Raw genomic sequence first — 57191 nt, 5'->3', positions numbered from 1 at the left:
CACGGTCTACGTGACGCACGATCAAGTGGAAGCAATGACGATGGGAGACCGCGTCGCAGTCTTGAAGGGTGGAGTGCTGCAGCAGTGCGCTTCACCGCGCGAGCTGTACCGAACCCCGGTCAACGTATTCGTCGCGGGTTTCATGGGTTCGCCGTCGATGAATCTGTTCACGCTGCCGATTACCTACGGCGGGGTGCAGATCGGTGATCAAGTCATTCCGGTTCAGCGCGAGGCCCTTGCGGCGTCGTCCGGGGCGGAGGTCGTGTTCGGTGTCAGGCCTGAGCACGTGCAGATCGCAGACTCGGGAGTGAAGCTCGAAATCGACATCGTCGAGGAACTCGGCTCGGAAGCTTTCGTGTTCGGTCGCGCTGATATCAACGGCCGGACGCAGACGATCGTCGCGCGCGCCGACTGGCGCGATCCACCGCAGAAGGGTCAGGTCGTGCACGTACGGTTCGACGAGGCCCATGCGCATCTGTTCGACGGATCGGGTGACGGGCAGCGGCTGGGCTGAGCCCACCGCGATCTGCTCCCCGGTTGTGCTAGAGCGCACAACCGGGGAGCAGATCGGGTAGATCTAGACCAGCAGTTCGGCAATCTGAATGGTGTTGAGCGCAGCACCCTTACGAAGATTGTCACTCGATACGAACAGTGCGAGTCCGCGGCCTTCGGGAGCGCCCGGGTCCTGCCGGATACGCCCGACGAGGGAGTCGTCCTTGCCTGCAGCCTGCAACGGTGTCGGCACATCCACCAACGTCACGCCCGGTGCCGCTGCGAGAAGCTCACGAGCACGTTCCACCGAGAGCGGGTTCGCGAACTCCGCGTTGATCGACAGCGAGTGCCCGGTGAACACCGGAACGCGCACACAGGTGCCACTGACCAGCAGGTCCGGGAGTCCGAGGATCTTCCGCGATTCGTTACGCAGCTTCTGATCCTCGTCGGTCTCGCCTGATCCGTCGTCCACCAGCGCCCCGGCCAGCGGAAGAACGTTGAACGCGATCGGCGCTACGTAATTGTTCGGAGCCGGAAAATCCACCGAAGATCCGTCGTGCACCAGCTTCTCGACGTCACCGATGACGGCGCGTGCCTGCGTCGCGAGTTCTTCGACGCCTGCAAGCCCACTGCCCGAAACTGCCTGGTAACTGCTGACGATGAGGCGGCGAAGGCCGGCTTCGTCGTGCAGCACCTTCAGGACCGGCATCGCGGCCATGGTCGTGCAGTTCGGGTTCGCGATGATGCCCTTAGGTGGGTTCTTCGCCTCCTGCGGATTGACTTCGCTGACGACGAGCGGCACCTCGGGGTCCTTACGGAATGCCGAAGAGTTGTCGATGACGACTGCGCCTGCCGCGGCGAACCGTGGTGCCTGCGCACGTGAGAGCGTGGCTCCAGCGGAGAAGAGTGCAATGTCGATGCCTGCAAGATCGGCCGTCGACGCGTCCTCTACGACGATCTCTTCCCCGCGAAACGGAAGTTTCTTGCCCGCTGATCTCGCCGAGGCGAAGAACCGCACCGTGTCGGCTGGAAAGTTGCGTTCCTCCAACAAGGTTCGAATGACAGCACCGACCTGACCGGTGGCGCCTACTACTGCGACTGTGGTCATCTCCCCTACCTTCCTGTTCCGCCGTGCACGACAGCTTCTTCGTCGCCGCCGAGATCGAAGGCGGCGTGCAGTACGCGCACTGCCTCGTCGAGTTGGGTGTCACTGACCAGTACCGAGATGCGGATCTCCGAGGTACTGATCAAGTCGATATTGATGCCGGCGTCGGCGAGTGCTTCACAGAACGTCGCTGTAACACCGGGGTGGGTCTTCATGCCTGCACCGACGAGCGAGACCTTGCCGATGAGATCGTCGTAGAGCACCTGGGCGAAGCCGATCTCACCCTGCAGCTTGGTCAACATCTCCACTGCTCTCGGGCCGTCGGACTTCGGGCAGGTGAAGGTGATGTCGGTCTTGCCGGTGTCGATCTTGGATACGTTCTGCAACACCATGTCGATATTGATCTCGGCATCGGCGACGGCGCGAAAGACCTTGGCTGCGTAGCCAGGTGCATCGGACAGGCCGACGACGGTGACCTTCGCTTCACTGCGATCGTGTGCGACGCCGGTGAGAATGGCTTCTTCCACTGGAATGTCCTCCATAGATCCGGAGACGATTGTTCCGGGTTTCGTGGTGTACGACGACCGAACATGTACGGGAACGTTGTATCGACGGGCATATTCGACGCATCGCAGCATGAGCACCTTGGCGCCGCATGCCGCCATTTCGAGCATCTCTTCGAAAGAGACTGCGCTCAGGTGGCGGGCGTTGGGAACGATGCGCGGATCGGCGGTGAAGATGCCGTCGACGTCGGTGTAGATCTCGCAGACGTCGGCATTCAGCGCAGCGGCGAGTGCGACGGCAGTGGTATCGGAACCACCGCGGCCGAGTGTCGTGACGTCCTTGCTGTCCTGGCTGACGCCTTGGAATCCGGCGACGAGCACGATCGCACCTTCGTCGAGTGCGTCGCGGACACGACCCGGTGTCACGTCGATGATCTTGGCGTTGCCGTGCACGCTGGTGGTCACGACGCCCGCCTGCGATCCGGTGAAGGAACGAGCCTCGGCGCCGAGGGAGTGGATGGCCATCGCGACGAGTGCGTTGGAAATTCGTTCACCCGAGGTGAGCAGCATGTCCATTTCACGGGCGGGTGGGGCTGGGCACACCTGCTTGGCAAGGTCGAGCAGTTCGTCGGTGGTGTCGCCCATGGCGGAGACCACGACGACGACGTCGTTGCCGGCCTTCTTGGTCTCGACGATTCGTTCAGCGACGCGTCGGATACGTTCGGCGGATCCCACCGACGATCCGCCGTACTTCTGGACGATGAGAGCCACGCGTGTGTACCTCCGGTGCAATTTCATGTGTGTTTGTGGTGCATCTGGCCCCGCCACCTTACCGAGGTATGTCGTCGCCAGCAGCCTTGGGTGTTCCGTGGAGGGCCCGTCGGAGCCCTCCACCTGCAGCGACACGGTGCGGGCGGGCTGGTCACCGGACAAGTCGCGACATTCGCGACAAATGGGGCGCGCACACATTTCGACCAAGGAGACCGCACGGCGGCATATTCCGCATTGTCCATTCGACGCATCCGGCATTCATCCCCGTAAAGGGCAGGGGTATGCATGAAGGCGAAATAAACATACTGATCAGTATCGAATACCGCTATTTGTCACCCACGATCACTTCGAGTGAAATATTATCGACGCGTCCAGCAAACCCGTGTGGCCTTTTCGTCGGGAGACGGTCGTATATGAATACGCTGCATTCTGCCGCACCGAGAGTGCGAAGCCGAAAACCACAGAGATCCGGCGCCACGATTCGGAGACCGCGCCTCCTGACCATGCTCGAACCGACAGGTGACCGCAGCCCCATCGCCTAGATCACGGCGCCCGCCGGTTCAGGCAAAACGACCCTGCTCGTCGATTGGGTCCATACCATCGACGCCGAAGACGACACCCTTCTCGCATGGCTCACCATCGACGAAACCGACAACGACGTGGCCGTGCTCAGAGCGTGCGTCGTCTCGGCGCTCGCCCAGTGTGGATCGCCCCACCTCGCTTCTGCTGTCGGATCCCTTCCATCCGTGCGCGATCCGTCCTACTCGGAGTTCAGCGCACTGTTGGTCGAGGCCATCGAAAGCGTCGACGCACAAATCTGCCTGATATTCGACGACGCCCATCTCTTGCACAACCGTGAAGTACTGGCCCTTCTGGGTACGTTTCTGCGTTGGCCCCCATGCAATCTCCGGATCATCGTCGCTGGACGATTCGAACCTGCACTCGCACTACAGAAACCGCGGCTCGACGGTCTCGTCCGTGACATCTCCGCAGCTGACTTGGCATTCACCACCGATGAGGCGTCGGATATGTTCCAGCGATCCGGAATCACCCTTGCCCGAGCCGATCTGGTGAAAGTCATGAACCGGACCGAGGGCTGGGCAGCTGGTCTGAGGCTGGCTGCGATGACGTTGAGCGGTGGCGCGAATTCTCCCGAACTCATCGACGGTTTCACCGGAACACAGCACTCGGTCGCCGACTATCTCGTGAACGAGATCTTGGCCGGACTCCCCGACGATGCTCGTACGTTCCTGATCGAGACCTCCGTACCCGAATGGTTCACAACCGATCTCGCCGAGAAGTTGACCGGCGTCGGGGGTGCGCAGGCCACCATCGATCACCTGCTCGCGCAGAACTTTCTCATCGATCAGATCCCCGGATCAGAACCCACCTATCGATATCATCCGCTGATGCGTGGCTATCTTCGCGCCGAAATCTGTCGCCTCGGCGCCGGGCAGATCAGAAGCCTCGAGCGCGTCGCATCCTCCTGGTTCAGCGACTACCGGCAGCCCCTGCAGGCTCTGCAGGCTCTGCAGCACAGCGTGCACGCTGGTGATTCGAAGTCGATTCTCGAGATCGTCAGCGAGTCCGGTCTCGGACTCGTACTGCGCGGCAGCGCTTCGGAGGTTCTGACCGCTATCGATGACAGTCCGGCTTCGGTACGTCGACACGATATTGTTCAGTTGATCAGCGCAGCAGCACTATTGACCATCGGAAGCGTTGCGCCGGCGACCTCGACGCTGACGGCGCTCCGGCGCAGGCCAGTCGACGAGCTTGCAAGTTTCGATTTCGAGATTTTGCGTCGAACTCTCGAGGTTCATGCGAGGGTGCACGTCGGCAACGACATCGAGGACGCTTTGTGTCGCTTACGCGAGCTGGAGTTCGGCGAATCCGGTTCGCCCGAACTCGATTCCTACGCGCTGCTGATCGCCGGACTCGCCGAGTTGCATCTGGGTCGAACCACCGAGGCGCAGCGCTACCTCGAGGACGCGGTAGCAAACGGTCGGGCTGGAAATCTTCCGGCGGTTGTCACGACCTGCCTGGTGACCTCTGCCGGGATCTGCTTTCTCACCGGTAGATTGACCGAGGCCCTTGCTCGTGGCCAGCGCGCCGTCACCTACGCACGCCTACACTCACTGACCGATACTCCGCTCTTCTCGGTCGCCGAATCGCTCGAACTTCTCGTTGCCCATATCCGTATGACACCGACGTCCGTGGCACCGGAGGAGGTGTGGTCGAGCATCGGTCGATCCGCTGATTCATCCGTCGCGCAGTACGGAAAGCGCGCGGCTCTCGTACTGAACGGGACGATCGAGGAGGTGAGCGCCGCAGGCCGTGAGTGGATCGAGTCGGTTCATCCGGTGGTCCCCGCCTACGAGGCACTGCTGGCGCCGATGGTTCAGCGTCGATATCTGACGGCGGGCGAAACTCTCTGGGCAACCGAGCTGATAGATGTCACGAGGCGACGGCTCGGCACGGTCGGCGAGGTTGCCCTGTTGTCCGCCGAGATCCACCGCGTGCACGGACGCTTCGACGTCGCAGACTCCGAACTGACGGCGATCCTGGGCGGTCAGCTCCCATGCGCCGGCTTCACAACTCCCATCCGCGCTGCCATCACTGCTGCAAAGGTCGCGCTGGCACGACGCAATCCGGCACGCGCGTTCGAACTCGTGTGCCGCGCTCTTGCCGAGGCCGAACCCGAGGCGATACTGCTGCCGTTCGCCGAGGGCGGTGCCGCTTTGCGGGACATTCTCACGCACAATCGCGGACGGTTCGGTCTGCTCGAACCATTCGCAGATCGCGCCCGCGAAGTAGTACCGAGGCATCCTGCTGCGGCCGAGTCGAGGATGTCGGACGCACTGACACCCCGCGAACTGGAATTGCTCCGCGAACTGCCGTCCTGGCGTACGGCCGAGCAAATCGCGTCCGATCACTTCGTGTCCGTCAATACCGTCAAGACGCATTTGCGTGGCATCTACCGCAAGCTCGAGGTCAGATCGCGACGCGACGCGATTTCCGCCGCGCACGAACTCGGTCTGCTGTGATGCGCCGACCGGAGACGTGGCGCGGGTTCACCATCTGCGGGTGATGCCGCGGCGGCCGGGGGCGCGGAACCTGGTAGTAACGCCAGCAGCGGACCGCGAAGGAGCAGCACCATGGCTCAGCCCGCCGATATCAACACGCGCAGAGTTCGGTACGAATTCCTCGTCGAGGGTGAGCTGTCCGAACGTGCGCAGGCTGCCTTCCCCGATCTTGCCACCACCGAAGTCCCGATGCCGTTCACCCGGTTGTTCGGTCCGGTGGACGACGAGACTGCCTTGCGCGGGATGCTTGCGCGTTTCGACGCGTTGGGACTGACCGTCGTGGAGTTGCGAAGACTTCCCGATTGAACTTTCCTTACCGACCCCGGCACGAGGTTTGGGCTCGCGGTAGTACACTTCTATTCATGCAGCGTGCGCTCCTCCTCGATCGCCGCGACGGGGTCTGAATCAGACTGGCTTCCCGTCGCGGGGTTTTTCGCGCCGGTCGATAACCATTTCAGCCAGTAACTTCGGAGATTGAGCCAATGTCACCAGCCGACGCATTCACCTCGAAAACGATTACTCCGCCCTCGCGGCCCGCTCCCAGCGACCAGCCGGCGTGGAACACCCAGAAGAACTCTTCGATGCCGACGTACCGGTACCTGCCGTTCGCCGAGGAGGTCGAGCCGATCACCCTCCCCGACCGCACCTGGCCGGACAAGGTGACGGACCGGACTCCGCAGTGGTGCGCGGTCGACCTTCGGGACGGTAACCAAGCGCTCATCGATCCGATGAGTCCGGCACGTAAGCGACGTATGTTCGACCTGCTGGTCCGCATGGGCTACAAGCAGATCGAGGTAGGATTTCCCTCGGCGAGCCAGACCGATTTCGACTTCGTTCGCGAGATAATCGAAGACGGCGCCATTCCCGACGACGTGACGATTCAGGTTCTGACGCAGTGCCGACCCGAGCTCATCGAGCGTACATTTCTCGCGTGCGAAGGTGCACAGAACGTCATCGTGCATTTCTACAATTCGACGTCGATTCTGCAACGTCGTGTGGTGTTTCGTGCGGAACGCGACACGATCAAGAAGATCGCGACCGACGGCGCACGTAAATGCCTGGAGGAATCCAAGAAGTACCCGGACACCGACTGGCGATTCGAGTACTCGCCGGAGTCCTACACCGGTACCGAGCTCGCCTACGCCAAAGAGGTCTGTGACGCCGTAGTCGACGTCATCGATCCTTCACCAGCCAAGCCCATCATTCTGAATCTGCCTGCAACGGTCGAGATGGCCACGCCGAACGTGTACGCGGACTCGATCGAGTGGATGAGCCGAAATCTCGATCGTCGTGACAGCGTGATCCTGTCACTGCACCCGCACAACGATCGCGGAACCGGCGTCGCCGCTGCCGAGCTCGGCTACCAGGCGGGCGCGGACCGTATCGAGGGATGCCTCTTCGGCAACGGTGAGCGCACCGGCAACGTATGCCTGGTCACCTTGGGTCTGAACCTGTTCACCCGCGGTGTCGATCCGCAGATCGACTTCTCGAACATCGACGAGGTGCGTCGGACAGTCGAGTACTGCAACCAACTCCCCGTCCACGAGCGTCACCCCTACGGCGGAGACCTGGTGTACACGGCATTTTCCGGAAGCCACCAGGACGCCATCAACAAGGGCCTGGACGCGATGAAAGTGTCCGCCGACGAACAGGACTCGGATGTCGGCGAGATCACCTGGCAGGTTCCATACCTGCCGATCGATCCGAAAGATGTAGGCCGCACCTACGAAGCCGTCATTCGCGTCAACTCGCAGTCCGGCAAGGGCGGCGTCGCCTACATCATGAAGTCCGATCACGGCCTCGCACTGCCGAGACGCCTGCAGATCGAGTTTTCGCAGGCTGTTCAGCGCATCACCGACGGTGAGGGCGGCGAGGTGTCCCCTAAGGAAATGTGGGATGTCTTCGCCGAGGAGTATCTGAGTCCGGTGCGTCCGCTCGAGCGCATCAAGCAGCGCGTCATCGCGGCCGAAACGGACGGCGGAACCGACAGCATCGTCGCGACGGTCCTGCTCGACGGTGTCGAGCAGGACATCACCGGATCCGGCAACGGCCCCCTTGCCGCCTTCGTCGACGCGCTGTCGACGGTCGGTTACGACATCAGCGTCCTGGACTACTCCGAGCACGCGATGTCTGCGGGCGACGACGCCCAGGCAGCTGCCTACGTCGAGGCCTCGGTCACCGGTCCCTCCGGTACTGCGGTGACGGTGTGGGGTGCTGGTATCGCGACGTCGATTACCACCGCATCGTTGCGAGCGCTCGTTTCTGCGGTCAATCGCGCCCTGAAGTAACTTCGGCCGATCACTCGGGCCCTTCTCCGCCTAAGCGGAGAGGGGCCCGTGTGTTCCACCGCCCCCGGGGGGATCAGGCGAGGAGCTTTGCTTTCGCTGCCGCGAACTCGTTCTCGTCGAGCACCCCTGCATCTCGCAGCGCGGCCAGCTTCTGGATCTGGCCGACGAGATCGTCCTCGACTGGAGGTGCAGCTACTGGTGCAGCTACTGGTGGCGGTGGCGGTGGCGCCTGTTGTTGCTCCTCGCGCGATTGTCTGCGGCGATTCATCGCGTTGGACGTCGCGTTCGCCGTCCCCGCGACAACAGCGGTGCGGGCTACCGTTCCGAGTAGTCCCGGCCTGCCGACGCGTCCTCGTCCGAATACCATGTGCTTCTCCTATACCAGCGCTGCGGCGAGCGCGATTTCGACTGTTTCCCGTGGAATTTGAACGTGCAGTGCGACTTCGCCACCTGCCGCGCGCGATGCGTTCGCGAAGGTTCGGGCCCAGGTCTGCTCGTAGACGAGAACTGCGGCGGAGGTCCCCGGTTCGAGGGACTCACGCACGACGTCGAGGTCCTCGTCGCTGATCAATGCCTTGGCTTCGAGCGAGAGGATCTCGAGACCCACGTCTTCGAGTTTCTCGTCGACATCGACTTGACGATAAGTTCCGTCCGGTCTTCGTCCGATGAACACCAGATCGAGAAGCGATACCGAGCCTTGGGCGATCACGCTTTGCAGCGCCTCGACCACCTTGGGATTTGCCCGATCACCGGGAAATGTCATGACCAACAGACCAACCGGCCCAATGTCGAACACCGTCTCACTCATCGAAACGATATTTCCTTGCATTCACCGACGGCGGCATCATCCGACACGGGTGAATTCACCTGTTTCGGATGATGATCTTGCTCGAAGATTAGTGCGACACTGAGGCGCAAGACCCGCACCAATTTCTGTCGTCAGGAATTGCTCTTACTCGAAATGGAGTATCGAATCGTGGATTCGTTCTGGGATTTCCTCTGGCTTATCATCGTCAGCTTCGCATTCATCGCCTATCTCATGGTGCTCTTCTCGATCATCGGAGACTTGTTCAGGGATCACAAGAGCTCTGGATGGGTCAAGGCCATCTGGGTCTTCTTCCTCATCCTGGCACCGTTCATCACAGCCCTGATCTACCTGATTGCCAAGGGCGGCGATATGACCAAGCGTCAGATATCGGCCATGCAGCACGTAAAGGACGAGCAAGAGCAGTACATCAAGCAGGTCGCTGGACGCACCTCCGCCGAGGAGATTGCACATGCCAAGGCACTTCTCGACAGCGGAACCATCACCGAAGACGAGTTCGCGCAGCTGAAGGCCAAGGCACTACAGTAAAAAGATTTCTTCGCACCTGAGCGGAAATGTACGACAGGTCATGCATTTCCGCTCACCTGCGAAGCCTCCGCACGAAAAGCCTCGATAACCGCGGCGACGGCCGGAAGCCTGTTCGCTCCCGGTCGCGTCACGAGTTCGTAGATCCGTCCGGCCTTCACCCCCTTCAATGGCAGTCGAACCAGCAGCGGATGCACCACCGCATAACGCGGCATCAGTGCGACACCGTGACCGCGAGCCACGAGCTCCTCGGTCACCCGAAAATCATTGATGCGCTGCACAACTCGAGGTTGCACTCCGGTAGCTGCCGCGACCGAGAGCAAAACGTCGTCGACCGGGAAGCCACCACGCACGCTGATCCAGCGCTCATCCGCCAGCTCGCGCACATCTACCGAATCCTGCTCTGCCAGTGCGTGATCGGGCGGTAGCACCAGATCGATCGGTTCACGCATCAGCGGCACGACCTCGATACGCATGGCCGCGGTCGCCGGGGCAACGTCATCACGATGAGTCAAGACGACGTCATAGTCCGCAAGAAGCGCCGATGCGGAAGATGCGGGGAGATCCTCGTCGCTGGCGTCGAGGCGAGTTCCGCTCTCGCTCAATCTGCCCAGTACACCGGGAAGCAGTAGCGCAGCGCCCGACGGAAACAGTGCGACACGCACCCGCCCACGCGGGGAGTTACTGTACGAGGCCATCTCCGCTGCAGCTCTGTCCAGAGCCGATACGACCTCGTCGGCGCGCAGCACGAGCGCGTGCCCGGCAGCGGTCAATCGCAGCCTTCGGCCGTCGGGCTCCAACAGCGTCACACCGGCTTCTTTGGCCAGTAGTTTGAGCTGCTGGGACACCGCGGACGGGGTCAAGGACAACGCCGAAGCCGCTGCCGCGACCGTCCCGCGGTCGGCCAGCTCCCGAAGGATCCGCAAGCGCTCGACGTTCATGAAGCACAGCTTAATCATTCATGCGGATTTATTAGATTGTGCTGATGTTTGCTACCGATCAGGATAGTGACCGTGAACAACCGCGATCGACTCCTCGGGCTCACCGTCGCGGTGCTGTGGGGGCTCAACTTTCTTGCCATTCGGGTAGGGCTCGATCACTTCCCGCCGTTCTTCTTCGCCGGTCTTCGGTTTCTCGTCATCGCGATCCCGGTACTGCTGTTCGTTCGTCCACCGAAGGTGCCGATCGCATGGCTTCTGCTCTACGGGTTCGGCTTCGGATTTCTTCAATTCGCCTTTCTCTTCGCTGCGATGAAAGCCGGGATGCCCACCGGACTCGCCTCCCTCGTGCTGCAATCCTCTGCACCGTTCACCATCGTCCTCGGCGCGTTGCTGCTTCGTGAGCACGTCGGTCCCCGCCGAACAGTGGGCATCACCGTCGCCGTCGCGGGTATGGTCCTCATCGGTTGGGACCGAGCACAGGCCGCGTCGTTGCTGCCCGTCGTACTGACATTGCTCGCCGGGCTCGGATGGGCATTCGGCAACCTCGGCAACAGGCTTGCCAGGTCGACCGAACCAATGCGGCTGATGCTGTGGATGTGCGTTGTCCCGCCGCTTCCGATGCTTGCACTCTCGGCTGCCGTCGAAGGACCATCCACGGGGTGGCGTGCCCTCGGTGACTCGTTCAGCTCGTCGGGTTGGCCGGCGCTCGCCGGTCTCACCTACATCGTGCTGCTGGGCACGATCGCCGGATCGGGTCTTTGGACGGTACTGATCAGTCGCCACCCCGCGGGTGTCATCGCACCGTTCTCCCTGCTCGTCCCAGTCGTCGGCATCGCCGGAGCGTGGATCTTCCTCGACGAGTCCCCGAGTGCCTTGTCTCTGATCGGCGCAGCTGTCGTCATCGGTGGCTGTCTCGGCGGAATGACCGGAACTCGGGGAACGACTGGAGCCGTGAGCCCGGGGCGTGATCGACCTCGGTTCAGGGAATCTGCACCATGTCTTCCTGACCCCAGATTGCACGCATCGAAGTGATTTTGCCCTCGTCGTCGAACTCCATCACGTCGATCGGCGACATCTCGAGCATCTTGTCGCCGAACTTGGTTGTCAGCTTGAAGTGGAACGCAGCGGTGCTCGCCGCGATCCGCACCGTCAGCACCTCTCCGGTCTGCTCCATCGGTTCGACCACGGCATAGAACTCCCTGATCGAGGCCTCGGTGGTCTTGACCTCGGTGCCGACCGGATCTTCCACCGTGGCGCCTTCGGCGTACAAAGCCAAGACGTCGTCGACTGTGCCGTGTGCGACGGCCTGAACGTATGCGTTGACCGTCTTGCGGATGACATCGGCAGTTGGAGCCATGAAAAGTAGTCCCTTCATCGTTTTTGGAACATGTTCCAGAAACCAAGATAGCGGTCCGGGGTGACTTCCGAGGAGAGTTCGTCGGCCAGTCTGTGCCAGACTCGGCGCATGGTTCGAGCGGGTGAGCGCAGAGCGGCGATAGGTGCACGCGGAAGGCTGGCACTACGAGCAGCCGATGCTGCAACGTGGGCGTCACGCAAGGCAGGCCGGGGCAAGGGATCGATGATCGGAGGCCTCGTCGCCCTCAAGATCGACCCCGACATCCTGACCGGCCTCGGCTCCGGCCGTCGCACGGTTGTGGTGACGGGTACCAATGGAAAGTCGACGACGACGCGGATGACGGCGGCGGCTCTCGCTCCCCTCGGAGAAGTAGCCACCCAGGCCGACGGCGCCAACATGGATGCCGGAATCGTTGCGGCCTTGTTCGCGCATCTCGATGCACCGATAGCTGCGCTGGAAGTAGACGAACTCCACGTCCCCCACGTGTGCGACGCGGTATCCCCCGACGCTGTCGTACTACTGAACCTCAGCCGCGATCAGCTCGATCGCGTCGGCGAGATCAACATGATCGAGCGCAAGCTGCGCGCCGGTCTCGCACGGCACCCCGAGACCGTCGTCATCGCCAACTGTGACGACGTCCTCGTCACGTCTGCCGCCTTCGACGCCCCCAACGTCGTATGGGTGGCCGCGGGAGGCGGCTGGGCGGGAGACTCCGTCAGCTGCCCGAGGACCGGCGAACCGATAGTCTGGGACGGCGACCACTGGTACAGCACCGGCAGCGACGTCGGAAACGGCGTGGCCTTCGAGCGCCCGACACCGGACTGGTGGCTCGACGACGAAAATCTGTACGGGCCGAACAGTCTGAAGATTCCGATGTCCCTGGCCCTGCCGGGCAGAGCCAACCGCGGTAACGCAGCTCAAGCCGTCGCCGCTGCCGTGACCCTCGGTGCGAGCGCGGTCGATGCCGTTGCGGCGGCGTCGGGGGTGGACGAGGTCGCCGGCCGTTACTCGACAGTCCAGTACGGATCTCATTCCGTACGTCTGCTTCTCGCCAAGAATCCCGCGGGATGGCAGGAAGCCATGTCGATGATCGACCCCACGGTGGAGGGTCTGGTCATCGCCGTCAACGGTCAGGTTCCCGACGGTGAAGACCTCTCCTGGCTGTGGGACGTACGCTTCGAACACTTCGAGAACGTCGCCGTCGTCGCTTCCGGAGAACGCGCGACCGACCTCGGTGTGCGCCTGCTCTATGCCGGTTCCCCCCACACCACCGTGACGGACCCGCTGAAGGCCATCGCATCCTGTCCACCCGGACGCGTGGAAGTGCTGGCCAACTACACCGCGTTTCGCGACCTCGGCCGCGCACTCGCCCGTGAGGTGCACGATGTCTGAGTCCACAGTTCGGATCGGGCTCGTCCTGCCCGACGTCATGGGAACCTACGGAGACAACGGCAATGCGTTGATTCTCCGGCAACGGCTTCGGATGCGAGATATCGACGCCGAAGTCGTCCACATCACCCTGCAGGACCCGGTACCCGATTCGCTCGACGTCTACACCCTGGGCGGGGCCGAGGACTCGGCGCAACGATTGGCGACGCGTCACCTCGCCCGATATCCCGGACTGCAGAATGCGGCCGCACGCGGCGTGCCCGTCCTCGCGATCTGCGCAGCTATCCAGGTCCTCGGACACTGGTACGAAACGTCCTCCGGCGAGCGCGTCGACGGCGTGTCACTATTCGACGTCACCACCAAGCCGCAGGCGACGCGGTCGATCGGTGAGGTCGTCACCGAACCTTTGCTCTCCGGGCTCACTTCGCATTTGACCGGCTTCGAAAACCACCGTGGTGGAACGACACTCGGTGTCGACGCGTCTCCGCTCGGGAAAGTCACGCACGGTGTCGGCAACGGTGTCGGCGACGGACGCGAAGGCGTCGTACAGGGTTCGGTGATCGGGACGTACATGCACGGACCGGTACTCGCGCGCAATCCCGAGTTGGCGGACTACCTCCTCGAACGTGCGCTCGGATCGCCGCTGGAGCCGCTCGACCTCCCCGAGGTCACCCAACTGCGGAAGGAGCGGCTCAGCCGCTAGAGTGTCCCGCTGGTCACGTGAAAGGCCGGCGGCGTCGAACGCGCTGATCGGGTCAGAGCACCCGACGCCCCGTCAGTGCCCGACCCAGGGTGAGCTCGTCCGCGAACTCCAGGTCCCCACCCATCGGTAGCCCCGAGGCCAGCCGGGTGATCGACAGACCTGGGAAGTCACGCATCGTCCTGGCCAGATACGTCGACGTTGCCTCACCCTCGGTGTTCGGGTCCGTGGCGATGATCACCTCGGACACATCGACGCCATCGTCCTGGTTTCCTATTCGCACCAACAACTCTCGAATGCGAAGTTGATCGGGGCCGACGCCGTTCAAGGGATCGAGGGCACCACCGAGCACGTGGTAGCGACCTTTGAACTCCCGCGTTCTTTCCACCGCCTGAACATCTTTGGGCTCTTCGACGACGCAGATGATGCTGCGATCGCGTCGCGGGTCGGCACAGATTCGACACAGCTCTTTGTCGGAGACAGTGCCACACACCGTGCAGAACTGGACACCGTCGCGGACGCGTTGCAGCGCTTTCAGGAGCCGGTCGATGTCGGGTGGTTCCACGCTCAGCAGATGAAACGCAATGCGCTGAGCGCTCTTGGGTCCAACACCTGGAAGTTTTCCGAGTTCGTCGATCAGATCCTGAACAGGACCTTCGTACACGTGTCGGTCCTAGAAGCCGGGAAGGCCGAGCGAACCGCCACCGAGCCCACCAGTGAGCGGACCGAGCTTGTCTGCCGCTACGGTCTGAGCGGATTTCGCCGCGTCGGCGATCGCGCCGATGATCAGATCCTGCAGTGTTTCGACGTCGTCCGGGTCGACAACCTTCGGGTCGATCGTCAGGCCGACGAGTTCGCCTGTGCCCTTCACCGTTGCCGTGACCAATCCTCCGCCCGCCTGCCCGCTCACCTCGATCTCGGCGATCTGGGCTTGTGCGGCCATCAGTTGCTGCTGCATTTGCTGCGCCTGCTGCATGATCGACGCGATGTCGGGCTGCTCACCGGGTTGCACTGTGGTGTCCTCTCGGTTCGGTTACACATCTCAGCCTAGCCGCGCCCCGCTCGACAAAGCACCATCCTGCCGGCCCTTGGCGCAGCGTCGACCCAACGATATACGGGGATGTGACAGGGTTCACCAACTTTTATTTAGCCGTGCAAAAGACATGCAAGACGCATCTATTTGCCCGATTCGTCCGGTTCCAACGCCACTTTCGCACAACATTTGCGTGAAAGTTTACGTAAGAGGACGCATTCTCGGTGGCCCTCGACCTGCAGTAGAGATAGCGTCAGTCTGTGGCTTTCGCGAACGTGCTGACCAGACGACGACCCGAACCCCGAGAGATCGGATTCGCCGCGTATCGCGCCGGAGTCGGCGCACTACTTGCAAGCTACCGAGCAATCCCCGAGGACGCGACGGTGCGCCTGGCGAAGAAGACCTCGAATCTCTTTCGAGCACGAGCAGGCTCGACCGCCCCCGGACTCGATGTATCGGGGCTGACCGGAGTCATCACGGTTAACCCGACGGATCGGACAGCCGATGTGGCCGGAATGTGCACCTACGAGGACTTGGTCGACGCAACGCTGCCGTACGGCCTGGCCCCGCTCGTCGTCCCGCAACTGAAAACCATCACGCTCGGCGGTGCCGTCACCGGCCTCGGGATCGAGAGCACCTCTTTCCGCAACGGACTTCCACACGAATCCGTTCTCGAGATCGACGTCCTCACCGGAACCGGCGAGATCATCACCGCCACACCGGACGGCGAGAACGCCGAACTGTTCCGAGGTTTCCCCAACTCGTACGGCACCCTCGGATACTCGACCCGACTGAAGATTCAACTCGAACCGGTAAAACCGTTCGTCGCTCTCCGTCACGTGCGCTTCCACGACCTCGACACGATGCAGTCGACGATGGACACCATCGTTTCCGAGCGTGCGTACGACGACATCGAAGTCCACTACCTAGACGGCGTCGTGTTCTCCGCCGACGAAAGCTACCTGACACTGGGTACCCAAACGGCCGAGCCCGGCCCGGTCAGCGAGTACCACGCCGGGCCCGACATCTTCTACCGCTCGATCCAGCACGACGGCACCGAACCGAAGACCGATCGACTGACAATTCACGACTACCTGTGGCGTTGGGATACCGACTGGTTCTGGTGCTCACGCGCTTTCGGCACCCAGAACCCGAGAATTCGACGTCTCTGGCCGAAGAAGTATCGACGCTCCAGCTTCTACTGGAAGCTCATCGGCCTCGACCGCAAATACGATATCGCCGATCGCCTCGAGGCCCGCAAGGGAAGACCACCGCGCGAGCGCGTCGTTCAGGACGTCGAGGTTCCCATCGAGAACACCGCCCCATTTCTGCGCTGGTTCCTCGACGAAATCCCCATCGAGCCATTGTGGCTGTGCCCGTTGCGCCTTCGTAATCCGGCACCTGACGGCGCCGACGGTACGCGACCATGGCCGTTGTATCCGCTCCAGCCCGAGAAGACCTACGTCAACATCGGCTTCTGGTCTTCGGTCCCCATTGTCCCCGGCCAACCGGAAGGTGCCACCAATCGTGCCATCGAACAGAAAGTCACCGACTTCGATGGGCATAAGTCGCTCTACTCGGATGCTTACTACTCCGAGGCAGAGTTTGCCGCGCTGTACGGCGGCGAGAAATTCGAAGAACTGAAGAAAAAGTACGATCCGAAGTCACGTCTGTTGGACATGTACTCGAAAGCGGTGCAAGGAAAATGACAACGTTGAAAGAATCCACCAGTAGCGACGCGAGCCGCACCCACAAGCTCACCATCTCGGAGATTCTCGAGCTGCTTTCCGACGGAAACATCCCCCTCCGTTTCAGCGCTTACGACGGCAGCGCCGCCGGTCCGGAGGATGCCACGCTCGGACTCAAGCTCAAGAGCCCGCGCGGCGCCACCTACTTGGCGACCGCTCCGGGTGACCTCGGCATGGCCCGCGCCTACGTATCCGGCGACCTCGAGGCCGAGGGCGTACATCCGGGAGATCCGTACGAGTTGTTGCGGGTGATGGGAGACGAGCTGCACTTCCGCAGGCCGTCCGCCCTCACTCTCGCCACGATCACCCGCTCTCTCGGCTGGGACCTGCTGCGTCCCATTGCTCCGCCGCCACAGGAGGCGATTCCGCGGTGGCGTCGAATCGCGGAGGGCTTGCGCCACTCCAAGACTCGTGACGCCGAGTCGATCTCGCACCACTACGACGTGTCGAATACGTTCTACGAGTATGTACTCGGAGAATCGATGACCTACACCTGTGCCGCATACACCTCACCGGAGCAGTCCCTCGAGGAGGCACAGGAGAACAAGTACCGCCTGGTGTTCGAGAAGCTCGGATTGAAGGAAGGCGACAGACTGCTCGATATCGGTTGCGGCTGGGGCTCGATGGTCCGCTATGCCGCACGACGTGGCGTCAAGGTCATCGGCGCGACTCTTTCACGAGAGCAAGCAGACTGGGCGCAGCAGGCCATTGCCGACGAAGGGCTCTCCGAACTCGCCGAGGTTCGCTTCTCCGACTACCGCGACGTCGCCGAGACCGGTTTCGATGCGGTGTCCTCGATCGGCCTCACCGAGCACATCGGGGTGAGCAACTATCCAGCCTATTTCAGCTTCATTCAGTCGAAGTTGCGCGACGGTGGCCGAGTGCTCAACCACAGCATCACCCGCCCCGACAATCGAAGCCACGCCAAAGCCGGATCGTTCATCGACAGGTACGTCTTTCCGGACGGTGAGCTGACCGGCTCCGGGCGCATCATCAGCGAGATGCAGGATGTCGGCCTCGAGGTGCGGCACGAGGAAAGCCTCCGCGAGCACTATGCCCTCACGCTGGCCGCGTGGTGCCGCAATCTCGTCGACAACTGGGACGCGTGCGTCGCCGAGGCCGGTGAAGGAACGGCCCGCATCTGGGGCCTCTACATGGCCGGCTCACGTCTGGGATTCGAACGCAATGTCGTTCAGTTGCACCAGGTTCTGGGCGTCAAGCTCGGACCCAAGGGTGAAGCGGGCCTCCCACTACGACCCTGGTGGGATGCCTAGGCAGCCTCCGTGGACAGGTGAGTGGAACCTCTAGACCCGAGGACTGTAGTGCTTCGGATCGTTCCGCTCACCTATCGGCGGAAGATTGCGTGCCGGGGTTTGGGGTAGTGCCGCGTCGGCCGGAACACGCCCGGTCGCGCGGTCCCAACCTGCTCGCCCTCTTGGATGCATACGGTATCGACGAGGCACCACGGAAAACGCCTTGTCGATTAACTTTCCCACGGCGGAGAAGATTCGCTCGTCACGCTCGGTCCAGTTGTAGCCCAACAGATCTCGTATCGATTGGTCATAGAGGCCGACGGTAAGCCACACGAAACCTCGCGCGACCGGTCGCCGGAGAACGGCCCAGATCGGCGCTGGAATCCACGACGCGTACGGCGGGGGCCCCAGCCCCGACAGATCGAGGACATCGCGAGTGGCCTTGTTGTCTTCCAATACCTCGCGGCACATGTACCTCCAGTACACCTGGAAGTCTTCCCATGTCTCGGGAACCGGGCGCATGCTCATCCCGTACAACCGGTACCACTGAACATGTTCGGTGAACAGTTGGCGTTTCTGTTCTTCACCGAGGCCACCCATGAAGTGGTCGGCCGTCAGAACGGTCCCCATGAAGAACGTTGCGTGCGCCCAGTAGAAGGTATCCGGGTCGAGCGCGTGATAACGCCTGCCTTTGGCGTCGATACCTTTGATGTTGTCGTGATATCCACGGACGGCCAACGCAGTTCGTTCGGCCCGGTCGCCGTCGAAGACCACGCCGCCGATCGGATACAGCGATCGGTACAAGCGCTGCCAACGTTCGTCGAAGAAGGTCGAATGCTCCTCGACGCCTGCACCGAGCCCAGGATGCATGTTCTGCATGGATCCGGCCCATACCCCCTGCAGCATGCCGCGCCAATCGCCGAAGTACTCCCACGTCAAGGACTCGGGCCCCAGCGGAATCGGCCTACCGACCCCAGACTGACTACACATGTTGTCAGACTAGGATTCGACAACACCCGTAGTCAATAGAGGCGAGGAGACCGGTGAACATCGACGAACGCCGAAGACACCGGTACGCGACGCTGCTCGACGCCGGTGTTGCACTTCTCGGCTCCCCGGGCGGACCCGCAGTCAGCGTCCGTGCGGTCTGCCGCAGTGCCTCCCTGACCGAGCGATACTTCTACGAGAGCTTCACCGACCGCGACGAGTACGTCCGAACCGTCTACGCCCACGTCGGTCGTCGGGCCCGTGCTGCCATCGAAACCGCCGTCGCGACCTCTGTCGAAGAGGACAGGGCCGGCGCACCGGTCCGCGCCTTCGTCGAATTGGTTCTCGACAACCCCGCCGTGGGCCGAGTCTTACTGCTGGCACCACTGTCCGAGCCTGCCATCAGCCGAAGCGGAACCGCACTCGTCCCCACTTTCGTCGAACTGGTTCGTGCAGAACTGACCGGCATCGATGTCGAAGACCAGCACCTGGTCGCCATCGGTGTCGTAGGAGCACTCACCTCGTTGTTCGTCGGATACCTCGACGGAACCGTCACCGCGACGCGGGAAAAGTTTCTCGCTCATTGTGTCCGCCTCGTCACCGATGCCGGACGAACGGCCCGTCAGCACTCCGCTCGCGTGCCATGATCGTGTGAGCAGTTCGCAAGAGCACCGCGTCGCGAAAACAAGGGAGCCGAAAAGTGTCCGATCTCGAGCAGTCGTTTCAGCAAGCCCAGATCGACGTGAAGACGCTGACCTCCAAGCCCAGCAACGACGACCTCCTCAGCCTGTATTCGTTGTTCAAGCAAGGTTCGAAAGGCGACGCCGAGGGTAAGCGTCCCGGAAGACTGGACATGATCAATCGCGCCAAGTTCGACGCATGGGCGAAGCTCGAAGGAACGAGCCAGGATTCGGCAAAACAGTCCTACATGGACTTGGTCACCAGGATGCTCGGCAAGTAGCAGCTTCGCCCGACCCGAAAGGACCCAGCATGGAGCGTCACGAAACCGAGCTCGACATCGGCACACCGAAGACTCATGCGGCGGGCCTGACCGCCGTCGCAGTGTCGATGAAGCGCGCGCTCGGCCACATGGGTCCGGTTCGGACGGCGAAGACGCTTCTCGACCTCAACCAAGCCGAGGGCTTCGACTGCATGAGTTGCGCATGGCCGGATCCCGACCCCGGCCATCGGCACCTCGCCGAGTTCTGTGAAAACGGCGCCAAGGCGGTGGCCGAGGAAGCGACGACGACGCGTGCGACCCCCGAGTTCTTTGCGGCTCACACCATCGCCGACCTGGACGGTCACTCCGAACACTGGCTCGGGCAGCAGGGGCGAATCACCCATCCGATGGTGAAGCGGCCAGGTAGCCGGCATTACGAATCGATCGAGTGGGACGACGCGTTCGCGCTCATCGGCGAGGAACTTCGATCACTCCCCGACCCCAATGAGGCGATTTTCTACACCTCGGGTCGAGCATCGAACGAATCAGCTTTCACCTATCAGCTCTTCGCGCGGGCATTCGGTACCAACAATCTGCCCGACTGTTCCAACATGTGCCACGAGTCCACCTCGATCGCATTGCAGGAGACCATCGGCATCGGTAAGGCCAGCGTGACGCTCGACGACGTCTACGACGCTGAACTGATCATCCTCGCCGGCCAGAATCCAGGCACCAACCATCCCCGCATGTTGTCGGCGCTCGAGAAGGCGAAGCAGAACGGCGCGAAGATCCTTTCTATCAACCCACTGCGCGAAGCGGGTCTGGTGAACTTCAAGAACCCGCAGACCGTCCGTGGAATGGTAGGTCCCGGTACGGACCTCTCGGACATGCACTTGCCGATCAGAGTCAACGGGGATCTGGCGCTGTTCCAGGCGTTCGGGTCGTTGCTCGTCGAATGGGATGCACTCGACCACGAGTTCGTCGAGGCCCACACTGCAGGGTTCGGGGCGTGGCGCGAGAACGTGCGCGCCCTCGATTGGGACATCGTGACCGAATCCACCGGATTGACAAGGGAAGTCATCACCGAAGCGGCGCGTATGCTTCGCAATTCGAAGGCCACCGTCTTCTGCTGGGCCATGGGTTTGACCCAACATCGCAACGCCGTCGCCACCATCAAGGAACTCACCAATCTGGCTCTGGCGCAGGGCAATATTGGCAAGGCCGGTGCCGGCCTGCTGCCCGTCCGCGGCCACTCCAACGTGCAGGGCGATCGCACCATGGGGATCTGGGAGCGAGTCCCGCAGCACTTCCTCGACTCCATCGAGGCCGAGTTCGGTTTCGATCCACCGCGCGAGAACGGTCTCGACACAGTCGACTCGATCCGCGCGATGCGTGACGGTAAAGCCCACTTCTTCCTCGGACTCGGCGGCAACTTCGTTCAGGCGACGCCGGACAGCGACGTCACCTTCGAGGCCATGCGGGGCATGCGCATGACGGTGCACATCTCGACGAAGATCAACCGTTCCCACCTCGTCGGCGGCGAGACCAGACTCATCCTCCCGACACTCGGCCGCACCGAGCAGGACGTGCAAGCCTCGGGCCCACAGTGGATTTCCGTCGAAGACTCCACCTGCTCGGTGCATTCTTCGCGCGGTCCGTTGAAGCCTGCCAGTGCGCACCTCCGGTCCGAGGTGGCCATCCTCACCGGAATCGCCGAGGCCACCTTGGGTGACCGCCACGGCATCGACTGGAAGGGTATGCGCGAGGACTACCGAAACATCCGCAAGCACATCTCTCGCGTCGTACCGGGCTGCGAAGGCTACGAGGTCAACGTACGCAGGCCAGGCGGGTTCGTTCTCCCACATCCACCGCGGGACTCACGGACCTTCGAAACCGACTCCGGGCGCGGCGAATTCACTGCGTTGCCGATCGACGTTCTACAGGTCCCGGACGGCCACCTGCTGCTCCAGACGCTCCGGAGTCACGATCAGTTCAACACGACGATCTACGGCCTCAGCGATCGCTACCGAGGAATCGAAGGCGGCCGACGCGTCGTGTTCGTCCACCGCGAGGACATTGCCGCACTCGGCTACCGCGATGGCGAGTACGTCGACCTCGTCACAAAATGGGACGACGACGATATCGAGCGGAGTGCGCCGAACTTCCGGATCGTCGAATACGACACCCCTCGGGGGTGCGCCGCGGCGTACTACCCGGAGACCAATCCATTGGTCCCGCTGGACTCGACGGCGGTGGGAAGCAACTGTCCGACATCGAAATCGGTGGTGATAAAGCTCGTTCCTGCCGGGGCTTCCGACACCGAAGGCCACGGTCGCCAGGACGACCTGGGGTCCGACGAGGCCCACAAGTCCCATCCGCAGCCGCATCATCTGAGTTAGGTCCCGCCCTCGAGGTGCCCTGTCAACCGCTCGGCCCCGTGCACGAACTGGCGACGCATCCGCTCGCCGAAGAGGAGCACGCGAGCTTCGAACCACCCGCAACTCGGCTGGTTGTCGGCACCGCACACGCCGCATAGTGTGAGCCAGACAACAGTAAATCGCATCACATATATGTGATGCGATTGTGAGAGCGGGAGGATTTCGGCCCATGACGGACCAGGTCACGCAGATGCAAGTTCCAACGTTCGACAGTCTCGATCCGAGGACAGGCGAGGTGCTGGCCACCTATCCGATCTCCGAGGACGCTACAGTCCGGGCCGCCGTCGACCGCGCTCGGGCGGCTTCTCGGTGGTGGGATCTTCAGGGTTTCACCGGACGAAAGAATTGGTTACTCGAGTTCAAGAACGCGATCGCCAAGGATGCGCAGAGCCTTGCAGCGGTGATTGCCGCCGAGAGCGGCAAGCCCGATGAGGATGCGATTCTCGAGGTCATGATGGCCGTCGAACACATCGATTGGGCTGCACGGAATGCCGAGAAGACGCTGAAGCAGCGCAAGGTGTCCTCGGGACTGATCAGCGCCAATCAGAAGGCCTATGTGGGCTACCGGCCGTTCGGTGTCGTCGGCGTCATCGGGCCGTGGAACTACCCGTTGTACACCCCGATGGGTTCCATCGCGTATTCACTTGCGGCAGGAAACGCCGTGGTGTTCAAACCGAGCGAGCTCACCCCGGGTGTCGGTGTGTGGCTGGCGAAGAAGTGGGAGTCCCTCGCGCCGGCACAACTGGTGTTCCAGACCGTCACCGGTGACGGATCGACCGGCGCAGCACTGTGCACTGCGGGAGTCGACAAGATCGCCTTCACCGGGTCCACGGCCACCGCCAAGAAGGTCATGGCCACGTGCGCACAGTCGCTGACCCCGCTCGTCGCCGAGTGTGGTGGCAAGGATGCGATGCTCGTCGACGCGGACGCCGATCTCGATGCAGCCGTTGAGTTTGCAGCATTCGGCGCGATGGGAAATGCGGGTCAGACGTGCGCGGGTGTCGAGCGAATCTATGTCGCCGCTCCGGTGTACGAAGCATTCGTCGACAAACTTGCCGCGGCAGTATCTGCGTTGAAGCCTGGCGGTGCCGGGTCTTCCTCGTACGGTCCGATGACCCTGGGAAAGCAGAGCGACATCGTCCGAGGCCAGATCGAGGATGCCCTGGCCAAAGGTGCGCGCGCTGTCGTCGGTGGCCTCGAGTCGCTGCACGGCCCGTACATCGACCCCGTCATTCTCACCGACGTTCCCGAAGATTCCACTGCGATAACGGAAGAGACCTTCGGCCCGACGGTAGTCGTGAACAAGGTTCGTGATCTCGACGAGGGAATCGAACGCGCCAACGCATCGGTGTACGGACTCGGCGCCTCGGTATTCACCAAGGACACCGAGTCCGGACGACGAGCAGCAGAAAGACTCGATTGCGGCGTCGTGACGGTCAATTCCGTCCTCGGATTCGCCGGCATTCCCGCCTTGCCGTTCGGTGGTACCGGCGATTCCGGCTTCGGTCGCATCCACGGCGCCGACGGACTCCGCGAGTTCAGCACCGTCAAATCACTGGCCGTACAGCAATTCGCGATACCACTGAAGCTGCTCACGATGAACCGCAAAGCACGCGACATGAAGATCTCGAAACTGATGCTCAAACTGCGACACGGGAGAGGCTGACATGGGTGTCACTGCCAAGCGCGGCCGGTACGGGTGGTTGCGGCGAATAGAGGAACTCGATCCAAAAGTGGACAACCACGAGATCCATCTCATCACTGCAGGCTGCGAGTTTCCGTGGGACTACCAACGCGCTCTGGAATTCGCCCTGTTCCGCACGTACTGCGTCCCGACCATCTCCGAACTACTGGAGAAGACAGGCGAATTCGAGAATCGACCGCAGAAGCGCTACGACGACACCTCGCTTCTGATGGCGGAGATGCTCGAGCACGGCTACGACTCCGAGAGAGGACGCGAGTCACTGCGGACGATCAACCGAATGCACGGCAAGTACGACATCGACAACGACGATTTGCTCTATGTCCTGACCACATTCATCTACGAGCCGATCGACTGGATCGACCGATACGGCTGGCGTCGGCTGCACCCGAAGGAACGCCTGGCCACGTTCTACTTCTACCGCGAAGTCGGAATCCGAATGGGTATCAAGAACATTCCAGAGTCCTACACCGAATTCGCACGATTCAAACTCGACTACGAAGAACGCACGTTCCGGTACACCGAGGACAACAATCGCGTCGGAAAATACACCCTCGACTTGTTCTGCTCATGGTTTCCGACGGCACTGCACCCAGCGGTACGGCAAGGTGTCTACGCGCTGATGGACGACAAGATGGCGCACGCGTTCGGCTTCCCGGCCGGCTCACCGACTCTGCGTCGCATCGCGGTAGCGAGTTTGCGCGCCAAAGCGCGCGGGGAACGATTCATGCCCAAGCGTAGGCATTCGAGAACCACCGACGATTCGAAGAACAAGACGTACCCCGGCTACCCGCGCGGCTACCGTCCGAGCCAACTCGGTGCGCTCGCCGATCCACCGACGTGCCCGTACACACCCGAACGCAGTGTCGGTCCGCGAGCGGAGCAACCCGCGACACTCTGACCGATGAAGATCGCCAGTAGCCGCCGTGTGCGGTTCGAACCCCCGACAGCCGGCACCGCGCGAAAGAGGAACCAGCAATGGACTCATCCGACCACAGCCAGGAGCCGCAACGTTCGGTTCGAAACAACTGGAACAACCAGGTTCGTCGCCACGCCCTGATGAATCCGGACGGGCTCGCGCTGCGATTCCTCGGCGAATCCACCACCTGGCACGAGCTTTCCGACCGGGTCGCGAGCTTCGCCGACGTCCTGAGTCGGCGAGGTGTCGGCGCCGGAGACCGCGTCCTGATCCTCATGCTCAACCGCCCCGAATATCTCGAATCGGTGCTGGCAATCAATGCGGTCGGTGCGTTGGCAGTACCCGTGAACTTCAGGATGACCGCCCCTGAGGTCGCGTTCCTGGCCGACAACAGCGGTGCGACGCTACTCGTGACCGACGAGCCACTGGCTCGACTTGCCGAAACAGTTGCAGCACAATCGGATTCCGTGACAGGAACGATCACGGTCGGTGAGGAGTACGAGAGACTGCTCGTCGACGCCGATCACGCTGCACCCGTCGACGTCCCCGATGATGCACCGGCACTGATCATGTACACCTCCGGCACCACCGGCCGACCGAAAGGTGCTGTGCTGACCCACGCCAACATGCAGGCGCAAGCGCTGACGTGCATTCGCGCACTGCAGATGCACGGCGTGGGCGAAATCGGCTTCTGCGCATCACCGATGTTTCACATCGCGGCCCTGGGCAGCCTGGCCCCGAGTCTGCTGCTGGGGGTTCCGACAGTCATCTACCCAGTCGGCGCATTCGATCCTGCAGCACTGCTGGACGTCCTGGAATCCGAGGAAGTCACCACACTGTTCCTCGTACCCGTGCAGTGGCAAGCGATATGTGCCGAGCAAACGCGAGCGCCACGCGCAGTGAAGCTTCGCGTCATATCCTGGGGCGCTGCCCCGGCGTCGGACACCATCCTGAAGGCCATGTCGGCAACGTTCCCCGAGGCACTCAACGTCGCGGTCTTCGGCCAGACCGAGATGTCACCCATCACCTGCGTTCTCGACGGAGCGGATGCGCTGCGCAAGCTCGGTTCCGTCGGACACGTCATCGCCACTGTTTCGGCCCGTGTGGTCGACGACGACATGAAAGACGTCGCTCGCGGGGAGATCGGTGAGATCGTCTACCGGGGCCCTACTCTCATGCGTGAGTACTGGCAGAACCCCGACGCCACGGCCGACGCGTTCGGCGGTGGTTGGTTCCACTCCGGGGACCTGGTCCGTCAGGACGACGAAGGGTTCGTCTTCGTCGTCGACCGCAAGAAGGACATGATCATCTCCGGCGGCGAGAACATCTACTGTGCCGAAGTGGAGAACGTCCTGTTCTCACATCCGCGGATCCGCGAAGCTGCAGTCATCGGGCGGACCGACGGGACCTGGGGCGAGGTTCCCGTTGCCGTAGTTGCCCTGACCGACGCGGCAGGGGCCCCGGATCTGACCCTGGATGAACTTGCGGAGTGGCTGGGCGAGCACCTCGCACGGTACAAACACCCGAAGGAGCTCGTGGTCGTCGATGCTCTCCCCCGCAACGCCAGCGGCAAGGTCGTCAAAGTCGCTCTCCGAAGCTCGTACTCACCCGCCGATGTGAACTGACCGGACGATGAGCCTGAACGGCTTTACGCGCTACCGACACCGCTCGCCACTGGCGCCAGCTGGACCGAAGTGACACAGTTGCCGAGATCCGGAACCGCCGAACTGCTGGTCGGGGCATACCCCGAAAGCGAAAGCACGTAGCCTGGCGGTGAAGGATCGGTGGCTCACTCCGAATGACACGCGTGTCGTTCGAAAAGTTTGTCCGAGCCACCAGGCACGATGCAAGAGGGTTCCGACCATGTCATTGAGCGACGGGTCACCACTATCGAGGAGATAAGGCCATGGCTTTACCAGTATTGACTCCGGAACAGCGCACCGCGGCGTTGGCCAAGGCGGCCGAGGCACGTACCGCCAGGTCGAAGCTGCTGGCCGCCGTCAAGTCCGGCGAGCTGAGCGTTGCTGACGTTCTCGCAAAGGCCGAGGGCGACGAGATCGTCAAGAAGACCAAGGTCTCCGCACTGATCAAGGCACTTCCGGGTGTCGGTTCGGTGCGCGCCGCACAGCTGCTCGAGCAGCTTTCCATCGCAGACACCCGCCGTATCGGCGGACTCGGCGCCAACCAGCGTGAAGCACTGCTGGCCGCTGTCGCGTCCTGACCGAGAGGCTCTAGGCGGTACGGGTCATACCGACTGGGGTTAACATTCCCCTATGAATGTCGAAGTGACCCTGCTGCCCGGGATCGGGGTGCGGAAGGACTTCGCCCTCGCATCTGGGCGTCGCATCGGTGTCATCACCCGCAAGGACGGCGTGAACGAGCTGATCGTTTCGCGCATGGATGACCCCGACGCGACACAGGCGTCCATCACACTGAGCAATGAGGAAGCGGCGGCGCTGGGCAATTTGCTCGGCACGCCGCAACTCATTGCTCAGCTCGGGGAAGAGCACCGTGAACTCCCCGGCATCCACACGCGACAGCTCCGAATCAAAGAGGGCTCGCGATTCGACGGCCGAACTCTCGGCGACACCACGATGCGCACCAAGACCGGTGTATCGATCGTCGCGGTCATGCGCGCCGGGCAAGTCCAACCGTCACCCAATCCTGATTTCCTGATCGTCTCCGGCGATCTGCTCGTTGCTGTCGGCACGGCAGAGGGACTGGATGCAGCGACCAAGCTGCTCGGCAATGTCTAAGAAGAAACAGGGCTGACTTTCCATGGCCGAAAGCGCACTCGCGCTGACCGAACTCGGGGCAGTGTTCTTCGCACTCGGCCTCCTCGCCAGGCTCGCCGGCCGCATCGGTGTCTCCCCGATCCCCTTCTATCTCCTCGGCGGACTGTGCTTCGGCAACGGCGGCTTCATCACCCTCGACGGTATCGACGAGTTCAGTGAACTGGCCAGCGAGATCGGCGTCATACTTCTGCTCCTACTGCTCGGGCTGGAGTACACCGCCAACGAGCTCGTCACCGGTCTACGCAGGTCGTGGATGGCTGGTGTCGTCGATATCGTCCTCAACTTCGCGCCGGGAGCAGTCGTCGCGCTCATGCTCGGCTGGGGTGGCGTCGGCGCCCTCGTTCTCGGCGGCGTCACCTACATCTCATCCTCGGGGATCATCGCCAAAGTTCTCACCGATCTGGGCCGCCTCGGCAACCGCGAAACACCCGTAGTGCTCTCGATCCTCGTATTCGAGGACCTCGCGATGGCGATCTACCTGCCGATACTGACGACAGTCCTGGCCGGAGTGGGCATTCTGGGCGGCTTCGGCGCGGTCGGAATCTCGCTACTCGTCATCACCGTGGTCCTTGTGGTCGCGCTCAGATACGGACGATTCGTCTCTGCCGTCGTCGACAGCCCCGACCGCGAGGTAGTTCTGCTCACGGTCCTCGGATCAGCGTTGGTGGTAGCCGGCATCGCCTCCGAGTTGCAGGTATCGGCCGCAGTCGGCGCCTTTCTGCTCGGCATCGCCATCTCCGGTTCGACCGCAGACAACGCAACCCGCATCCTCGAACCGTTACGTGATCTCTTCGCCGCCATGTTCTTCGTCGTATTCGGCCTGAATACGGACCCCTCGACCATTCCGCCTGTCCTCGGCTGGGCCGTCGTCCTGGCCGTGGCAACAACGGTCACCAAGGTCATGACGGGCGCCTGGGCCGCTGGCCGACAAGGCATCGGCAGGCCTGGACAGCTGCGCGCGGGCGCAGCTCTGGTCGCGCGCGGAGAGTTCTCGATCGTCATCGCGGGGCTCGCTGTTGCCGCCGGCGCCGTCGACGGCGAACTGGCTGCTCTCGCGACCGCGTACGTGCTGTTGATGGCGGTACTCGGACCGGTCGCTGCACGCGTGGTCGAGCCCCTTACGAAGTCTTTGATCCGACCCCGGAGTTGAGTGCAGACCTACACACTGTGATTGGCTGATCGTCATGGCAGGCAGAGCGCGCACGACTCCCGCAGCAACAGCGCTGCGTCGGCGGCCACAGCTGTCCGAGGACGTTGCCAATCATGTGCGGCACCTCGTCATGTCCGGAGAAGTTCGCCCCGGTGACTACATCCGATTGGACGAGACCGCAGCCGAACTCGGAGTCAGTGTCACGCCGGTTCGAGAGGCGTTACTGACACTTCGGGGCGAGGGAATGGTCGAACTCGTACCGCATCGCGGGTACGTGGTCTCGGCACTGACCCCGGCCGATATCGCGGACATCTTTTGGCTGCAGGGTCGGATTGCCGTCGAGTTGGTTCGGCGCGCGGCACCGAAAATTGGCAAACCAGAGATCGCCGAGCTGAAAAAGTTCAATGCATCTTTGGCCGCTGCCGTGGCGAACGGCCGGGCCGAGGAAGTCGAAGTCAGCGAGTTCGAGTTCCATCGAGTGATCAACAGACTGGCCGAGGCGAACAAGTTGGCATGGTTTCTCAACAACGCGACCCGATACACCCCCACCCGTCTATACGCGTCGGACCCCGAATGGGGCCGCGCGGCCGTGCGAAACCATGAGCAGCTGATCGATGCCTTGAACGCCGGCGACGTCGATGCGGCCTGCACTTTGATGCGCAAGCAATTCACCGACGGCGCCGAGCGTTTGGTCGCGTACCGCGACATGTGAGTGGGGATACGTCGTGTAAAACGTATCCCCACTCACATGCTTGTATTACTAGGCCCGGAGCGAGTCCGGCGCGGTGAACCGCTCGCCGTACTTCGCTGCAAGCTCGTCGGCGCGCGCGACGAAGCCCGCCTGACCACCCTTGTAGCCGACGACGTACTGGTGCACGCCGCCGGTCCAGGCTGGGTACCCGATGCCGAAGATGGATCCGATGTTGGCGTCGGCCGTTGAGGTCAGCACGCCTTCGTCGAAGCACTTCTGCGTCTCGAGTGCCTCGATGAAGAGCATGCGCTCGACGAGATCCTCGAACGGAGCTTCCGAGGTACCCGACTTGAACGCATCACGCAGTCCGGGCCACAGGCCGGTGCGCTTGCCGTCGGCGTACTCGTAGAAGCCCGCACCCTTGAGCTTGCTGGGACGCTCGAACTCGTCGACCATCTTGTTGATGACCGCACCAGCCGGATCCTCGGCAGGAGTTCCACCTGCGGCGATCACCGAGTCCGCGGTTTCCTTGCGGATCTTCTGCATCAGCGTCAGCGTCAGCTCATCCGAGAGCTGCAGCGGCGCTGCGGGGTAGCCCGCTTGCAGACCGGCCTGCTCGATGGATGCCGGCTCGACACCCTCGCCGAGCATCGCGATTGCCTCGTTGATGAAGGTGCCGATGACGCGCGAGGTGAAGAATCCACGGCTGTCGTTGACGACGATCGGGGTCTTCTTGATGAGCTGGACCAGGTCGAATGCCTTTGCCAGCGCAGCATCCGACGTCTTCTCACCGCGAATGATCTCCACGAGCGGCATCTTGTCGACGGGGCTGAAGAAGTGGATCCCGATGAAGTCTTCCTGACGCTTGATTCCCTTCGCCAGGCTCGTGATCGGCAGCGTCGAGGTGTTCGAGCCGAGCAACGCCGTCGGATCGACGAGGTCCTCGATCTCCTGAAACACCTTCTGCTTGAGCTCCTCGGACTCGAAAACAGCCTCGATGACGAGATCGGCGCCTTCGACATCCTTGGCATCGGCGGTCGGGTGGATCCGAGCGAGCAGTGCGTCGGACTTCTCCTGCGTGGTCTTCCCACGCGAGAGTGCCTTGGCCTCGATGGCCTCGGAGTACGCCTTGCCCTTCTGCGCGGACTCGATGGCCACATCCTTGAGCACGACGTCGATGCCGGCCTTCGCGCACACGTAGGCGATTCCGGCGCCCATCATGCCTGCACCGAGGACAGCGACCTTGGTGAACTTCGTCTTCTCGATGCCGTCCGGACGCGACTTGCCTGCGTTGATCGCCTGAATGTCGAAGAAGAACGCCTGAATCATGTTCTTCGAGATCTGCCCGGTGACCAACTCGGTGAAGTACCGCGACTCGATCGTCGACGCGTTGTCGAAGTCGACCTGGGCCCCTTCGACTGCAGCGGCGAGGATTGCACGCGGCGCGGGCATCGGTGCGCCCTTGAGCTGCTTACGCAGGTTCGAGGGGAAGGCAGGCAGAACAGCGGCCATCGCCGGACTCGACGGTGTCCCACCAGGAATCTTGTAGCCCTTGACGTCCCAGGGAGCGACGCCGCCCTCGGGGTTGGCCTTGATCCATACCTTGGCGGCCGGGACGAGCGCGTCGATGGTGTCGACGAGTTCGTGGACGAGACCGATCTCGAGCGCCTTGTCGGGACGGAATCGGGTGCCCTGGGCGAGGACCGTCATGAAGCCGGTCTGAATGCCGAGGAGGCGAGTGATGCGCGTGACGCCACCGCCACCGGGGAGCAGGCCGAGGGAAACCTCGGGGAGGCCGAGCTGAACTCCGGACACATTTGCCGCAATACGGTGATGCGTTGCGAGTGCGATTTCGAATCCGCCGCCGAGCGCCGCACCGTTGATGGCCGCGACGACGGGCTTGCCGAGCTTCTCTATGCGTCGCAGCTGCGCTTTGAGGTTCTGGGACTCGTCGAACACCTGCTGTGCGTCGTCGGGTCCGATCTTCATCATGTTCTTCAGGTCGCCACCGGCGAAGAAGGTCTTCTTCGCGGAGGTGATGACGACGCCCGTGATCGAGTCCTTCTCGGCTTCGAGACGGTCGATGGTGGTGGCCATCGAGTCCTTGTACAGCTGGTTCATCGTGTTGGCGCCCTGGTTGGGGTCGTCCATCGTGAGCACGACGATGCCGTCGGAGTCCTGCTCCCACTTGATCATGTTGTCTTTGCTTGCTTCAGTGTTTGTCATGTCTTCGCCTCAGACTCGCTCGATGATGGTGGCAACGCCCATGCCGCCGCCGATGCACAGGGTGATGAGTGCGTAACGGCCGCCGCGACGCTCGAGCTCGTCGAGCACGGTTCCGGTGATCATGGCTCCGGTGGCGCCCAGCGGGTGACCCATAGCGATAGCTCCGCCGTTGACGTTGAGCTTCTCGTTCGGGATGTTCAGGTCCTTCTGGAACCTCAGCACGACCGAGGCGAACGCCTCGTTCAACTCGAAGAGATCGATGTCGTCGACGGTCAAGCCTGCCGCCGCAAGAGCCTTCTTCGCTGCCGGTGTCGGTCCGGTGAGCATGATGGTGGTGTCGGCGCCGCTCGTCGCGGTTGCTACGACACGCGCTCGCGGAACCAGATTCAGGTCTTTGCCCGCCTGCTCGCTGCCGACGAGGACGAGGGCTGCACCGTCGACGATGCCGGAGCTGTTACCACCGGTGTGCACGTGATTGATCTTGTCGATCCAGTGGTACTTCTGGAGCGCGACGTCGTCGAATCCGCCCATGGCGCCGACTCCGGCGAAGGCCGGGTTGAGTTTGCCGAGCGATTCGACGGTGCTGCCCGGACGCATGTGCTCGTCCTGATCGAGGATGAGCAGACCATTCTGATCGGTGACGGGCACGACCGACTTGGCGAAGTATCCACCCGACCATGCTGCTGCCGCGCGCTCCTGCGACTGCACTGCGTATGCGTCGACGTCTTCGCGAGTGAAGCCCTCGATCGTCGCGATCAGGTCGGCGCCGATCCCCTGCGGGGCGAAGAAGGTGTCGTAGTTGGTGGCCGGATCCATTGCCCACGCGCCACCGTCGCTACCCATCGGAACACGGGACATCGATTCGACGCCGCCTGCGATCACGAGCTCATCCCAGCCGGAGCGCACCTTCTGTGCGGCGAGGTTGATGGCTTCGAGACCGGAAGCGCAGAACCGGTTGAGCTGAAGTCCGCCCACGGTGTCCGGCATCTTCGCGGCGAGAACGGCGGTGCGGGCAATGTCCATACCCTGATCGCCTACCGGCGACACGACGCCCAGGATCAGGTCCGAGATGCGGTTCTCGTCCAGATCTGGGAATCGACGACGAAGTTCGTCGATCAGCCCGGTAACCAGCGAGAGCGGCTTGACGGAATGCAGCGAGCCGTTCTTTCCTTTACCGCGCGGGGTTCTGATGGCTTCGTAAATGAACGCCTCTGTAGTCACAGCGTGCAGTTCCTTCCACGTACTGATTTCGGTGGCAGCACCGGTCAGGGCGCTGCAGGACACGAGGAATACACCTCGGCTGTGTACAGACTAGAACGTGTTACCACTGAAGCGACAGGACCTAAACGAGCATTGTCTGTGACCGAATGGGCAGTTTGGGTTTCGAAGGTGCTGGGTAGACCTACAATCGACATAGCGGGGGGATATTTGTGGAAGATCAGGAGTTGATGTCCATGGACACCCAGCAGCCCGTTGCTGTCGGCGCACATGTGAAGGTCCGTTACAGCTCCGACGCCGAGCTCTCGCGCGAGCAGTGGCCAAAAGAGTCCGGCGTAGTCAAGGAAGACTTCGGCGACCAACAGGCGTCGGTCTCCGACCGTGGCTGGGCTCTCGCTCGTCGGTATGCGGTCGCACTCGACGACGGACGCCTGGTCTTCGTGGATCCGGAAGACATCGAGCCGGCCTAACCGCTTGTTGTCGAGTGCACAACACAGCACTGGACAACAACTTCTCCTGAGCGTGTTTCTCCACTACGAGCAGCGCTACTCCTTCAGAGGAGTTCCGCCCAGCTGGGTTTGGATCAACTCCAGCGCCACCGTATCCGGGTCGCGCCTGATCGACGGATCCGCAGGTTCTGCGGCCGCTTTCATGAGCTCTTCCTCGTCCTCAGCGGTTTCCGGTGGTGGAGGACCTGCCGGTTCGGGGTCGTCAGGGTAGTCCGGTGCCTCAGGTGGCGGAATGTCCTCGTACCCAGATCCATCCCCCGCTGACCCGAATGCGTCATCGGTCGTTCGCGCCGTCTTGCTGCTCTGGCTCGGTCGTGAGAATTTCGTCGACGGCGCCTTTGGAGCCTCGGGACCACCCTTCGATGCCGAGACCTCTTCAGCCGGTGCGGTCGCGCCCACAACGCAGGTCACCGCCCAGTCGACTCCGAAAACATCACGCAGTGCATCTCGAATGACATCGGCGTTTCGCGGTTCCCCGAGCCTCTTGGCCAGCGGGGCCGAGTCGTGGCCGAGGGTGATCGAATCGATATCGACCGCGCGCACCGACGCCCCGGACAGCATGACCTCGACCGTACGGCTGCGCTCGCGGACCTTGGTTCTGACCTCGGACCACACCGCACGTACCGCCGCCGCGTCGGGTTGATTCGACGCCGCGACGGGAGCAAGCGCGGGCTCAGGCTCGTCGACAGCCGGCTCACTGACAACCGGGTCACTGACGACGGTCTCACTGACAACGGGGTCACTGACAACGGACTCACTGACAGCTGAAAGCTCGGGCTGCGATTCGGGCTCTGGAGGCGGCTCCTGACTCGTGTCGAGCGCAGGCTCTGCACTCGGCTCGGGTACAGCACTCGGCTCGGGTTCCGCATCAGGTACTGGTTCCGGCACGTGGACCGGCTCGGGCTCGGGCTGCCGTTCTGGCTGTGGCTGTGGTTCTGGCTGTGGCTGTGGTTCTGGCTGTGGCTGTGGTTCTGGCTGTGGCTCCGGCGCAGGCACGGTCGCCGCAGGCTGGGGCGCGGGCGTGGCAGGTGCCGCAGTGGGCGTAGATGTAGGCACTGCTGGCGCAGGCGCCTCGGCCACCGGCCGTTGCGAGGGGCGGACGAACTTCGACGGTGTGTCCTCCACCGGTGCCACTGGTGACGACGCCTCGATCCGCCTCGGGGCTGCATCTTCGACGACCGCAACCCGATCGGCCGCGGCCTGTTCACCGGCGGGAAGGGTCACATCGAGACGCCGTTCCAGGCGCTCGAGACGTTGAAGGACGGCAGATTCGGCGTCGGAAGCGGAGGGCAGAAGCATGCGTGCACACATCACCTCCAGGAGAAGTCGCGGCGCAGTGGCCCCACGCATCTCCCCCAATCCGGAGTGCACGATTTCCGCGTAGCGCGCCAAGGTTGCCGAGCCGATGCGCGTGGACTCTTCGCGGAGTCGTTCGAGCACGTCGCCCGGCACATCGACCAGACCACGTTCCCCGGCGTCGGGCACTGCGCGCATCAGGATGAGGTCGCGCAGCCGCTCGAGTAGGTCGGTGGCGAACCTGCGGGGGTCGTGACCGGCATCGACGACCTTGTCGATGGTGCCGAACAGGGAGCCACCGTCGCCGGCAGCGAGAGCGTCGACTGCTTCGTCGATCAGTGCGACATCGGTGACTCCGAGCAAGGACAGCGCCCGGGGGTACGTCACGCCCTCCGGACCCGCGCCCGCGAGGAGCTGATCCAACACACTCAGCGAATCGCGCGGCGATCCACCTCCTGCACGGATGACAAGCGGAAACACGGGATCCGCGACGATCGCGTTCTCCTGCGCACAGATCTTCTCGAGCAGTCCTCGCATGGTCGACGGGGGCAGCAACCGGAACGGATAGTGGTGCGTGCGTGACCGAATGGTCGGCAGCACCTTCTCCGGCTCGGTGGTGGCGAAGATGAAGACCAGATGCTCCGGCGGTTCCTCAACCACCTTGAGCAGCGCGTTGAAGCCCGCCGTGGTCACCATGTGAGCCTCATCGATGATGAAGATGACGTAACGAGACTCGGCGGGTGCATACACCGCTTTGTCCCGAAGATCACGGGCATCGTCGACGCCGCCGTGACTCGCTGCGTCCATCTCTACGACGTCGAAGTTGCCTGGTCCGCCCGGCGCGAGCGCGACACAGGAATTACACACCCCACAGGGTGTAGAGGTAGGGCCCTCGGCGCAGTTCAGCGACCGCGCGAGGATGCGCGCCGACGACGTCTTGCCGCAGCCACGTGGGCCGGAGAAGAGGTAGGCGTGGTTGATGCGGTTGGAGTCGAGCGCCACACTCAAGGGCTCGGTGACGTGCTCCTGCCCGACAACTTCAGCGAACGTCGCAGGACGGTACTTCCGGTAGAGAGCCACGCCGAAAGGGTACCGGCGAACGCCGACATCGGCGTCGATGGCCCAGCCTCGAGTTCACAACAGCGGTGCGACGATCATCCGGACATTCGAGATCCCGATACTCCGCCTGGTCTGCAACCGTTCCGACCAGGCATGCAACGTTCCGGAATCTAGAAGGATGTCACCGATCGTGTCCTTGACGATGCCCATGCCCGCGGTAAGTACATCGATCGTCACCACAGTGCCGACCGCGATGGCCCCAGCGAGGGCATCGGCATCTCGGGCCGGGAGATGATGAACGGTCTTCAATCGCGCGGCCAATCGGGCTATATCGACTTCGGCAGGAACACCTGTCACGAGAGCGCGCGCCAACTCACCGACATCGGTGCGTTGCGGCGAGATCGGAACGATGCGCGACTGTAGCGGTCGAGGTGCCACCCTGGCCACCTCTGTCGGTGCGAAGTCGCCGGTGAGCACTGGGGCGTAGCCCGCGGATCGCAACGCGGCGAGCACACTGTGCGCCGGTATCGACGGGGCCAGGGCTGTGTCCGCGCACTTGTCTGCCGCGAAAAGTGTGCGCGCGTGAATCTCGGCGATGAGCGCGGCATCTCGAGACTCGATGCGCCCGGACACCTGGTCGACGGTGATTGCCCCGTGCCTGCGCACGACATCACGGATCAGGTAGTCGAGCGACTGTGGCACTTCGGTCGACGCAGTTGCAGCCAAGGACTCGAGCAGTTCTTCACCGGAGCCACCTCGATCGAGCCAACCGCGGATGGACCGATAACTGAACCGCCAGGCCGACGCAGCGCCGCGCGATTCGCGGGTCGCCGATCCCGTGAGAAGCAGCGAAACACGTTCGCTCACAGGTCCGGACACCACGGCAGTGAGATCGGGCAACAACCGCACTACTGATTCGGCTCGGTGGACGAGTTGGTGCACAGCGGGTGCAACTACCGTCGCATCGGCGGTAGTTCCCATGCTGCCGAGCAGACGTGACAAGTCCGTCGGAGCACCGTCGACGATGATCCCGAGTGCGGATGCCTCGCGCCACACGGCCGCGACATCACCGGGGTTAGCCTCGGCCGCGAACCGGGGCAGCTTCCACACTGTGTAGTCCGCAGCCGAGTCGACGTCGAGAAAACCACCGTCCGGGATCGAGTCGATCATCCGTCGACGAAGCACGACCGTCGACGGATTAGGGGCGATCGGACCGAGTATCTGCGCCCGCTTACCGTTCGCTTGCAAGGAATTCGTCGCGGCGCCCTCCGACCACCACCACGCTTCCACGATGTTCGTGTATTTCGTTGCCCGGTCCATCGATTGCCAATCGCCGTACTCGGTCGTGCATAGCAGTAGCGCAGCGCGAGCTTCGACGAGACGAAGCTCGCCTGCGAGACCGAGAACAAGTTCGACCTCGTCGACATCAGCGCCGACGCGCGTGGCAAGCGCCCGAACCTGGCGACTCCCTACTCCCCCTGCCCTGACCGCTTTCACAGAGCCTGCATCGACTTCCACGAGCACTGCTTCGACGAGGTCGCAGAACCCGGCCACGGCAAGTTCCTGCGATTGCACATTCGCTGCCCCTCGCTCGACCATGACGGGCCGCGACACGTCGGGGGGTGCGTGCAGTTTCAGACGTTCGAGGTTCTCGACAATGGAGGTGTAGCCCTCACCGACCGGCGAGCAGAGTCCGAGTTCGAGCAGCGATTCCACGGCGCAATCTACATCGGACGTCGTGCACTCGATCCCCTCCGCGACCGCGATACCGAGCTCCGAACGCGAGATCGATTCGCTTCCAGCGAGAATCACGAGCAGCGACAGGGCACCCACGTCGAGTTCACGTATGGCCGCATCCAACGATCGATCGCGCCGCAGAAGGTGGGCAAGTGCGGCATACGTGCGCGGTGGCGGATCGAGCGCCACGTCGGGACGCTTTGCGAGAAGGCGGGCCAGCGACGCCTCGTCGATACTCTCGAGCCAGTGCTCGTACGTCACTTGTTCTTGGCTGCTGCTTTGGCGGCCTTCTTGAATTCGCGGACTTCGAGGAGCGACTTCTCGTCGACGACATCGGCGATCGACCGCCGCGATCCCTCGTCCCCGTACGCGCCTGCGGCCTTGCGCCACCCGTCGGGCGTCACGCCCATCTGCTTGCCCAGCAACGCGAGAAAGATGCGGGCCTTCTGATCTCCGTACCCCGGCAACGCCTTCAGCCGCTTCAGTACTTCGGGTCCGTCAGGACTGTCACGGCGCCAGATCTGATCCGGCTTACCGTCGTAGTTCTCGACGAGGTATTCCGCGAGTCCTTGAATACGTTTGGCCATCGAAGCCGGAAAGCGATGTACCGCAGGCGTTGTGGCACACACGGCCGCGAACTCCTCCGGGTCGACTGTCGCTATGGTCTCGACGTTCAGATCGCCCAGACGGTCGACGAGTTTCTTTGGACCGGCGAATGCCGATTCCATCGGAACCTGCTGATCGAGAAGCATTCCGATCAGCAACGCGAAAGGGTCCTCGGCGAGCAGTGCATCGGCTTCTGGGTCGCCGACCAGGTGCAGAGTAGGAGACATGACTCCGATCCTCCCACGCGGGAGGAAATTCCGTTATCGGGTTTCAGCTGCGATGTCGTGGCCGAACGGTGTGGCTCGACTATGTCTCGTCGGACCGAAATTCACCGGTGACGAGGAAGATGACCCGCTTGGCAACCTCGACAGTGTGATCGGAGAACCGTTCGTAGAATCGGCCGAGCAACGTGATGTCGACGGCAGCAGGAATGCCGTGCGGCCAGCCCGGTGCCGACGTCAGAGTGAACAAGCTCCGGTGGAGTTCGTCCATCGCTTCGTCCTTGGTCTGCAACTCGGCGGCGAGTTCGGCGTCACGGGTGAGCAGAACCTTGCGCGTCGAATCTGCCTGTTCGACGGCGACGCGCCCCATCTCGGCGAACACACTCTCCACCTCGACCGGCAGTACGTGTGCCGGGTGTCTGCGTCGAGCGAGCTCGGCGATATGGATGGCAAGTCCACCCATGCGTTGGAGATCGGCAACTATGTGAAGTCCACTGACCATGATTCGCAGGTCCAGTGCGACAGGCGACTGCAGCGCGAGGACTCCGAAGGCTTGGTGCTCCCAATCGGCTGCAGCTCTGTCGATCGCTTCCCTGCCGGAGATGGTGTGTTCCGCGACGGCGAGATCCGCGGTCAGCAAGGCCCTGGTGGCCGACTCCATCGCAGCTTCGGCAAGTCCGCACATCGATGCAAGATCGGCTGCGAGGGAATCCAAGGTGACGTTGTACTGCTCACGCATGAGCTACCTACCTCCGTTGGGCTTACTCGATTGACCTCGATCGGTCACGATCATCTGCCGCCGCCCCTCGCTGTGTACATACCTTCACTCGGTTACCCGAGTGTTGATCCTCCTACACTTAGGGAACCTATGGCACTTCGGTGAACATATGGAATCGTGCACAGGTGACGGTACTCAAATCCATCCTGTTGTTCGGCGTCGCCGCAGTGCTGGAGATCGGCGGGGCATGGCTGGTGTGGCAGGGAGTCAGAGAGCACCGCGGATGGATCTGGGTCGGCGCAGGTGTCGTTGCGCTCGGTGCCTACGGATTTGTCGCGACGTTGCAGCCGGACGCCAATTTCGGCCGCATCCTCGCCGCGTACGGCGGTGTTTTCGTCGCGGGATCTCTCGCCTGGGGAATGATTGCCGACGGTTTCGAGCCGGACAGGTGGGACGTGACAGGAGCAGCACTCTGCCTTCTCGGCGTCGCCGTGGTCATGTACGGTCCGCGCTGACTGTGCCCGGACCGTACATGATCACCTCAGCAGTTCGACGGCGCTGGGACTCCGTAGAAGCGATCTTTCATCCAGTTCTGCGCTTCGCCGAGTCCGAGTAGATCCGGAATAATGTGTCCTGCACCCGATCCCGGCACTATGATCGGTACCTGAGCACTGCTGAGCTGAACGGTTGTACCCTGACTGCACCAGTCGGCGGCCAGCTGCACAGCTTGACCGTGCGGGACGATATCGTCGGACGTGCCGGATTGAATCAGCACGGGCGCGTTCGGTGTGCGCTCGCCGATCTTGTTGGCCGCCAATATCTCCTGGGCCCTGGGTAGCCTGCCGAGAACAACCGACATCGGCTCGCCGGAGTTGGTGTACTCCTGCGTGCGATGCAACCCGACCGTCAGAATCGTGTCGCCGACACATTGATCGGCGACCTCACTCAACATCGCCTTGCCTGCACCGTTGATGTTCTCGTCGATGATCGGCCGAAGATCCGGGTCGGATTCGAGCAAGCCGTTGAGCGTGTAACCGATCACGCCGGTGAGGATGGTGCCGTCCACCTGTTCGAGTGTCGACTTCAGATCAGCCGGCGGAGCCCCTGCGTACGTACCGACGATGTTCAGTTCCGGCGCGTACTCCGATGCCAGTTCTGCGCCGGACGCTGCCGCGCCTCCACCCTGCGAGTAGCCGTACAGCCCGACGGGTCCATCAGTGGAAATCTTTGTTCCGGAAAGACTCTGCGCTGCCCGAGCCGCATCGAGAACAGCATGCCCTTCGGCTGCGCGGTTGACGTAAGTGTGCGCACCCGGGGTGCCGAGTCCCTGGTAGTCGGTGATGACGACGCCATACCCCTGAGACAGCAACGCGTATGCGGAGAGCACCTCGTACTCCACCATGGCATCGAACGGAGGCGTGTAGGTGATGAGGTTGTTCAACATCTTCGATGGCGCACACTGGTCGCCCTGCCCCTGCGTACCAGGTGCGAGACTCACGAGCGGTCGCGGACCTGGGCCGGTCCAGTCTGCCGCCGGATCGATGTAGGTGCCCGTCACTGCGATCGGATTACCATTGGAATCCTTGCTGCGGTACATGATTCGAGTTGCCTCGCCGGGGAGCGCACCACCGATGGTGGGCACCGAGATCGCCAAATGCGAGGGCTCGGAGCGGATTACGTCCCCTGCATCGCCGTCGGGCAGTGGGCTCGGAGGCAGGTAGAAGTCGGACTCCACCGTCGATCCGGTCGATGAACCCGAAGGCGGCTGAGCCGACGCCAAAGGCGTCATCGCTGTTGCTGCCAGCAGAACGGCTCCGATGGCCGGTCCGACTACCCGTGACGCTCGCATGCATTACCCCCATAGGTTCACTGTCGCCGCCGTTATTACTAGGCAGTAGCAACACTTGTGAGGGACCATACGTGATGCACAGCACAGGCGAAAGACTGATGGTCCAACCCACCGCGCACCGGCGCGAACCCTGTGAACAATCACAAAAAACAGCTCAGCGGCGACGGTGATGCATTGCAGCTTTCGCCGAGTCGAGCTCGGCTCCGGTGAGTGCACGCCCCGGCAGAGCGGTCGCCGCACCGGGTTCGGATCGGAGCCCGTCGAGAACCACGGTGAAATAGCGTCGCCAATTGCCGGCGTCCACGGCGGAGGTGAACTCGGCACCTGTGGAGACCATGCCGATCAGCGGAAAAAGGTCGTTGACCTCGACGTCGGCGCGAAGCTGGCCCGATGCCTTCGCTCGGAGGACGATCTTCTCGACGAAGGGCTCGAGCCGTTCGCGCACCTGCGCGATTCCCTCACAGCCCTCGTCCGTACCGAGCACGACCTCACCGAGACCCCGGTCGGCGGTCATCCCTTCACACAATCGATCGAGGAACGCGACAAGGCCTTCCCATGGGTCGGAGGTGGTCAACGCCCCCTCGGCAAGCACGACCATTTCCTCGAGCCGTTGCTCGAAGACACCATCGATGAGCTCTTCTTTGCACGAGAAGCGCCGATAGACGGTCCCGACACCCACCTTCGCATGATCGGCGACATCGTCGAGAGTGATGTCGATGCCACGCAACGCGAACAGCTCGCGAGCCGCCTCGATGATGCGCTTACGGTTTCGTTCCGCGTCGGCCCGAAGTGGCTTCTTCGCCCCTGTGTCGGCTCTCACACCCATTGAATGTCCGTTTCACCCGATAAGTGGAGGACTCCCCTCCGCTTAGCTGCTACCTTTGGTCGATAACCGGAGAGTACACCTCCGCATAGTCGACAGAAGGACGAACATGACCGCATTGTCTCCGGATAGCGTCGAGACATCGACGTCACCGCCCTCGGTAGAAACCGCTGACGCAAAATCACATCGCGTTCGCTGGCTGGTTCTCGCCACCCTCGGCCTGGCTCAGCTCATGGTCGTTCTGGACGCGACCATCGTGAACATCGCCCTGCCGGCGGCCCAGCTCGATCTCGGCTTCGACAACAGCAACCGCTCCTGGATCATCACCGCATACGCGCTGGCCTTCGGCAGTCTCCTACTCCTCGGCGGACGACTCAGCGATCTGTTCGGTCGTCGCAACACCTTCCTCATCGGACTTGTCGGGTTCGCCCTCATGTCGGCGGTCGGGGGCGCGTCGGTGAACTTCGGAATGCTCGTCGCAGCTCGCGCAGGCCAGGGCGTATTCGGTGCACTTCTCGCACCGGCGGCGCTGTCGCTGCTGGCAACCACGTTCACGGACCCGAAGGAACGCGCGAAAGCATTCGGCATCTTCGGTGCAATCGCCGGTGGCGGTGGCGCGTTGGGCCTGTTGCTCGGCGGCATACTGACCGAATGGGCGACCTGGCGTTGGAGCCTCTACGTCAACCTGATCTTCGCCGGGGTGGCGTTCGTCGCCGGATTCATCCTGCTGGCCAAGCATGCAGTCACCACCCGGCCCAAGCTCGACATTCCGGGAACAGTCACAGTCTCGGCCGCGCTGTTCGCGATCGTCTACGGTTTCGCACACGCAGAATCCGACGGCTGGGGCAACACGGTCACCCTCGCGTTCCTCGTCATCGGGACAGCATTGCTAGGAGTGTTCGTCGTCCTGCAGCGACGCGTCGCGCATCCTCTGCTGCCACTACGCATCATCCTCGACCGGACACGCGCCGGATCGTTCCTCGCAGTCTTCGTCACCGGGGCAGGCATGTTCGCGGTGTTCCTCTTCCTCACCTATTACATGCAGAGCACACTCGGCTACACACCGATCACCACCGGATTCGCATTCATGCCGATGATCGGCGCGTTGATCCTGACTGCAACCGTCTCGACGGGAGTGATCCTGCCGCGATTCGGCCCCCGGGTACTGATTCCGACAGGCCTGCTGGTTGCCGGGGTCGGAATGGGTCTCTTGACTCAGGTGTCGTTGGACAGCACCTACCCGATGCACATTCTGCCCGGCTTGATCATCATGGGCCTCGGACTCGGCGCCTCCATGGCTCCGGCCTTTCAGAGTGCGATTTCCGGGGTGAATCTCGACGACTCGGGTGTCGCCTCCGCCACGGTCAACACCATGCAGCAGATCGGCGGCTCCATCGGTACCGCACTGCTCAGTACCATCGCAGCGAGCGCAGCAGCCACGTATGTCACAGACAATGTGGCTGGCGCATCGAGTGCGGCAGCGCTGCAGGCCAACGCCGAACTCGCCAGCTACACAACGACGTTCTGGTGGGCGAGTGGGATCTTCGTGCTGGGCGCGGTCATTACGAGGTTCCTACTGCGACCGGGCCTACTCGCCGAAGCACCAGAAGGCGCGGTAGTGATCGGTCACTGAGCGACTGCATTGCAGCCTGAATGGAATACGCCCGCTCGGGCGTATTCCATTCACCTGTCGAGGAGCTTTTCGGTCGCGGCGAGCAAAACGCACGTCGCGACCCCGTCCATCGACTTCTGCAGATCGTCCAGGGACGGGAAGCTCGGAGCGAGCCGGATGTTTCGGTCCTCCGGATCGTTTCCGTACGGGAATGCCGAACCCGCTCCCGTCAACGCGATACCGGCGTTCTTCGCCAAGGCGATCGAGCGGGCCGCGGTACCTTCGAGCACGTCGAGGGAGATGAAGTATCCACCCTTCGGCTCCGTCCACGACGCGACCTTCGACGCCCCGAGCCGGTCTTCGAGGATCTGACCGACGAGTGCGAACTTCGGTGCAAGGATGTCCCGGTGCTTTGCCATGTGGGCACGGACACCGTCGGCGTCGCCGAAGAACCGCAGGTGCCGAAGCTGATTCAACTTGTCCGGACCGATGCTCTTCTTACCCAAATGCTTTTGGTACCACGCGAGATTCTCGTCCGAGCTGCCGAAGAAACTGACGCCCGCACCGGCGAACGTGATCTTCGACGTCGACGCCAGCACGAACGGACGATTCGGATGTCCGGCTTCGGCGGCCCACCCGAGGATGTCGTGCGATGGCGCGAACTCTTCCACCAGCGGATGCACGGCGTAAGCGTTGTCCCAGAACAGGCGGAAGTCCGGAGCGGCAGTCGGCATGGATGCCAACGCTCGCACCACTTCCTCGGAGTACACGGCCCCAGTGGGGTTCGAGTAATTCGGAACCGCCCACATGCCCTTGATCTGCGGATCCGACGAGACGAGACGGGTGATCTCGTTGATGTCGGGACCATCGGGAAGCATCGGGACTGCGATCATGTCGATGCCGAAGCTCTCGGCGATTGCGAAGTGCCGGTCGTACCCGGGCGCCGGGCACAAGAAGCGAATATTGGGCTCGGCCGACCACGGCCGTGGCGAATCGGGAAGACCGTGCAGCAGGGCCCACACAACCAGGTCGTGCATGATTTCGAGGCTCGCATTGTTGCCGGCGAGCAGATTCTTCACCGGAATGCCGAGGATTTCACCGAAGATTGCTCGTAACTCGGGAAGACCTGCGAGGCCGCCGTAATTGCGGCAGTCGGTTCCGTTGCCGTCGCGGTAATCCTCCCCGGGAAGCGTCAGCAGGCCGGCAGCAAGATCGAGCTGCTCGGGTGACGGCTTGCCTCTGGTGAGGTCGAGTGCGAGGTTCTCGTTCTCGAGCTGCTGGTACTTGGCAGACTGATGCTCGTTCTCGGAGACGAGCTCCTCATGGCTCATCAACCCCATTTGGGTTTGCGCTGGCATGTGGAGCTTCCCTCTCGGTGTCGGGGCTCGAAATCTGGTCCCTTGAAAGTAAAGGGGACCCCGCGCACCCGGCAGAGCCCGTTGACCCTTGCTGCCTTCCGGCCCTGGGGGAGTTCACAGGATGCGCGCCGCGCGGGATCCATTGAAGAGTGTAACCACACTGGCGGCCATGCCGGTTCGGTGGCCCTCACCGGAGCCCGTTTGGGATCTGGAGGGGGTTATCCGGTACGCTTCCACACGGAGGATTCGCCTAGTGGCCTATGGCGCTCGCCTGGAACGCGGGTTGGGTTAACGCCCTCAGGGGTTCAAATCCCCTATCCTCCGCCAGGGACCCCCTGCGAACAGCTGAGAAGCAGTTCGCAGGGGGTTATTTTTTTGTCCAAGACCTGGGTCTGTCGCTCGCTGGAAGAAGGCCCGCGCCCAGTTGGGTCGCGAGGCCTGAAAGTGCCTCACCCATCGCTCGAATGGACCACTCATACGATCAAATAGCTAGAGGGGTCCATTCAAGCCGGTGGTGGTGGTGGTGGTGGTGGTGGTGAACACCAGTCGGCGGGGCGAACGCAAGCCGGCGGTGGGGTGCCTACTTCGCCGACCACCCACCATCCATGGCGTAGGACGCACCGGTGACCATGCCCGCGTCCGCGGACGTAAGCCATCCGACCAACGAGGCAACCTCGGACGGTTCGACGAGCCGTTTGATCGCGCTCTCGGCCAGCATGACCTGTTGGAGCACCTCGTCTTCCGGAATGCCATGCGCGGCAGCCTGGTCGGTGACTTGTTTCTCGACCAATGGGGTTCGGACGTAGCCCGGATTGACGCAGTTGCTCGTCACTCCGTGCGGGCCACCTTCGAGCGCGGTGACTTTCGAGAGTCCTTCGAGGCCGTGTTTGGCCGTGACATAGGCGACTTTGAATGCCGAGGCACGTAAGCCGTGCACAGAGGATATATTCACGATTCGGCCGAAACCGCGAGAGTACATGTGCGGCAACGCAGCTCGGACGAGAAGGAAGGGTGCTTCGACCATCAGCGTCTGAATCCGACGAAATGCTGCTGGATCGAAATCGACTATCGGTGAGACGGTCTGGATGCCGGCGTTGTTGATCAGAATGTCGGTGTCGAGCGTGAGGTTCTCCAGAGCCGCGACGTCCGTCAGGTCCACCGCCCACGACTCCCCGTGCAGTTCCGATGCCAGCTCCTTCGCCGCCACTTCGTCGACGTCGGCGATGGTGACTCTCGCGCCCCGATCTGCGAGCATTCGGGCACACGCTGCACCGATGCCGCCTGCCCCGCCGGTGACGAGCGCAGACCGTCCGGTCAGGTCCGTCACTTCAGTCCTGCTTTGGCCAATTCCGACTCCGTTGCAAGGTTTTTGGCGTCTTCGATATCGATCGACTCCAGCGAAAGACCCTTGGTCTCACGGGCAGCGATGACCGCAACCAACGTGATAGTGCACGCACCGGCCAGGTACCACGCAATCGGCACCGAGGATCCGTACCTGTTCAGCAAGAACACCGCGATGATCGGAGCCAGCGAGCCGGCAACGATCGAGGTCACCTGATAGCCGAGGGAGACGCCGGAGTACCGCATACGCGTCGGGAACATTTCGGCCATGATCGCCGGCTGGGTGGCGTACATGAAGGCGTGGAAGACCAGGCCGATGATGATGGCGAGCATGATGACGGCGTTGTGCCCGCTGTTGAACATCGGGAATGCGAAAAAGCCCCACGTGCCGGCGGTCAGTGCACCGAACAGGTAGACCGGGCGTCGACCGATACGATCGGCTAGACGTCCTACCAGCGGAATGACGGCGAAGTGGACGGCATGAGCTGCGAGCATCCACCACAGGATCGTCTGGGTGTCGGTGCCGACCTCGACTTTGAGGTAGGTGATTGTGAATGTGACGACGAGGTAGTACATGACGTTTTCGCCGAATCGAAGACCCATTGCGGTGAGAACGCCACGCGGGTAACGCTTCACGACCTCGAACACGCCGTACGACGCGGCCTTGATGACCTCGGCCTGCTTCTGTGCCTCGAGGAAGATCGGGGCGTCGGTGACCTTGGTGCGGATGTAGTAGCCGACGAAGACGATGACGGCGGAGAGCCAGAACGCGACACGCCATCCCCAGCTGAGGAATGCCGCGTCGGACAGCGTGGTGGTCAGCACGAGGAGTACGACGGTGGCGAGTAGGTTTCCGGCGGGGACCCCGGCCTGTGGCCAGCTGGCCCAGAATCCGCGGCTCTTGTTCGGACTGTGTTCTGCCACAAGCAGAACCGCGCCACCCCATTCGCCACCGACTGCGAAGCCCTGGATGAATCGAAGCGCCACGAGAAGTGCGGGAGCCCAGTAGCCGATCTGGCTGAAGGTGGGGAGGCATCCCATGAGGAACGTTGCTCCGCCGACGAGCACCAGACTGAACTGCAGTAACTTCTTTCGGCCGTACTTGTCCCCGTAGTGACCGAAGACGATACCGCCGAGCGGGCGAGCCACGAATCCGACGGCGTAGGTGACGAATGCAGCGAGAATGGCATCGAGTTCGCTGGTGCCGGCTGCGAAGAAGATCTTCGAGAACACCAGCGTCGCTGCGGTGCCGTAGAGGAAGAACTCGTACCACTCGACGATCGTGCCTGCCATCGACGCTGCGACGACCTTCTTGAGCCCGGTCGGGGCTGCGTCCGGGTCTGGACCGCCGGATCGTGTTCGATCGTCAACGCTCATTTCATCTCCTTGTGTGATCGAAAGCCGTCGTGCCTGAAAGTGTGACGGGGTACACAGTGAACCGCTGCTCCTGAGTATCGATGCAGATCGGTGTGCAGACAATGGCCAAGATTGCAGGCCCAGTCTGCAAAAATGCAGATATGACACGTGATCAGCCCGGTCCGAGTGCAGACGACCTATTAGTGCTGCTCGCTGTGGAGCGCAGCGGAAGATTCAGCTCCGCAGCCAACGAACTGGGCGTCAACCACACCACCATCTCGAGGAGAATCGCGACGCTCGAAGCCGGTCTCGGCGGCCGCGTGCTCATCCGGGCAGGCGGCGGGTGGGAACTCACCGAGCTGGGACGCGGCGCCCTCCGCGCGGCCGAGAGCGTCGAAGCGGCGATGAGATCACTCGAAAGCGGGGATGAACCTGGACAGATCGAAGGCGTCGTCCGACTCTCGGCGACCGACGGATTCAGCGCATACATCGCAGCTCCAGCGGCCGCTCGCGTGCAGCGCCAGCACCCGAAAGTGGCGGTGGAAATCGTCGCGGTCACTCGTCGCGCGTCCCAGCAGCGGTCCGGTTTGGATATCGAGATCGTCGTCGGTGAACCGCAGTTGCATCGCGCGCAGGCCATCAGGCTCGGGGACTACCGTCTCGGCCTCTACGCGTCGAGGGATTACCTTGTGGATTACGGAACACCGGGTACCGTCGACGACCTCGCCGACCATCCGCTGGTGTATTTCATCGACTCGATGCTCCAGGTCGACGACCTAGATCTCGCGCCCAACTTCACCCCGACCATGCGTGAATCGGTCTCCTCGACCAACGTCTTCGTGCACGTCGAAGCCACCCGGGCATCGGCAGGCATCGGCCTGCTGCCGTGCTTCATGGCAGATCGGCACGGGGACCTCGTCAGGATTCTGGATGACACCGTCGCCACACGACTGTCCTACTGGCTCGTCACCCGGCAGGAATCGCTGCGGCGGCCCGAGGTATCTGCAGTAGTCGACGCGATCCGCGCGGTGGTAGTCGAGCAGCGAGCGGAGTTATTGGGGGAGAATTGACCGTCTGTGCGGAGGTACGAAGCGCGCCCCTGCGTATACCGTCGTGCACACGGAGTTTCCGACTGGCAAGGAGCGTCCTTCGATGTCCGATATCGACTTCTATTTCGATCCGGTGTGCCCTTTCGCATGGATGACCAGCAAATGGGTTCGTAAGGTTCAGGCGCAGCGTGATTACACGGTCGACTGGCGATTCATCTCCCTGCGCCTGCTCAATTCTCACATCGACTACGCGTCTCACTTTCCACCTGAGTACGAGGCCGGCCATACCGCAGGTCTACGACTGCTGAGGGCCGCCGCAGACATTCGTCGCGAGCACGGGCCCGCTGCGATCGGGCCACTGTATGCCGCCCTCGGTACGCAAATTTTCGATACCGATGTGGTGCCCGACGACGCTGCGAGCCACGGTTATCGCGGCACCGCGGCATTCCTGGCACCGATCCTCGAACAACTGGGCTTGCCGACTCGGCACACCGGCGCACTGGATGATTCCTCGTTGGACGAGGAAATTCGTGCCGAAACCGACCATGCGCTCTCGCTGACCGGCAAGGACGTCGGCACACCGATCATTGCCTTCGAGCCTCCGGACGGAGTTGCATTCTTCGGCCCGGTGATCAGCAGACTACCCAGCGATGAAGAGGCAGTGCCTTTGTGGGACAACGTGATCGGACTCGCACGCTTCCCAGGGTTCGCCGAAATGAAGCGCAGCATGCGTGAGCTTCCGCAACTGAAGGCTCTAGGTGTGCAGGAGGACGAAGTCGGCACGCAACAAGACTGGCACGCCGGTAGCCGACGTCAGAAGAAATGACTACCGGTGGCGGTCACATCGGGGGGACCGACCCGACGCGAACCTGGATGTGACCGCCGCGCACCGATGCCGACTGCACCGTGTCGAGTCGAGTGGGCATTGCAGTCCAGGGGTGAGCGTCGATGTCGGATCCACCGAGTCGGCACGCCAAGCGCGCCAGCGGTGTCCATAATTCTGCGCGTCCGACGGGTTTCTGCATGTCTACGACGGCCACGACTCCCCCTGCCCTGGTAGCGGAGATCATCGCATCGAGCGCGATCTGCCACTGCGCCATCAGCGACAACGCGTAGGTACTGATAGCCGCATCGAAGGGAACGTATTCTCCCAGGTCCACCGAATCGAGGGCGGTGGCGTCCGCGGAGATGAGGGTCACGTTCTCCCACCCAGCGGAGGTAGCGCGGCGTCTGGCCTGCTCGAGCATCTGCGGGCTGGCATCGACTCCGGTGATCGAACCTGCCGGCCCGATCCGGCGCTGCAGCGAAGCGAAGTTGAGGCCGGTTCCGCAGCCGACATCGAGGACATGACTGCCCGCTGGAAGAGCCATCAGATCGATCGCTGCCGTGCGACCAGCGCGATAGATCGGCCACTCGAAAGAAATGACGTCGTACATGCGCGCCGAGATTGTGTACGGCGTCGGCTTCTTCATCGGTCTGTCCATTTCGTCGAGGCCTTCAGGGGCACACTCTGTCGCTATGGGAACACCGCAGGACAGTCGAAGGGTTCCATAGCTGTGCCCGAAATCGAATCCGACGCCGTCAACGACGCTCAGGCACGTAATTTTCGTCTGTACGTCGAACCGGAGATCGAGGTGCTCTTGCGCGTTGCCGCCACGTTGACTCGGCCCTCGCAAGCCGAGGACCTCGTGCAGGAGACGCTCATACGTGCGTGGCGCAGCGTCGACAGCTTCGACGGGCGCCACCCTCGGGCCTGGTTGCTGACCATTCTGCGCAACACCAACATGAATATGCACCGACGGCAGCGGCCGGACACATTCGCCGAGCTCGGCGACTACCTGTCCACCCGGCCGGCGTTCGGTGTCGAGGAACTCGGAACCGAGGAGAGAGTCATGACATCCATCTTGTCCGACGACCTCGAGCGGGCAGTCGGGTCGCTGGACCCGAAATTCCGGACGGTTCTGTTACTGATCGACGTCGATCAACTTACCTACGCCGAGGCCGCGAACGTTCTGGACGTCCCGGTCGGAACGGTGATGTCCCGATTGAGCCGAGCCCGTGATCGGGTTCGACGTCGGCTACGTCCCACATTCGCCGCTGCCACCGGAAAGGGAAAGCCATGATGAAGACCGCGCGGATGATGCTCACCTGCCATTGGTCGGCTCGACGATTGCAGCGTTATCTCGACGCCGACCCGTCGGGCCGCCTCGATCCCACCGAAGTGCGCAGGATCGAGGCGCACCTTGCCGTGTGCGCCAGATGCCGGGCCGCCGAGGGCGAGTTCCGTCAGATCGATACGGCGTTGTCCAGGTGGACGGTACGGACGGTCCCCGACGAGAAGAGCGTCGAGCATGCTCGAAAATTCGTGGATCGACTTACCCGAGGTGACATGACATGAGTTCGATGCCGACCGAAGCCGATGTTCTCGTGGTGGGCGGCGGAACAGCAGGCATCGTTGCAGCCAAGACTGCTGCTGGCTTCGGCGTGCGCGTCGTACTGATCGAGCGGGAGCGGCCCGGCGGTGATTGCCTGTGGACCGGGTGCGTGCCGTCCAAGGCATTACTCGCGGCGGCATCGACAGCTGCCACGATCCGGGACGCGCGCTACTTCGGGATCGACGCCGGCGAGCCGCGCGTGGACTTTCCCCGTGTCATGGCGCACGTTTCCCGCGCCATCGCTGAGATCGCCCCGATCGATTCTCCGGAAGCGCTCACCGAAGCGGGGGTGACCGTCGTCGCCGGTGATGCCGTGTTCACCGGACCCGGCACCGTGGCCGTCGGATCGGGGTCCTTGCGTTTCGGCCAAGCCATCATCACCACCGGTGCCAGTCCATCGATACCGCCGATCTCAGGATTGGACTCGACGGACTACCTCACCAGCGAGACACTGTGGTCCCTGACCTCGCTGCCGGAACGACTACTCATCATCGGGGCCGGCACCGTCGGCTGCGAAATGGCTCAGGCCTTTGCCCGACTCGACTCGATTGTCACCCTCGTCGGTCGGGCCGAGACCATTCTTCCGAGGGAGGACGCCTCGGCATCGGCAGTACTGTCCGCAGCGCTCACCGGCGAGGGAGTACACATTCTGACCTCTACGACGGTAACCCGAATCGACGACGGGGAGGCCATCACCGATTCCGGTCTCACGTGTACGTTCGACGAAGTCCTCGTCGCCACCGGACGTACTCCTCGAACCACGGGGTTGGGCCTGGACGCCGCCGGGGTGTCATTGAAAGAGCGCGGTTACGTCGTGGTCGACGATCATCTCCGCACCACTAATCCCCGCATCTGGGCCGCCGGAGATCTGACCGGTCACCCACAGTTCACTCACGTGGCAGGGATGCACGGCAGCCTCGCGGCGAGCAACGCCGTACTCGGTGTGCTCCGAAAGATCGACAAGACCGGCACTCCGCGCGTCACCTTCACCGATCCCGAAATCGCCTCTGCTGGAATCGATGTGCGCACAGCGAAGCGTATCCCCGGGTTGCGATTGCAGACACTCGGGCACGAAGACGTCGACCGCGCGGTCACCGAGGGCAAAACCACCGGCTTCACGACGCTGGTACTCGACGGCAAGCGCCGCATCGTCGGTGCCAGCGTGGTGGGGCCACGGGCGGGCGAAACCATCGGCGAACTGATTCTCGCCGTCAGGCAGGGCCTGCGCACTCGCGATCTCGCGGGTGCCACCCACCCGTATCCGACGTACAACGACGGGCCGTGGAACGCTGCGGTCGGCGACGTCCGTTCGCAGTTGAGCACTCCCGTCGTATCGCGAGCGCTGAACACCCTCGCGAAGGCCCGAGTTAGGTGGATCGTCAGGAGAGAGCGCGGTAGCCGGCAATGATGCGTTGACCCGAACTGACCGCTACCACCGCCGCCCATACCGTTGCGATCTGCCAGGACACTGCTGGGAACAGCAGCCAGAGACTGTGCACGGCAATCGTTTCCGCTCCTTCGGCTAACCCGCCCAGAAATGACAGCGAGCGGCCGTCGTCGAGTGTTCTGCTCGTTCTTTCAGCGATGGAGGAGAACGCGAGAAAGGCTGTGCCGTTGATGTAGTACGCCAGCAACACCAGTAGAAACGGCCACCACGGGGCGTCGTAACCGGCCGACGCACCGACCGCGACGCCCACGGCCGTGGTCCCGTAGACGGTGAAATCCGCTGTGATGTCGAAGAACCCGCCTGCACCGGAGGTTGGTCCGCCACCGCGGAGTCGTCTACGGGCCAGTGGTCCGTCGAGTCCGTCGGCAAGGCGCGAGAGGATCCACAGTGCCAACGCGAGTAGCCAGAACTGCAGCCCAGCGGCCACTGCGCTGCCCAGTCCCAGCAGCAGACCGACCGCGGTGATTCGGTCCGGGGTGACCTGGCTGATGTCGAGGATTCGTGCACACCGATCCAGCGGCCCCTCGAGCTTGCGACGCAGATAGCTGTCGATCATGGGGCCGCGATGCCGTCGAGATGTGGGCCGTTGGGTTCCGGATCACTCTTCAGGGCGAAACGTTTGGCAGCTAACGACGACCCGACGCCGATCACGAGGACGGCCACCAGCGCAGCGGCGAACGGCCAGGACAGCGGAGAGGTTCCGTACGCGCCGAGGGCGGTGAAACCGACAGTGGCCGGGATGATGCCGACCGCCGTGCCGAGCAGGTAATCACGCTGGCCCACGGCGCTGATACCCGCCGCATAGTTGACGACCGAAAATGGGAACACTGGGATCAAGCGGACGATGAACACCGACATCAAACCGCGTCGCCCGAGCATGGCGTCCAGCCTGCGGAGCTTGCCCCACTCCGAGCGTGCAACCGATCCACGGCCGAGCGCACGCGCCGCCCAATAACCCACATAGGCGCCTCCCGTTGCAGCCACGACCACCACCGTTGCACCGACCGCCAACCCGAACAGCAATCCGGAAGCGATGGTGAGGGCGCTCGCTGGGAACGGCGTCGCCGACAGCACGACATACAGAATTACGAACGCAACGATCCCCCACGCACCTGCGTCCGCGACCAGGGTTCGGATCGACTCCGGGTCCGGAAGGTCCACAGTCGCGGCCACGATGACGACCACCATGATCACGGCGGCAGCAGCTGCCAGCTTGATCGCGGTGGAGCGGCTACGTGCCGGTCGGGGGTCCTGATTCACAATTGCTACCTCTCGTGCTCGACACCCAAAACAGTTCATCTACGACGGGAAGTCCTCGACTACCCCAGTGTGTTCCCCTATCACCGGATTCGACCGATTACCGTGGATCAGGCAGCGTCGACTCTGTCTGCATCCTCGGACCAGGAGGCCCACGTTGTTTTCTCGATCTCATACCCGTCGACCGAGAAAGTACGCGTTCGCGGCCCTTGTGGTTGCCGCGAGCGTGGGGTTGGTCCTGTCCTCGTGCGCAGCCCCGTCGTCCGACGCGCCGGTCGCCGAGGAACTGTCCTGGAGCGAGATCGAACAGCAAGCGCAGGGGAAAACAGTCTCACTGTGGATGTACGGCGGTGACGAACAGGGCAATACGTACGTCGACAACGTCCTCACCCCCGCCGCCGCAGCCGCAGGGGTCACGCTGCGTCGTGTGCCCGTCGAATCCACCACCGACGCCGTCAACCGGATTCTCTCCGAGCGGCAAGCTGGTGTCACCGATGGAGAGGTCGACCTGGTGTGGGTCAACGGCGCAAATTTCGGGACCGGTCAGCAGGCAGGCGCGTGGCTCTGCAATTGGACACAACATCTACCGAACATGGAGTACACGGACCCCGAGGATCCGCTGCTGAGCAGCGATTTCGGTACGCCGGTGAACAACTGCGAAGCACCCTGGCACAAGGCGCAGTTCACGCTCGTCTACAACTCGGCGGCAATAGCGGACCCGCCCCGCACTTTGGACGAAGTATTCGACTGGGCCGAGGCCAACCCCGGCCGCTTCACTTATCCCGCACCGCCGGATTTCACCGGTTCGGTATTCGTCCGCGAGGCACTGGTGAACCAGTCCGGCGGCGTCGACAAGGTGCCCGCCCAGTTCGATCAGGACACCTACGATTCTCTCGCGCCGGCCGTGTTCGATCGGCTCAACGCCCTTGCACCGTCGCTCTGGCGCGGGGGCACCACATATCCGCAGTCATCGAGCGAACTCGACGACCTGTACGCCGGTGGGCAGGTCGACATGACCATGACCTACGGCCCCGCAACGCTGCCACAACTTGTCGCCGACGGCACCTATCCCCCCGAGACGCGCATCCTGACCCTCGATGAGGGCACCGTCGGTAATGCGAGCTTCCTGGCGATCCCGTCGACGTCGGGGGAGTCCGCGGCAGCGCAGGTCGTCGCCAACATCGCACTGTCACCGGAGCAGCAGCTCGCCAAATCCGAACCAGATGTATGGGGCCAGTTCACAGTGCTGGACACTTCCCGCCTGACACCGGAAGTCAGGGCGCAGTTCGAGGCGCTCCCGGCCTCCCCTGTCCTCCCGCCATACGAGGAACTCTCGGCCAACGCTCATCCCGAACTGGCCGCGGGGTGGGTCACGCCGCTGGACGAGGGGTGGCGGCGATCCGTTCTCGCGGGGCAGTGAGCCAGCGAAAGGTACGCAGCACCCTCTGGGTGCTTCCAGCGGTGATTCCGGTTTTACTGGTGGTCGGCGGTGGCCTCGGAGCTGCCCTGCTGCAGAGTCTCGGTCTGATGCCTCTGGTGGGACGGCCCGCACTCACCCTCGATGCCTACTCTGCCCTCGGTGGAGATCTCTGGAGTTCTCTCGCGCTTACTCTTGCCGTCGCGACAGTCTCGACTTTGCTGGCTACATTCATCGGTCTTGCAGCGGCATCGACGGTGCTGTCCGGTAACCGAACGGTGTTGATCGCCGCGGCGCTGACGTTGGCCGTACCCCATCTGATCGGTGCGGCCGCCATGGGTTTGCTGCTCGCCGACTCAGGACTACTCCCACGCGTCTTCGGGCTCACCGACGGCGGATGGTCGGAGCTTGTCGGTGGACGCTGGTGGATTGCCGTCGCACTCGAATACGCGTGGAAGGAATCGGCTTTCGTCGCCATCGTCGTGGCCGGCACCCTGGCAACTCGGGTGGCAGGATTCGACGAGACAGCGGCCACTCTCGGTGCGGGACGATGGGCACGCTTCCGCTTGGTCACGCTGCCGCTGCTGCGGCCGGCTCTGGCAGCGTCGGCTGCGATAACCTTCACCTACACCGTCGGGTCCTACGAAGTAGCCCGAATTCTCGGTCGACCCTATCCGGAACCATTGTCCGTCATGGCAATTCGATTGTTCACCTCCATCGACCTCGCTGCCCGTCCCCAAGCTGCGGCCGCTGCGATGGTTGCCGCCGCACTGGCGATTGTCGTGGCCGCGGTCGCGCTCAACTATCTCCGCAGATCGGCGGTCTGGAAATGACGGCGACGCGGCCCGCGGGGCGGTTACTTCTGGTGGTGTGGTTCGTGCTGCCGCTCATCCCGATAGCTCTGTGGGCGGTGAGCAATCAATGGTCGTTTCCCGCTGTGCTGCCGCAGGAATGGGGAGTGGACGGAGTGCGTAGCGCCGTCGCGGCAGGCGGAACAGAAGCCTTCATGAGATCTACGGGTCTCGCCCTGACTGTCGCCGCGATCGCAACGCCGTTAGGAGCATTCGCGGCCCGGGCCCTCGCGCGTGGCGATGTGCACTTCCCTGGCGTCGTCGCGGCAATACTGTTCGCTCCGCTGGCACTGCCACCCTTCGCGGTAGCGCTAGGTTTGAATGTAGTGATTCTGCGTGCACGAATTCCGAGCACGCTCGCGGTGATCGTGCTGCTCTCCGTGGCCGCGATTCCCTACACCACATATCTGATGCGAGTGGCCGTCGGTGCATACGACTCACGGTACGAGGAGGAAGCGCGAATGCTCGGTGCTTCGAAGTCGATGGTCCTGTGGCAGATCAGAATTCCGTTGCTGGCGCCGGCACTGTCCGGATCCGCCTTGCTCGCTTTTCTCGTGGGATGGAGCGACTACGTGATCACGTTGTTGGTCGGCGGTGGCAGGCTGGTGACGGTGCCGATATTGGTAGCCTCGTTCGCTGCAGGGACCGGAAACGACGCCGTCGTGGCGGCCCTGTCGATCGCAGCCATAGTGCCCCCTCTCGTGCTGATTGCGCTGCTCTCGCGTCTCGGAAGGAGGACGGCCCGATGAGCGTCGAACTATCGGTTCACAGACTCACCAAAGTTCATTCAGGCCAAACGAGTTCAGCATTGACATCGTTGAATCTGACTGTTCGACCAGGTTCGTGCACGGTGATACTCGGCCCGTCCGGTTCTGGCAAGAGCACTGTACTTCGGTTGATCGCCGGCCTCGATGCACCGACGACGGGAACCATCTGCATCGATGGCGTCGACGTCACCGAGATCCCGGCCGAGGAACGTGGCGTCGGGATGGTGTTCCAGCGCCCGATGCTCTTTCCGCACATGTCCGTCGTCGACAACATCGGCTTTGCTTACCGCGCCGCAGGCCACAAGCGGAGTCATGCCCGCGAACAGGCGCACAGGTACCTCGAGCTGGTCCATCTCGGTGACATCGGCGATCGATCGGTATCCGACATCTCGGGTGGTCAGGC

At 62.7% G+C, this 57191-nt stretch carries 55 protein-coding genes, 1 tRNA gene and 1 other RNA gene (2 of these 57 running past the window's edge); 33 read left to right on the top strand and 24 right to left on the bottom strand.

The annotated features are described in order from the left end of the window. Positions 1-514, top strand: partial view of a sn-glycerol-3-phosphate ABC transporter ATP-binding protein UgpC gene (ugpC, locus tag E5720_RS11720; RefSeq protein ID WP_136170797.1) — the end only. It extends 563 nt beyond the left edge of the window; the window shows 514 of its 1077 coding nt (coding positions 564-1077); its start codon lies beyond the left edge, outside the window; the stop codon is at positions 512-514. A 63-nt stretch (positions 515-577) separates the two neighbouring features. Here ugpC and E5720_RS11715 read toward each other — a convergent pair whose 3' ends face one another. Both E5720_RS11715 and E5720_RS11710 read right to left on the bottom strand, forming a co-directional pair. After that, the gene (locus E5720_RS11715) at positions 578-1600 is read right to left on the bottom strand and encodes an aspartate-semialdehyde dehydrogenase (protein ID WP_136170796.1); all 1023 of its coding nucleotides are present in this window, start codon (positions 1598-1600) and stop codon (positions 578-580) included. Positions 1601-1605: 5 nt separating this feature from the next. After that, the gene (locus tag E5720_RS11710; protein WP_084345663.1) at positions 1606-2871 is read right to left on the bottom strand and encodes an aspartate kinase; all 1266 of its coding nucleotides are present in this window, start codon (positions 2869-2871) and stop codon (positions 1606-1608) included. Between the two features lie 659 nt (positions 2872-3530). Here E5720_RS11710 and E5720_RS11705 point away from each other — a divergent pair. The 3 genes from E5720_RS11705 (at position 3531) to leuA (ending at position 8242) form a co-directional block, all read left to right on the top strand. Further along, complete coding sequence (locus E5720_RS11705; protein ID WP_247595929.1) at positions 3531-5915, top strand: LuxR C-terminal-related transcriptional regulator; 2385 nt, start codon at positions 3531-3533, stop codon at positions 5913-5915. Positions 5916-6026: 111 nt separating this feature from the next. Continuing rightward, positions 6027-6260, top strand: a complete 234-nt coding sequence (locus tag E5720_RS11700; RefSeq protein WP_084345665.1) for a hypothetical protein — start codon at positions 6027-6029, stop codon at positions 6258-6260. 176 nt (positions 6261-6436) lie between these two features. Then, positions 6437-8242 (top strand): 2-isopropylmalate synthase, encoded by a 1806-nt coding sequence (gene leuA / locus E5720_RS11695; protein ID WP_136170795.1) that lies wholly within the window; start codon positions 6437-6439, stop codon positions 8240-8242. A gap of 73 nt (positions 8243-8315) precedes the next feature. Here leuA and E5720_RS11690 read toward each other — a convergent pair whose 3' ends face one another. Together E5720_RS11690 and E5720_RS11685 are read right to left on the bottom strand one after the other, a co-directional pair. Then, entirely contained in the window at positions 8316-8609 is a 294-nt protein-coding gene (locus E5720_RS11690; RefSeq protein ID WP_136170794.1) for an SHOCT domain-containing protein, read from the bottom strand. A gap of 9 nt (positions 8610-8618) precedes the next feature. Next, positions 8619-9050 (bottom strand): DUF6325 family protein, encoded by a 432-nt coding sequence (locus tag E5720_RS11685; protein ID WP_136170793.1) that lies wholly within the window; start codon positions 9048-9050, stop codon positions 8619-8621. Between the two features lie 168 nt (positions 9051-9218). Between E5720_RS11685 and E5720_RS11680 the strand changes: the two genes are divergently transcribed. Further along, the gene (locus E5720_RS11680; protein ID WP_247595928.1) at positions 9219-9596 is read left to right on the top strand and encodes an SHOCT domain-containing protein; all 378 of its coding nucleotides are present in this window, start codon (positions 9219-9221) and stop codon (positions 9594-9596) included. 38 nt (positions 9597-9634) lie between these two features. On the opposite strand, the gene E5720_RS11675 is transcribed toward E5720_RS11680, so the two are convergent. After that, complete coding sequence (locus tag E5720_RS11675; protein WP_136170791.1) at positions 9635-10534, bottom strand: LysR family transcriptional regulator; 900 nt, start codon at positions 10532-10534, stop codon at positions 9635-9637. A 72-nt stretch (positions 10535-10606) separates the two neighbouring features. Between E5720_RS11675 and E5720_RS11670 the strand changes: the two genes are divergently transcribed. Then, a complete protein-coding gene (locus tag E5720_RS11670; protein ID WP_136170790.1) occupies positions 10607-11566 on the top strand; it encodes an EamA family transporter in 960 nt (319 codons plus the stop codon). Here E5720_RS11670 and E5720_RS11665 read toward each other — a convergent pair. Continuing rightward, a complete protein-coding gene (locus tag E5720_RS11665) occupies positions 11514-11891 on the bottom strand; it encodes a nuclear transport factor 2 family protein (RefSeq protein ID WP_136170789.1) in 378 nt (125 codons plus the stop codon). The two genes, E5720_RS11670 and E5720_RS11665, sit on opposite strands and share 53 nt — an antisense overlap. Positions 11892-11999: 108 nt before the next feature. Between E5720_RS11665 and E5720_RS11660 the strand changes: the two genes are divergently transcribed. Next, positions 12000-13283: a MurT ligase domain-containing protein gene (locus E5720_RS11660; RefSeq protein ID WP_136170788.1), complete on the top strand. Its 1284-nt coding sequence runs from the start codon at positions 12000-12002 to the stop codon at positions 13281-13283. Further along, on the top strand, positions 13276-13983 hold the full coding sequence (locus tag E5720_RS11655) for a glutamine amidotransferase (protein ID WP_136170787.1): 708 nt from the start codon (positions 13276-13278) through the stop codon (positions 13981-13983). Before E5720_RS11660 ends, E5720_RS11655 begins: the two co-directional genes overlap by 8 nt. A gap of 52 nt (positions 13984-14035) precedes the next feature. Here E5720_RS11655 and recR read toward each other — a convergent pair whose 3' ends face one another. Continuing rightward, positions 14036-14644: a recombination mediator RecR gene (gene recR / locus E5720_RS11650; protein WP_136170786.1), complete on the bottom strand. Its 609-nt coding sequence runs from the start codon at positions 14642-14644 to the stop codon at positions 14036-14038. Positions 14645-14653: 9 nt separating this feature from the next. Then, positions 14654-14992: a YbaB/EbfC family nucleoid-associated protein gene (locus E5720_RS11645; protein WP_136170785.1), complete on the bottom strand. Its 339-nt coding sequence runs from the start codon at positions 14990-14992 to the stop codon at positions 14654-14656. 329 nt (positions 14993-15321) lie between these two features. On the opposite strand from E5720_RS11645, the gene E5720_RS11640 reads away from it, so the two are divergent. Then, positions 15322-16722, top strand: a complete 1401-nt coding sequence (locus E5720_RS11640) for an FAD-binding oxidoreductase (RefSeq protein ID WP_136172628.1) — start codon at positions 15322-15324, stop codon at positions 16720-16722. Then, positions 16719-18035 (top strand): class I SAM-dependent methyltransferase, encoded by a 1317-nt coding sequence (locus E5720_RS11635; RefSeq protein WP_136170784.1) that lies wholly within the window; start codon positions 16719-16721, stop codon positions 18033-18035. Before E5720_RS11640 ends, E5720_RS11635 begins: the two co-directional genes overlap by 4 nt. A gap of 30 nt (positions 18036-18065) precedes the next feature. Here the strand turns inward: E5720_RS11635 and E5720_RS11630 are convergent, their stop codons facing one another. After that, positions 18066-19004 carry an oxygenase MpaB family protein gene (locus E5720_RS11630; protein WP_136170783.1) on the bottom strand — a complete coding sequence of 313 codons (939 nt, stop codon included), beginning with the start codon at positions 19002-19004 and terminating at the stop codon, positions 18066-18068. Positions 19005-19057: 53 nt separating this feature from the next. Between E5720_RS11630 and E5720_RS11625 the strand changes: the two genes are divergently transcribed. The 10 genes from E5720_RS11625 (at position 19058) to E5720_RS11580 (ending at position 29657) form a co-directional block, all read left to right on the top strand. Further along, the gene (locus E5720_RS11625) at positions 19058-19648 is read left to right on the top strand and encodes a TetR/AcrR family transcriptional regulator (protein ID WP_136170782.1); all 591 of its coding nucleotides are present in this window, start codon (positions 19058-19060) and stop codon (positions 19646-19648) included. 53 nt (positions 19649-19701) lie between these two features. After that, positions 19702-19962, top strand: coding sequence for an acyl-CoA-binding protein (locus E5720_RS11620; RefSeq protein ID WP_136170781.1), 261 nt, complete (start codon positions 19702-19704; stop codon positions 19960-19962). Positions 19963-19991: 29 nt separating this feature from the next. Continuing rightward, complete coding sequence (locus E5720_RS11615; protein ID WP_136170780.1) at positions 19992-22340, top strand: FdhF/YdeP family oxidoreductase; 2349 nt, start codon at positions 19992-19994, stop codon at positions 22338-22340. Between the two features lie 208 nt (positions 22341-22548). Beyond that, positions 22549-24045 carry an aldehyde dehydrogenase family protein gene (locus tag E5720_RS11610; protein ID WP_136170779.1) on the top strand — a complete coding sequence of 499 codons (1497 nt, stop codon included), beginning with the start codon at positions 22549-22551 and terminating at the stop codon, positions 24043-24045. 1 nt (position 24046) lies between these two features. After that, positions 24047-24982: an oxygenase MpaB family protein gene (locus E5720_RS11605; protein ID WP_136170778.1), complete on the top strand. Its 936-nt coding sequence runs from the start codon at positions 24047-24049 to the stop codon at positions 24980-24982. Positions 24983-25059: 77 nt separating this feature from the next. After that, positions 25060-26625 carry a fatty-acid--CoA ligase FadD5 gene (gene fadD5, locus E5720_RS11600; RefSeq protein ID WP_136170777.1) on the top strand — a complete coding sequence of 522 codons (1566 nt, stop codon included), beginning with the start codon at positions 25060-25062 and terminating at the stop codon, positions 26623-26625. Between the two features lie 281 nt (positions 26626-26906). After that, positions 26907-27221, top strand: coding sequence for an integration host factor, actinobacterial type (mihF, locus tag E5720_RS11595; protein WP_084345684.1), 315 nt, complete (start codon positions 26907-26909; stop codon positions 27219-27221). A 52-nt stretch (positions 27222-27273) separates the two neighbouring features. Continuing rightward, positions 27274-27756, top strand: coding sequence for a TrkA C-terminal domain-containing protein (locus E5720_RS11590; RefSeq protein WP_088942957.1), 483 nt, complete (start codon positions 27274-27276; stop codon positions 27754-27756). A 22-nt stretch (positions 27757-27778) separates the two neighbouring features. Continuing rightward, positions 27779-28945 (top strand): cation:proton antiporter, encoded by a 1167-nt coding sequence (locus E5720_RS11585; protein ID WP_136170776.1) that lies wholly within the window; start codon positions 27779-27781, stop codon positions 28943-28945. Positions 28946-28979: 34 nt separating this feature from the next. Further along, a complete protein-coding gene (locus E5720_RS11580; RefSeq protein WP_210729854.1) occupies positions 28980-29657 on the top strand; it encodes a GntR family transcriptional regulator in 678 nt (225 codons plus the stop codon). Between the two features lie 48 nt (positions 29658-29705). Here the strand turns inward: E5720_RS11580 and E5720_RS11575 are convergent, their stop codons facing one another. Continuing rightward, positions 29706-31862 carry a 3-hydroxyacyl-CoA dehydrogenase NAD-binding domain-containing protein gene (locus E5720_RS11575; protein ID WP_136170775.1) on the bottom strand — a complete coding sequence of 719 codons (2157 nt, stop codon included), beginning with the start codon at positions 31860-31862 and terminating at the stop codon, positions 29706-29708. A 9-nt stretch (positions 31863-31871) separates the two neighbouring features. After that, the gene (locus E5720_RS11570) at positions 31872-33083 is read right to left on the bottom strand and encodes an acetyl-CoA C-acetyltransferase (RefSeq protein WP_136172626.1); all 1212 of its coding nucleotides are present in this window, start codon (positions 33081-33083) and stop codon (positions 31872-31874) included. 233 nt (positions 33084-33316) lie between these two features. On the opposite strand from E5720_RS11570, the gene E5720_RS11565 reads away from it, so the two are divergent. Continuing rightward, a complete protein-coding gene (locus E5720_RS11565; protein WP_247595927.1) occupies positions 33317-33550 on the top strand; it encodes a hypothetical protein in 234 nt (77 codons plus the stop codon). Positions 33551-33625: 75 nt separating this feature from the next. Here the strand turns inward: E5720_RS11565 and E5720_RS11560 are convergent, their stop codons facing one another. The 4 genes from E5720_RS11560 to phoU all read right to left on the bottom strand — a co-directional run bounded on the left by E5720_RS11560 (position 33626) and on the right by phoU (position 39247). Continuing rightward, positions 33626-35965: a DNA polymerase III subunit gamma and tau gene (locus E5720_RS11560; RefSeq protein WP_136170774.1), complete on the bottom strand. Its 2340-nt coding sequence runs from the start codon at positions 35963-35965 to the stop codon at positions 33626-33628. Between the two features lie 54 nt (positions 35966-36019). Next, positions 36020-37942, bottom strand: a complete 1923-nt coding sequence (locus tag E5720_RS11555) for a helicase-associated domain-containing protein (RefSeq protein ID WP_136170773.1) — start codon at positions 37940-37942, stop codon at positions 36020-36022. Next, positions 37939-38514 carry an HhH-GPD-type base excision DNA repair protein gene (locus E5720_RS11550; RefSeq protein WP_136170772.1) on the bottom strand — a complete coding sequence of 192 codons (576 nt, stop codon included), beginning with the start codon at positions 38512-38514 and terminating at the stop codon, positions 37939-37941. The genes E5720_RS11555 and E5720_RS11550 overlap by 4 nt, the downstream gene beginning before the upstream one ends. Positions 38515-38593: 79 nt before the next feature. Continuing rightward, positions 38594-39247 (bottom strand): phosphate signaling complex protein PhoU, encoded by a 654-nt coding sequence (phoU, locus tag E5720_RS11545; RefSeq protein ID WP_136170771.1) that lies wholly within the window; start codon positions 39245-39247, stop codon positions 38594-38596. Positions 39248-39411: 164 nt separating this feature from the next. On the opposite strand from phoU, the gene E5720_RS11540 reads away from it, so the two are divergent. Further along, positions 39412-39741 carry a YnfA family protein gene (locus E5720_RS11540; RefSeq protein ID WP_136170770.1) on the top strand — a complete coding sequence of 110 codons (330 nt, stop codon included), beginning with the start codon at positions 39412-39414 and terminating at the stop codon, positions 39739-39741. Positions 39742-39767: 26 nt separating this feature from the next. Here the strand turns inward: E5720_RS11540 and E5720_RS11535 are convergent, their stop codons facing one another. Both E5720_RS11535 and E5720_RS11530 read right to left on the bottom strand, forming a co-directional pair. After that, positions 39768-41075: a lipase family protein gene (locus E5720_RS11535; protein WP_247595926.1), complete on the bottom strand. Its 1308-nt coding sequence runs from the start codon at positions 41073-41075 to the stop codon at positions 39768-39770. A 154-nt stretch (positions 41076-41229) separates the two neighbouring features. After that, the gene (locus tag E5720_RS11530) at positions 41230-41901 is read right to left on the bottom strand and encodes a TetR/AcrR family transcriptional regulator (RefSeq protein WP_136170769.1); all 672 of its coding nucleotides are present in this window, start codon (positions 41899-41901) and stop codon (positions 41230-41232) included. Positions 41902-42007: 106 nt separating this feature from the next. Between E5720_RS11530 and E5720_RS11525 the strand changes: the two genes are divergently transcribed. Next, complete coding sequence (locus E5720_RS11525; RefSeq protein ID WP_136170768.1) at positions 42008-43531, top strand: MFS transporter; 1524 nt, start codon at positions 42008-42010, stop codon at positions 43529-43531. A 50-nt stretch (positions 43532-43581) separates the two neighbouring features. On the opposite strand, the gene E5720_RS11520 is transcribed toward E5720_RS11525, so the two are convergent. Continuing rightward, entirely contained in the window at positions 43582-44868 is a 1287-nt protein-coding gene (locus tag E5720_RS11520; protein WP_136170767.1) for an aminotransferase class I/II-fold pyridoxal phosphate-dependent enzyme, read from the bottom strand. A gap of 49 nt (positions 44869-44917) precedes the next feature. Next, an RNA gene (gene ffs, locus E5720_RS11515) (signal recognition particle sRNA small type) lies at positions 44918-45012 on the bottom strand. Positions 45013-45107: 95 nt separating this feature from the next. Here ffs and E5720_RS11510 point away from each other — a divergent pair. Next, positions 45108-45195 (top strand) — tRNA-Ser (locus E5720_RS11510). Positions 45196-45448: 253 nt separating this feature from the next. Here E5720_RS11510 and E5720_RS11505 read toward each other — a convergent pair. Together E5720_RS11505 and E5720_RS11500 are read right to left on the bottom strand one after the other, a co-directional pair. Continuing rightward, complete coding sequence (locus tag E5720_RS11505; protein ID WP_136170766.1) at positions 45449-46195, bottom strand: 3-hydroxybutyrate dehydrogenase; 747 nt, start codon at positions 46193-46195, stop codon at positions 45449-45451. Then, positions 46192-47586 carry an MFS transporter gene (locus tag E5720_RS11500; RefSeq protein WP_136170765.1) on the bottom strand — a complete coding sequence of 465 codons (1395 nt, stop codon included), beginning with the start codon at positions 47584-47586 and terminating at the stop codon, positions 46192-46194. The genes E5720_RS11505 and E5720_RS11500 overlap by 4 nt, the downstream gene beginning before the upstream one ends. Positions 47587-47687: 101 nt before the next feature. On the opposite strand from E5720_RS11500, the gene E5720_RS11495 reads away from it, so the two are divergent. Beyond that, positions 47688-48635 carry a LysR family transcriptional regulator gene (locus E5720_RS11495; protein ID WP_247595925.1) on the top strand — a complete coding sequence of 316 codons (948 nt, stop codon included), beginning with the start codon at positions 47688-47690 and terminating at the stop codon, positions 48633-48635. Positions 48636-48717: 82 nt separating this feature from the next. Beyond that, complete coding sequence (locus tag E5720_RS22010; protein ID WP_247595924.1) at positions 48718-49440, top strand: hypothetical protein; 723 nt, start codon at positions 48718-48720, stop codon at positions 49438-49440. 13 nt (positions 49441-49453) lie between these two features. On the opposite strand, the gene E5720_RS11480 is transcribed toward E5720_RS22010, so the two are convergent. Next, positions 49454-50086 carry a methyltransferase domain-containing protein gene (locus E5720_RS11480; protein WP_136170761.1) on the bottom strand — a complete coding sequence of 211 codons (633 nt, stop codon included), beginning with the start codon at positions 50084-50086 and terminating at the stop codon, positions 49454-49456. An 84-nt stretch (positions 50087-50170) separates the two neighbouring features. Here E5720_RS11480 and E5720_RS11475 point away from each other — a divergent pair, with 84 nt between their 5' ends. Genes E5720_RS11475 through E5720_RS11465 form a run of 3 tightly spaced genes read left to right on the top strand, consistent with a single transcriptional unit; the run spans position 50171 to position 52457 of the window. Next, positions 50171-50737, top strand: a complete 567-nt coding sequence (locus E5720_RS11475; RefSeq protein ID WP_247595923.1) for a sigma-70 family RNA polymerase sigma factor — start codon at positions 50171-50173, stop codon at positions 50735-50737. Beyond that, positions 50734-51012 (top strand): zf-HC2 domain-containing protein, encoded by a 279-nt coding sequence (locus E5720_RS11470; RefSeq protein WP_136170760.1) that lies wholly within the window; start codon positions 50734-50736, stop codon positions 51010-51012. Before E5720_RS11475 ends, E5720_RS11470 begins: the two co-directional genes overlap by 4 nt. Next, on the top strand, positions 51009-52457 hold the full coding sequence (locus E5720_RS11465) for an FAD-dependent oxidoreductase (RefSeq protein ID WP_247595922.1): 1449 nt from the start codon (positions 51009-51011) through the stop codon (positions 52455-52457). The genes E5720_RS11470 and E5720_RS11465 overlap by 4 nt, the downstream gene beginning before the upstream one ends. Here the strand turns inward: E5720_RS11465 and E5720_RS11460 are convergent. Both E5720_RS11460 and E5720_RS11455 read right to left on the bottom strand, forming a co-directional pair. Further along, positions 52429-53052, bottom strand: a complete 624-nt coding sequence (locus E5720_RS11460; RefSeq protein WP_136170759.1) for a CDP-alcohol phosphatidyltransferase family protein — start codon at positions 53050-53052, stop codon at positions 52429-52431. The two genes, E5720_RS11465 and E5720_RS11460, sit on opposite strands and share 29 nt — an antisense overlap. Next, positions 53049-53756 (bottom strand): TVP38/TMEM64 family protein, encoded by a 708-nt coding sequence (locus E5720_RS11455; protein WP_247595921.1) that lies wholly within the window; start codon positions 53754-53756, stop codon positions 53049-53051. The genes E5720_RS11460 and E5720_RS11455 overlap by 4 nt, the downstream gene beginning before the upstream one ends. A 154-nt stretch (positions 53757-53910) precedes the next feature. Between E5720_RS11455 and E5720_RS11450 the strand changes: the two genes are divergently transcribed. The 4 genes in view from E5720_RS11450 to E5720_RS11435 are tightly spaced (at most 59 nt apart) and all read left to right on the top strand, a layout consistent with a single transcriptional unit that may run on beyond the window. Beyond that, positions 53911-55173: an ABC transporter substrate-binding protein gene (locus E5720_RS11450; protein ID WP_168708336.1), complete on the top strand. Its 1263-nt coding sequence runs from the start codon at positions 53911-53913 to the stop codon at positions 55171-55173. Continuing rightward, on the top strand, positions 55170-56003 hold the full coding sequence (locus E5720_RS11445; protein ID WP_247595920.1) for an ABC transporter permease subunit: 834 nt from the start codon (positions 55170-55172) through the stop codon (positions 56001-56003). The genes E5720_RS11450 and E5720_RS11445 overlap by 4 nt, the downstream gene beginning before the upstream one ends. Next, entirely contained in the window at positions 56000-56770 is a 771-nt protein-coding gene (locus tag E5720_RS11440) for an ABC transporter permease subunit (protein ID WP_136170758.1), read from the top strand. The genes E5720_RS11445 and E5720_RS11440 overlap by 4 nt, the downstream gene beginning before the upstream one ends. 59 nt (positions 56771-56829) lie before the next feature. Further along, positions 56830-57191, top strand: partial view of an ABC transporter ATP-binding protein gene (locus tag E5720_RS11435; protein ID WP_168708335.1) — the 5' portion only. The gene runs 604 nt beyond the window's last position; only the first 362 of its 966 coding nucleotides appear in the window; its start codon is at positions 56830-56832; its stop codon lies off the right edge, out of view.

Source organism: Rhodococcus sp. PAMC28707 (assembly GCF_004795915.1).
GTDB lineage: Bacteria > Actinomycetota > Actinomycetes > Mycobacteriales > Mycobacteriaceae > Rhodococcoides.
This window is presented reverse-complemented; position numbering and strand designations above follow the sequence as displayed.

What these genes read in the sequence shown, in the direction of transcription:
- E5720_RS11715 (WP_136170796.1), bottom strand. Translation starts at nt 1,600, where the DNA reads ATGACCACAGTCGCAGTAGTAGGCGCCACCGGTCAGGTCGGTGCTGTC.
- E5720_RS11700 (WP_084345665.1), top strand. Translation starts at nt 6,027, where the DNA reads ATGGCTCAGCCCGCCGATATCAACACGCGCAGAGTTCGGTACGAATTC.
- leuA (WP_136170795.1), top strand. Translation starts at nt 6,437, where the DNA reads ATGTCACCAGCCGACGCATTCACCTCGAAAACGATTACTCCGCCCTCG.
- E5720_RS11690 (WP_136170794.1), bottom strand. Translation starts at nt 8,609, where the DNA reads ATGGTATTCGGACGAGGACGCGTCGGCAGGCCGGGACTACTCGGAACG.
- E5720_RS11685 (WP_136170793.1), bottom strand. Translation starts at nt 9,050, where the DNA reads ATGAGTGAGACGGTGTTCGACATTGGGCCGGTTGGTCTGTTGGTCATG.
- E5720_RS11675 (WP_136170791.1), bottom strand. Translation starts at nt 10,534, where the DNA reads ATGAACGTCGAGCGCTTGCGGATCCTTCGGGAGCTGGCCGACCGCGGG.
- E5720_RS11665 (WP_136170789.1), bottom strand. Translation starts at nt 11,891, where the DNA reads ATGGCTCCAACTGCCGATGTCATCCGCAAGACGGTCAACGCATACGTT.
- E5720_RS11660 (WP_136170788.1), top strand. Translation starts at nt 12,000, where the DNA reads ATGGTTCGAGCGGGTGAGCGCAGAGCGGCGATAGGTGCACGCGGAAGG.
- E5720_RS11655 (WP_136170787.1), top strand. Translation starts at nt 13,276, where the DNA reads ATGTCTGAGTCCACAGTTCGGATCGGGCTCGTCCTGCCCGACGTCATG.
- E5720_RS11635 (WP_136170784.1), top strand. Translation starts at nt 16,719, where the DNA reads ATGACAACGTTGAAAGAATCCACCAGTAGCGACGCGAGCCGCACCCAC.
- E5720_RS11630 (WP_136170783.1), bottom strand. Translation starts at nt 19,004, where the DNA reads ATGTGTAGTCAGTCTGGGGTCGGTAGGCCGATTCCGCTGGGGCCCGAG.
- E5720_RS11615 (WP_136170780.1), top strand. Translation starts at nt 19,992, where the DNA reads ATGGAGCGTCACGAAACCGAGCTCGACATCGGCACACCGAAGACTCAT.
- E5720_RS11610 (WP_136170779.1), top strand. Translation starts at nt 22,549, where the DNA reads ATGACGGACCAGGTCACGCAGATGCAAGTTCCAACGTTCGACAGTCTC.
- E5720_RS11605 (WP_136170778.1), top strand. Translation starts at nt 24,047, where the DNA reads ATGGGTGTCACTGCCAAGCGCGGCCGGTACGGGTGGTTGCGGCGAATA.
- fadD5 (WP_136170777.1), top strand. Translation starts at nt 25,060, where the DNA reads ATGGACTCATCCGACCACAGCCAGGAGCCGCAACGTTCGGTTCGAAAC.
- mihF (WP_084345684.1), top strand. Translation starts at nt 26,907, where the DNA reads ATGGCTTTACCAGTATTGACTCCGGAACAGCGCACCGCGGCGTTGGCC.
- E5720_RS11590 (WP_088942957.1), top strand. Translation starts at nt 27,274, where the DNA reads ATGAATGTCGAAGTGACCCTGCTGCCCGGGATCGGGGTGCGGAAGGAC.
- E5720_RS11585 (WP_136170776.1), top strand. Translation starts at nt 27,779, where the DNA reads ATGGCCGAAAGCGCACTCGCGCTGACCGAACTCGGGGCAGTGTTCTTC.
- E5720_RS11580 (WP_210729854.1), top strand. Translation starts at nt 28,980, where the DNA reads ATGGCAGGCAGAGCGCGCACGACTCCCGCAGCAACAGCGCTGCGTCGG.
- E5720_RS11575 (WP_136170775.1), bottom strand. Translation starts at nt 31,862, where the DNA reads ATGACAAACACTGAAGCAAGCAAAGACAACATGATCAAGTGGGAGCAG.
- E5720_RS11565 (WP_247595927.1), top strand. Translation starts at nt 33,317, where the DNA reads ATGGACACCCAGCAGCCCGTTGCTGTCGGCGCACATGTGAAGGTCCGT.
- E5720_RS11550 (WP_136170772.1), bottom strand. Translation starts at nt 38,514, where the DNA reads ATGTCTCCTACTCTGCACCTGGTCGGCGACCCAGAAGCCGATGCACTG.
- phoU (WP_136170771.1), bottom strand. Translation starts at nt 39,247, where the DNA reads ATGCGTGAGCAGTACAACGTCACCTTGGATTCCCTCGCAGCCGATCTT.
- E5720_RS11535 (WP_247595926.1), bottom strand. Translation starts at nt 41,075, where the DNA reads ATGCGAGCGTCACGGGTAGTCGGACCGGCCATCGGAGCCGTTCTGCTG.
- E5720_RS11530 (WP_136170769.1), bottom strand. Translation starts at nt 41,901, where the DNA reads ATGGGTGTGAGAGCCGACACAGGGGCGAAGAAGCCACTTCGGGCCGAC.
- E5720_RS11525 (WP_136170768.1), top strand. Translation starts at nt 42,008, where the DNA reads ATGACCGCATTGTCTCCGGATAGCGTCGAGACATCGACGTCACCGCCC.
- E5720_RS11520 (WP_136170767.1), bottom strand. Translation starts at nt 44,868, where the DNA reads ATGCCAGCGCAAACCCAAATGGGGTTGATGAGCCATGAGGAGCTCGTC.
- E5720_RS11500 (WP_136170765.1), bottom strand. Translation starts at nt 47,586, where the DNA reads ATGAGCGTTGACGATCGAACACGATCCGGCGGTCCAGACCCGGACGCA.
- E5720_RS11495 (WP_247595925.1), top strand. Translation starts at nt 47,688, where the DNA reads ATGGCCAAGATTGCAGGCCCAGTCTGCAAAAATGCAGATATGACACGT.
- E5720_RS22010 (WP_247595924.1), top strand. Translation starts at nt 48,718, where the DNA reads ATGTCCGATATCGACTTCTATTTCGATCCGGTGTGCCCTTTCGCATGG.
- E5720_RS11480 (WP_136170761.1), bottom strand. Translation starts at nt 50,086, where the DNA reads ATGAAGAAGCCGACGCCGTACACAATCTCGGCGCGCATGTACGACGTC.
- E5720_RS11470 (WP_136170760.1), top strand. Translation starts at nt 50,734, where the DNA reads ATGATGAAGACCGCGCGGATGATGCTCACCTGCCATTGGTCGGCTCGA.
- E5720_RS11465 (WP_247595922.1), top strand. Translation starts at nt 51,009, where the DNA reads ATGAGTTCGATGCCGACCGAAGCCGATGTTCTCGTGGTGGGCGGCGGA.
- E5720_RS11460 (WP_136170759.1), bottom strand. Translation starts at nt 53,052, where the DNA reads ATGATCGACAGCTATCTGCGTCGCAAGCTCGAGGGGCCGCTGGATCGG.
- E5720_RS11440 (WP_136170758.1), top strand. Translation starts at nt 56,000, where the DNA reads ATGACGGCGACGCGGCCCGCGGGGCGGTTACTTCTGGTGGTGTGGTTC.